37 protein-coding genes are annotated in these 57,671 nt (G+C 59.9%); 13 read left to right on the top strand and 24 right to left on the bottom strand.

The window, feature by feature from the left end:
* The coding region (locus tag K8U03_05490; protein MCE9604342.1) for a hypothetical protein at nt 1–580 on the top strand (580 nt) is incomplete at its 5' end.
* Nucleotides 581–1,607: 1,027 nt separating this feature from the next.
* Here the strand turns inward: K8U03_05490 and K8U03_05495 are convergent.
* From K8U03_05495 to K8U03_05505, 3 genes are all read right to left on the bottom strand, one after another.
* Entirely contained in the window at nt 1,608–1,919 is a 312-nt protein-coding gene (locus K8U03_05495; protein MCE9604343.1) for a hypothetical protein, read from the bottom strand.
* Nucleotides 1,920–1,981: 62 nt separating this feature from the next.
* Complete coding sequence (locus tag K8U03_05500) at nt 1,982–10,225, bottom strand: cyclic beta 1-2 glucan synthetase (protein ID MCE9604344.1); 8,244 nt, start codon at nt 10,223–10,225, stop codon at nt 1,982–1,984.
* A gap of 981 nt (nt 10,226–11,206) precedes the next feature.
* Nucleotides 11,207–12,376 (bottom strand): hypothetical protein, encoded by a 1,170-nt coding sequence (locus K8U03_05505; GenBank protein ID MCE9604345.1) that lies wholly within the window; start codon nt 12,374–12,376, stop codon nt 11,207–11,209.
* 829 nt (nt 12,377–13,205) lie between these two features.
* Here K8U03_05505 and K8U03_05510 point away from each other — a divergent pair.
* The gene (locus K8U03_05510) at nt 13,206–13,685 is read left to right on the top strand and encodes a hypothetical protein (GenBank protein ID MCE9604346.1); all 480 of its coding nucleotides are present in this window, start codon (nt 13,206–13,208) and stop codon (nt 13,683–13,685) included.
* 726 nt (nt 13,686–14,411) lie between these two features.
* On the opposite strand, the gene K8U03_05515 is transcribed toward K8U03_05510, so the two are convergent.
* From K8U03_05515 to K8U03_05535, 5 genes are all read right to left on the bottom strand, one after another.
* On the bottom strand, nt 14,412–15,704 hold the full coding sequence (locus K8U03_05515) for a dipeptidase (GenBank protein MCE9604347.1): 1,293 nt from the start codon (nt 15,702–15,704) through the stop codon (nt 14,412–14,414).
* A gap of 189 nt (nt 15,705–15,893) precedes the next feature.
* Nucleotides 15,894–16,916, bottom strand: a complete 1,023-nt coding sequence (locus K8U03_05520) for a hypothetical protein (protein MCE9604348.1) — start codon at nt 16,914–16,916, stop codon at nt 15,894–15,896.
* A 340-nt stretch (nt 16,917–17,256) separates the two neighbouring features.
* Complete coding sequence (locus K8U03_05525) at nt 17,257–17,694, bottom strand: hypothetical protein (protein MCE9604349.1); 438 nt, start codon at nt 17,692–17,694, stop codon at nt 17,257–17,259.
* A 214-nt stretch (nt 17,695–17,908) separates the two neighbouring features.
* Complete coding sequence (locus K8U03_05530; protein ID MCE9604350.1) at nt 17,909–19,735, bottom strand: hypothetical protein; 1,827 nt, start codon at nt 19,733–19,735, stop codon at nt 17,909–17,911.
* Between the two features lie 182 nt (nt 19,736–19,917).
* On the bottom strand, nt 19,918–21,963 hold the full coding sequence (locus tag K8U03_05535) for a hypothetical protein (GenBank protein MCE9604351.1): 2,046 nt from the start codon (nt 21,961–21,963) through the stop codon (nt 19,918–19,920).
* Nucleotides 21,964–22,243: 280 nt separating this feature from the next.
* Here K8U03_05535 and K8U03_05540 point away from each other — a divergent pair, with 280 nt between their 5' ends.
* Entirely contained in the window at nt 22,244–22,543 is a 300-nt protein-coding gene (locus K8U03_05540) for a hypothetical protein (protein ID MCE9604352.1), read from the top strand.
* Between the two features lie 247 nt (nt 22,544–22,790).
* Here the strand turns inward: K8U03_05540 and K8U03_05545 are convergent, their stop codons facing one another.
* Nucleotides 22,791–24,767: a response regulator gene (locus tag K8U03_05545; GenBank protein MCE9604353.1), complete on the bottom strand. Its 1,977-nt coding sequence runs from the start codon at nt 24,765–24,767 to the stop codon at nt 22,791–22,793.
* Nucleotides 24,757–26,274: an AAA family ATPase gene (locus K8U03_05550; GenBank protein MCE9604354.1), complete on the bottom strand. Its 1,518-nt coding sequence runs from the start codon at nt 26,272–26,274 to the stop codon at nt 24,757–24,759. The genes K8U03_05545 and K8U03_05550 overlap by 11 nt, the downstream gene beginning before the upstream one ends.
* Before the next feature lie 388 nt (nt 26,275–26,662).
* Between K8U03_05550 and K8U03_05555 the strand changes: the two genes are divergently transcribed.
* Both K8U03_05555 and K8U03_05560 read left to right on the top strand, forming a co-directional pair.
* Entirely contained in the window at nt 26,663–27,079 is a 417-nt protein-coding gene (locus K8U03_05555; GenBank protein MCE9604355.1) for a hypothetical protein, read from the top strand.
* An 86-nt stretch (nt 27,080–27,165) separates the two neighbouring features.
* Entirely contained in the window at nt 27,166–27,315 is a 150-nt protein-coding gene (locus K8U03_05560; GenBank protein MCE9604356.1) for a hypothetical protein, read from the top strand.
* Between the two features lie 151 nt (nt 27,316–27,466).
* Here K8U03_05560 and K8U03_05565 read toward each other — a convergent pair whose 3' ends face one another.
* Nucleotides 27,467–28,177, bottom strand: coding sequence for an SGNH/GDSL hydrolase family protein (locus K8U03_05565; protein ID MCE9604357.1), 711 nt, complete (start codon nt 28,175–28,177; stop codon nt 27,467–27,469).
* A 1,526-nt stretch (nt 28,178–29,703) separates the two neighbouring features.
* On the opposite strand from K8U03_05565, the gene K8U03_05570 reads away from it, so the two are divergent.
* Entirely contained in the window at nt 29,704–31,659 is a 1,956-nt protein-coding gene (locus K8U03_05570) for a hypothetical protein (protein ID MCE9604358.1), read from the top strand.
* A gap of 14 nt (nt 31,660–31,673) precedes the next feature.
* Here the strand turns inward: K8U03_05570 and K8U03_05575 are convergent, their stop codons facing one another.
* Complete coding sequence (locus tag K8U03_05575) at nt 31,674–32,090, bottom strand: hypothetical protein (protein ID MCE9604359.1); 417 nt, start codon at nt 32,088–32,090, stop codon at nt 31,674–31,676.
* Between the two features lie 255 nt (nt 32,091–32,345).
* Here K8U03_05575 and K8U03_05580 point away from each other — a divergent pair, with 255 nt between their 5' ends.
* Nucleotides 32,346–33,488: an acyltransferase gene (locus K8U03_05580; protein ID MCE9604360.1), complete on the top strand. Its 1,143-nt coding sequence runs from the start codon at nt 32,346–32,348 to the stop codon at nt 33,486–33,488.
* 81 nt (nt 33,489–33,569) lie between these two features.
* On the opposite strand, the gene K8U03_05585 is transcribed toward K8U03_05580, so the two are convergent.
* The gene (locus K8U03_05585; protein ID MCE9604361.1) at nt 33,570–34,058 is read right to left on the bottom strand and encodes a hypothetical protein; all 489 of its coding nucleotides are present in this window, start codon (nt 34,056–34,058) and stop codon (nt 33,570–33,572) included.
* Nucleotides 34,059–34,293: 235 nt separating this feature from the next.
* On the opposite strand from K8U03_05585, the gene K8U03_05590 reads away from it, so the two are divergent.
* Nucleotides 34,294–34,788 carry a hypothetical protein gene (locus K8U03_05590; GenBank protein ID MCE9604362.1) on the top strand — a complete coding sequence of 165 codons (495 nt, stop codon included), beginning with the start codon at nt 34,294–34,296 and terminating at the stop codon, nt 34,786–34,788.
* A 239-nt stretch (nt 34,789–35,027) separates the two neighbouring features.
* Complete coding sequence (locus K8U03_05595; protein MCE9604363.1) at nt 35,028–35,396, top strand: hypothetical protein; 369 nt, start codon at nt 35,028–35,030, stop codon at nt 35,394–35,396.
* A 669-nt stretch (nt 35,397–36,065) separates the two neighbouring features.
* Here the strand turns inward: K8U03_05595 and K8U03_05600 are convergent.
* The 3 genes from K8U03_05600 to K8U03_05610 form a co-directional block, all read right to left on the bottom strand.
* Nucleotides 36,066–36,521 (bottom strand): hypothetical protein, encoded by a 456-nt coding sequence (locus K8U03_05600; GenBank protein MCE9604364.1) that lies wholly within the window; start codon nt 36,519–36,521, stop codon nt 36,066–36,068.
* A gap of 331 nt (nt 36,522–36,852) precedes the next feature.
* Nucleotides 36,853–37,740: a hypothetical protein gene (locus tag K8U03_05605; protein ID MCE9604365.1), complete on the bottom strand. Its 888-nt coding sequence runs from the start codon at nt 37,738–37,740 to the stop codon at nt 36,853–36,855.
* Nucleotides 37,727–39,064 (bottom strand): DUF1501 domain-containing protein, encoded by a 1,338-nt coding sequence (locus K8U03_05610; GenBank protein MCE9604366.1) that lies wholly within the window; start codon nt 39,062–39,064, stop codon nt 37,727–37,729. Before K8U03_05610 ends, K8U03_05605 begins: the two co-directional genes overlap by 14 nt.
* A gap of 268 nt (nt 39,065–39,332) precedes the next feature.
* Between K8U03_05610 and K8U03_05615 the strand changes: the two genes are divergently transcribed.
* Nucleotides 39,333–42,512 (top strand): PQQ-dependent sugar dehydrogenase, encoded by a 3,180-nt coding sequence (locus K8U03_05615; protein MCE9604367.1) that lies wholly within the window; start codon nt 39,333–39,335, stop codon nt 42,510–42,512.
* Between the two features lie 100 nt (nt 42,513–42,612).
* Here the strand turns inward: K8U03_05615 and K8U03_05620 are convergent, their stop codons facing one another.
* The 4 genes from K8U03_05620 to K8U03_05635 form a co-directional block, all read right to left on the bottom strand.
* Nucleotides 42,613–43,710, bottom strand: a complete 1,098-nt coding sequence (locus K8U03_05620; GenBank protein ID MCE9604368.1) for a Gfo/Idh/MocA family oxidoreductase — start codon at nt 43,708–43,710, stop codon at nt 42,613–42,615.
* 102 nt (nt 43,711–43,812) lie between these two features.
* Nucleotides 43,813–46,836, bottom strand: a complete 3,024-nt coding sequence (locus tag K8U03_05625; protein MCE9604369.1) for an autotransporter domain-containing protein — start codon at nt 46,834–46,836, stop codon at nt 43,813–43,815.
* 295 nt (nt 46,837–47,131) lie between these two features.
* Nucleotides 47,132–47,608 carry a hypothetical protein gene (locus K8U03_05630; GenBank protein ID MCE9604370.1) on the bottom strand — a complete coding sequence of 159 codons (477 nt, stop codon included), beginning with the start codon at nt 47,606–47,608 and terminating at the stop codon, nt 47,132–47,134.
* A 47-nt stretch (nt 47,609–47,655) separates the two neighbouring features.
* On the bottom strand, nt 47,656–49,533 hold the full coding sequence (locus tag K8U03_05635) for a hypothetical protein (protein ID MCE9604371.1): 1,878 nt from the start codon (nt 49,531–49,533) through the stop codon (nt 47,656–47,658).
* Between the two features lie 4 nt (nt 49,534–49,537).
* Between K8U03_05635 and K8U03_05640 the strand changes: the two genes are divergently transcribed.
* Nucleotides 49,538–50,026, top strand: a complete 489-nt coding sequence (locus tag K8U03_05640) for a hypothetical protein (protein MCE9604372.1) — start codon at nt 49,538–49,540, stop codon at nt 50,024–50,026.
* A 715-nt stretch (nt 50,027–50,741) separates the two neighbouring features.
* The gene (locus K8U03_05645) at nt 50,742–51,689 is read left to right on the top strand and encodes a hypothetical protein (protein ID MCE9604373.1); all 948 of its coding nucleotides are present in this window, start codon (nt 50,742–50,744) and stop codon (nt 51,687–51,689) included.
* 1,079 nt (nt 51,690–52,768) lie between these two features.
* Here K8U03_05645 and K8U03_05650 read toward each other — a convergent pair.
* Together K8U03_05650 and K8U03_05655 are read right to left on the bottom strand one after the other, a co-directional pair.
* Nucleotides 52,769–53,827 carry a TraB/GumN family protein gene (locus K8U03_05650; GenBank protein ID MCE9604374.1) on the bottom strand — a complete coding sequence of 353 codons (1,059 nt, stop codon included), beginning with the start codon at nt 53,825–53,827 and terminating at the stop codon, nt 52,769–52,771.
* A gap of 114 nt (nt 53,828–53,941) precedes the next feature.
* Nucleotides 53,942–54,511, bottom strand: coding sequence for a DJ-1/PfpI family protein (locus tag K8U03_05655; GenBank protein MCE9604375.1), 570 nt, complete (start codon nt 54,509–54,511; stop codon nt 53,942–53,944).
* Between the two features lie 476 nt (nt 54,512–54,987).
* Here K8U03_05655 and K8U03_05660 point away from each other — a divergent pair, with 476 nt between their 5' ends.
* A complete protein-coding gene (locus K8U03_05660) occupies nt 54,988–56,664 on the top strand; it encodes a BBP7 family outer membrane beta-barrel protein (protein ID MCE9604376.1) in 1,677 nt (558 codons plus the stop codon).
* A 137-nt stretch (nt 56,665–56,801) separates the two neighbouring features.
* Here K8U03_05660 and K8U03_05665 read toward each other — a convergent pair whose 3' ends face one another.
* Together K8U03_05665 and K8U03_05670 are read right to left on the bottom strand one after the other, a co-directional pair.
* Nucleotides 56,802–57,032 carry a hypothetical protein gene (locus K8U03_05665; GenBank protein MCE9604377.1) on the bottom strand — a complete coding sequence of 77 codons (231 nt, stop codon included), beginning with the start codon at nt 57,030–57,032 and terminating at the stop codon, nt 56,802–56,804.
* 181 nt (nt 57,033–57,213) lie between these two features.
* Nucleotides 57,214–57,441, bottom strand: coding sequence for a hypothetical protein (locus tag K8U03_05670; protein MCE9604378.1), 228 nt, complete (start codon nt 57,439–57,441; stop codon nt 57,214–57,216).
* Between the last annotated feature and the right edge of the window lie 230 nt (nt 57,442–57,671).

Raw genomic sequence — 57,671 nt, forward strand, 5'->3', positions numbered from 1 at the left:
AGCTCGTTGGGCTATCGACCCCCGGCACCCGAGGCCGTTCAAGCTTGGTCTTTTCGCTACGCTGCGCTCCGCGAAAAGACCAAGCTTGATTCTTGAAGAAACTAACGCAACACTTGGTATCACGCGTGGGGGCAGGTCACCACTGCCTGATGGAATCAACCTATATCAAGGCGAAGGAAATCTTGGCATTTCGTTCGGCGAAGGCAAGTCGCTTTATGAATCGCGTTCATGGGACACCGATTCAATTCAGGCGTCATGTAACTTGCTTTCGACGAGCGACAAGCCGCTGATTCAAACGGGGCGGACATTCGGCGTGGTTGCCGACATGGGTCGCATCATCGAAATGAAAGCGAAAACGAATGGGCACAATACTGATTTGTTCGGCGCAAAGAACATGCACATTCAACTTGATCCTCGCAAGCGGTTCTTTGAAAATAGCGGTCCCGCACTCATAAATGACAGGTTGCTTGAAGGCGGGGCAGAAGACGACATTCCGATTGCGGCTGTGGATTCTGACTTTGCAATCTTCACGAATGAAGGTTTTATGCGACTAAAACCCGCTGGTGCCGATGACGAGTAGCAGCACTGATGTAGTCAGAAGAGCAGCCGCACTTACATCCCAGGAAGTTCAATCACGAAGGTCGGACCAGTGCGATTCGTTTACGAATGGTGAGTATGATACGAAGCAAGGAAATCCATCTATTAGGCGTGAGACATGCTGCTGAAAGTATTCGAGCCATGCACGGGCCATTCGGAATTCCGACGCTGTTAAAGCGTGCCGATCGATTAGCGGGACGAAAGTCTTGAGAAGAGCTAGAAAACGAACTCACTGGGCCGAGGCCAATAAGGGAGATTGGATGGAACGAAATCTCCAGGGTTCTTCAGAAACTTTGATCCGTTGAAAATTAAGCAAATCATCTCACGATAAGTCGCTCGTAATTCGACGAGCCGTAACGGCGACTTCATCCACCTCATCGTCAACGAGCCGTTCGGCAAACGGGAGCAATTCGGCCCCTCGCTTGCCGTGACGTTCGGTCAAGCCGAGGCCGATCAGCCTGCATTTGTAGAACGGATCGACCAGACAGAGACGTGCGACTGTAAAGAGCGCATCGGCGTCGTCGCTCAACCCTTCAACCGCCTCGGCCGCACACCGTTGCAACTCATCGACTTCCGGCGAACCGGCGGATTGCGCCGAGCGAGCATTATATGAACGCCGGCTACCCGCCTACCCGAAATCGAATCTCGCAAATTTTACCAGCGCGGCCAACTTTTTGGTTCCATGCCGGGGAAATCAGCGTCATTCCGTGGTGCATCGGCTCTGGGATGATTCGTCCCACCTTCACCTGCTGCCTGCAAAATCCCTTTACGCAAATTAACACCCGGACTGGTAGCGTCGCTGAGCGCCTCGTAATTCCCAGGCTCCGAAAAACGCTACGGCACCGTCCCCCCGTCGAGCGCGGCGCGAGATCATCGCGCGGACTTTAAAGTCGCTCGATCTACTTATCATGAGATCGGCCGAGTTTGCGATGGGCATGGATGTACTGAAAGCGCTTCGCAAGTGGTCGAGATCAAAACGACAGCATGAATTATTCAATCTTCAAGGAACGTCAAGCGCCGTTTTGACGTGGTGGATGGAGCGGTCTTCTTTTTTGGGGCAGTCGGCGTTCGAGCCAGATGCGGAGGCGTTCGTAGTATTGACCTGCCGATTCCGTCTCGATCTTCGTGCACTCGCCGAATGCGCTGATGCGTCGCGCGATCTCGATCTTTCCCGGCGGTTTCTTCTGAATTTGCTCGATCAACGATTGCAGTCCGGCGAGCCGTTCCTGCATGAGTTCTTCGGTCATGACGACATCGGCGCGGCTCTTATGTTGCAAGGTCGTTTCGTTTGCTTCGCGCGTCGCTTTTCGGCTTCGGTCCATTTTGCTCTCCGTTACGTTCGCTCGAAAGTTCGTCGCCGACCGTTCGAACCGATTGTGTCCCGTCACCCTAAGGTGACCTGTACTGCGTGATCGCGGCGATCATCGACCAGCCGCACTGCGAGCTCGGCTTGATCGACGCCATCAACCGTGAGTTGCTTGACCGTCGCGCCATCGCCGCCGCCGGCGATCGTGATGTGATACACGGTCTCTCGATAGCGGTAGTGGATCTTGAACGCCGGCCAACTCGCCGGAAGCCGCGGCTCGAAGCGGAGCCGATCCACTTCCAGTCGCAGACCGACGAGCGACTCGGTGATGAGCCGGTACATCCATCCGGCCGAGCCGGTGTACCATGTCCAGCCGCCGCGGCCCGTGTGCGGTGCCACCGAGTAGACATCGGCGGCGACGACATACGGCTCTACGCGATAGGTCGAGATCTCTTTCGCCGATGAGCCGTGCGCGATTGGGTTGATCATCGAGAAAAGTTCCCAAGCGCGCTCGGCTTCTCCCATCTTCGCAAACGCCATCACGGTCCAGATCGCCGCGTGAGTGTATTGGCCGCCGTTCTCGCGAACGCCCGGCACGTAGCCTTTGATGTAACCGGGATTAAGGGCCGACTTGTCGAACGGCGGGTCAAGCAACTGAATCAACCGCGAATCGCGACGGACGAGTCGGCGCTCGACGTTCTCCATTCCCTTGTGCGCCCTTTCGAGTATCCCCGCACCGGAAAGCACCGCCCAGCTTTGCGACAACGAATCGATCTGACAGTCGATGTTCGTCGCCGAACCGAGCGGCTCGCCGTCGTCGAAGTAGGCCCGACGATACCAATCGCCGTCCCAGCCGTGAGCTTCGATGTTGCCGCGCAACCGGCCGGCTTCCAGGTCGTAGCGGTCGGCACGCGCGATGTCGCTGCGGCTTCTCGCCAACTCGGCGAATTGCGTCAGTACGTCGAACAAGAAGAAGCCGAGCCACACGCTTTCCCCTTTTCCCTCGGCGCCGACGAGGTTCATTCCGTCGTTCCAATCGCCGCAGCCCATCAACGGCAACCCATGCTCGCCGAAGCGCAAGCCGTTCTCGATCGCACGGACGCAATGCTCATACAGCGTGTCGACATCGTCGGAGACTTGCGGCAGATCGTAGAACGCTTCTTCCTCAAGTCGAAGTGTCCGAGCCGTCAAGAACGGCACGCGTTCTTCGAGCACGCCCGTGTCGCCTGTGCCGGCCACGTAGCGACAAGCCGCGACCGGCAACCAAAGATAGTCGTCGGAGAAATGCGTCCGCACTCCTCGACCGGCCGGCGGATGCCACCAATGTTGCACGTCTCCTTCGCGGAACTGATGCGCGGCGGCGCGCAGTAAATGCGCTCGCAAAATGCCGGGCTCCGCATACTGCAGCGCCATCGCATCTTGTAATTGATCTCGAAAACCGAACGCTCCGCCCGACTGGTAGAAGCCGGTTCGGGCCCACATGCGACACGCGAGCGTTTGATAGACGAGCCAGCCATTCGCGAGAAAGTTGACCGCTGGGTCTGGTGTCTCCAAGTACACCGTGCCGAGCGTGCGACCCCAGTATCGCCATACCGCCTCGAGCGCGCGTTGCGCATTGCCGACACCGCGGAACCGGTCGATGAGCTGCCGCGCATCGGCCTCGGCGTTCGCTGCCCCGAGAATAAACACGATCTCTTTTTCGTGTCCGTCTTCAAGCTCCCATTGCACCTGCATCGCCGCGCAAGGATCTAGGCCCGGCCCAACGCGACCGGAAAGCCGCACGCGTCGCAGCGCCGCGGGATTGGCCGGCGTGCCGTTGCGGCCGAGGAATTCCATTCGGTCGGCGGTTACCGAGCGCATCGTTTCGCTACAGTCGACGAACGCGACTCGCTCGGAGAATTCGGTGCTGTATGCGTTGCGAGCGAAGAGTGCGCCGGTTGCCGAATCGAGTTCCGTGACGACGTGCATCAGCGTTTTATCTCGCAACTCGCCGAGCACCCATTCCCAATAGCCGGTGACGGAGAGCGAGCGAGGCCGGCCCGAGCGATTCGCGATCTTGAGCTTGATGAACTTCACCGGCGCATCGGTCGCGACGAACATACAGAGCTCGGTGGCGATGTCGTCTTCCGTGTGTTCGAAGATCGAATAGCCGAATCCGTGCCGTGTGGTGTATGGCTCTTTGCCGCGCGCCGGGAGCGGGGTCGGCGACCAGAAGCGACCGCTCTGTTCGTCGCGCAAGTAGAATGCCTCGCCGCAGACATCGGTCACCGGGTCGTCGTACCAGGGGGTCAGGCGGAACTCGTGGCTGTTCTCGATCCAGGTATAGGCGCTGCCGCTTTCCGAGACGACGGTCCCGAAGTACGGGTTGGCGAGCACGTTCACCCACGGCGCCGGCGTCGTCCGTTCGGCGTTGAGAATCGTGACGTATTCGCGACCATCGGAAGTGAAGCCGCCGAGGCCGTTGAAGAAGACGAGATCGCTCCGAACGTGCTCGGCCGTCGAGAGCCGCGGCGCTGCCGGACGCCGCACGGGCTTAAACGGCGACGGAAACAGATCCGACCGGCCGCGACGTTCGATCTGCTCGGCGAATGTTCCTGCGTCGTCGAACAAAACCATTCGTGCGACGGTTAGGAGCAACGTTCGATCTTCTTCCGAGATCTGTTCGCCGCGCCGAATGAAAATCCCTCCCGGCTTGTCGAACATCACTCCTTCCGGGCTCGATACGATCAGATCGTGAATCGCATCTTGCAAGGTTTGCCGATACACCGAATCGTCTTCGTTCCAGACGACGAGGTCGATCTTCAAACCTTTCAAGCGCCAATAAGCATGTGCTTGCACGGCTTGGCGAACCAACTCCATGTTGGCTTGATCGCGAATACGAACGAGCACGATCGGAAGGTCGCCGGAGATACCGTAGCCCCATAGGCCGGACTGTCCGCGACGGTTGCTGCCGATCAACGCCGGCTTCGCACGACGCAACGACGACGCGTAAATCAAAGAACCGGCCGAGCGCGTGTAGACCTGAGCTTCGGCTTCCGTGGCATTAAGCTGCCGCAAGAGAATCGAACTGTGCGTCCAAGCGAGTTCGAAGACGCGATCCGAGAGTCGCGAATCGTGGTATTTGTCCATGATCACGGCGGCAGCATCGCGCGAGACGGCGACGCCCGTCACGAAATCGACGCGAACCGTTTCATTCGGCGCGATGAGAAGGACGCGGCGAATCGAAACGGAGGGATCGAGTACGGCCCCTTCGCTATCCGAAAGAATCGCTCCGCTATCCATCGCAGCAGGCGACGAAAGACTGCGCGACCGTCCGACGAAACGCATCCGGTCGGTCTCGAACGACGCTTCACCGACCGTGGTTCCTTGCACGGTCATGAGATGCACCATCCAGGGCGGAACCTCTTCGGCGGATCGGGCCCGACGCGTGCAGAGAATCGCCTGCCGATTGCGGACGAGTTCCGTTTGTACGAAGAGATTGCTGAACGCAGGATGCGCAAGGTCGTGGGCCGGAGCAGCGAGCACCACTTCGGCATAGCTCGTCACTTCGATCGTGCGCGGTGTGTCCGAACGGTTCGTGATCGAAATGCGCCGCAGTTCGACATCGTCTTCCGGTGAAACGGAAATCTCGGTGTACGTTTCGATTCCTTCGTCGCGCCGGCGAAACTCGGCTCGGGCCTGCGTGAAGATCGCTTCGTATTGCTTCGAGGGTTTTTGCGTCGGGTGGAACGCGGTCGACCAAAAGACGCCGCTCTCCTTATCGCGCAGATAGCAGAACGAGCCCCAGCAATCGCGGGTCGCGTCTTCGCGCCAGCGCGTGACGGCGAGATCGCCCCAGCGACTATAGCCGCCGCCGGCCGCCGTGATCATCAAGTGATACCGGCCGTTCGAGAGCAGGTTGATCTCCGGCGTCGGGCCGCTCGGATCGGTGTAGATCCGCATCGCACCCGGCTCGGCGACGGTCTCGATGCGCGTCGCATCGGCCTCGGCGGCGTGTGGAAAAATCGCGGCGGCTGCTTTCGGAACTCGCTCTTGCAAGAGTAAATCGGTGGCGAGCAGCATCGGATCGGCTTTGAAGCGACGTTGCATCGGCCGGTCGGCCAGCACGTAATCGATCGCCAGCAAGCTCATCCCTTGATGATGGGCCATAAACTGTCGCACGGCGACGCGTGAAGCACCGCGCGGCAATCGCGATGGGGTGTAGTCGATGGCTTCGTAGAGACCGTAGGCTCCTTGATGTCCGTCGTCGGCGAGCCGCTGCATGTTGCGACACGCGGCATCCGGCGCGACCATTAGCGCCAGAGCGCTCGCATAGGGTGCGACCACGAGATCTTCGGCAAGTCCGCGCTTGAGCCCGAGGCCCGGCACGCCGAACGCGCGATACTGGTACGTCAGGTGAACGTCGACGGTATTGAAGCCCGACTCGGAGATGCCCCACGGCACACCACGCTGCCGGCCGTAGTCGATCTGCCGCCGGACGACGGCGCGGTAGGTTTGATCGAGCAGCGTGCTTTCGTACGTCGGCATCACCAAGAGCGGCATCAGATACTCGAACATCGACCCGCTCCAACTAAGCAAGGCCGAGCCGCCGCCGGTCGTCGTGAGGATCCGGCTGAGCGCAAACCAATGCTCTTGGCTCAGTTTTCCCTGCGCGATGCAGACGAAGCTGGCGAGCCGCGCTTCGGAGGCCAAGAGATCGTAGAAGCTTTTGTCAGGCCGGCGTTCGCCGACGTCGTAGCCGATGATGAACAAGCTGTGCTTCTCGTCGAACAAGAACGAGAAATCCATTTCCGCTAACGAGCGACATTGCCGAGCTGCAGTGGAGAGTTTTTCCGTGCGGTCGCTTGCGAAGCGAGCAGCACCGTCGACTGCGGTGCGTAGTTGCGTCCCCCAAGCTGCGATGGCGGCGCAAGCTTCGGGATCGGAGCATGATTTCGCGGGATCGTCTTTCAACAAGTCATCGAGCAGCGGCAGGACGGAACTGCGCAAAGCGGCGACACCGCTCAGCGTGGCTACGGCATCAAGCTCGGCTTGGATCTTTTCGAACTGCGCGATCGGAACGGCAAGTGCCGTCTGTCGCAACGGCAACGCCGGCCGATTGAGCGACGTCCAGGGAGTAAGACGTCGGAGGTCGGCGCGATGATCGGCGCAGTCGTGAGCGAATGCCCCGACCCATGCGCTCAGTTCGGCGTCGTCCGTGCTCGCGGCAGAGACTTCCGCTACGAGCGTCGCCAAGCGATCGAAAAATACCCCGGCCGATTTCGGCGAGAATTCGCGCGGCGTCAGTTCACCGACGAGCCGCTCCAGCATTCTCAGCACGACGACGGCCGACGACGGCAGCCCTGCGGCAGCATCAGCGCGATGGCGCTCATGAGCTGTTTCGAGGGCGACACGCAACGTATCGCGCAGTCCGGAGAGAAACCGAGGGGCGACCAGCGGTGCGTCGATCTGTTCGAGCAAGCCCATTCGCAGCACCAGCAGATTGCCGGCGAGATTGCCGCTGTCGACGGTCGAGACGTAGAGCGGCCTTAGCGGCGCGAGCGAGCGTGTGTCGTACCAGTTATAGAAGTGGCCGCGGTAGCGCTCCATGCGGTCCATCGTGCCGAGTGTGCGCTGGGTGCGCTCGAGCAGTCGACCGGCCGAACAATAGCCGAGATCGTAGGCCGCGAGATCGGCCAAGAGGCCCATACCGAGGTTGGTCGGGCTCGTACGCGAGGCGACCTGCGGGGCCGGGTGTTCTTGGTAGTTATCCGGCGGAAGCCAGTTCTCTTCCTTAGCCGCAAACGTTTCGAAATAGCGCCACGTGCGCCGTGCGACCGCACCGAGAAACTCTTGCTGTGAGTTCGATAGTCGCACTTGCGGCGGCGCCAACGGTCGGCTGAGCCACCACGCAACGGCGGGCGAGCACATCCAGAGAATCAAGAACGGTAATGCGACCGGAAGCGCGGCGCTGGAGAACAAGAATAGATACGCGCCGGCGAAGAGCGCGATCGTGGGTCCGAACCACATCGTCCTGTAGAAGCCGACCAGATCGGTGCAAGGGCCGCGCTGCGCGTCGCTCGAAGTTTTCCATTCGAGGAGATTGCGTCGGGTCCAAGCAACGCGAGCGATCGTCCGTGCGATCGCGTCGAGGCCGATGTAGGCGTCGTAGGCCAAGAACAGAATCGTGAACAAGGCGTGTGCAGCGTGCGTTGCCGCGGCCGACAGCGAAGCCAAAAGATGCGCACGGAGCGGGATTTCGGCTTGCTTGCGAGTCAACTCACGCAGCGTCGACAACAACGGAACCAGCCCGACGGAGAGCAGGGTCAACGTCGCGGCAATCCATGCCGACGTGGAGCCGTGGGCCCAACTTCCGAGCAAGAGAGCCGTGCCCCCGATCGCCGTGGCGCTGCGACGGAGATTGTCGAAGATCTTCCACTTCGACAGGATGCTGATCGTATTGCGAATGAGTTTTCCAGCGCGGTCGGGCACGCGAGGCAGAGTCCATGCCGCGATCTGCCAATCGCCCCGCATCCACCGATGCCGGCGACTGACATCGGCCATATAGCGCGAGGGAAAATCTTCGTATAGCTCGACGTCGCTCAACAGGCCTGAGCGCGCGTAAGCGCTTTCGAGCAGATCGTGGCTGAGGATCTTGTTCTCCGGAAAGCCGCTACAGGTCTGCTCGAAGGCATCGACGTCGTAGATACCTTTGCCGACGAACGAGCCTTCGCCGAAGAGATCTTGATAGACATCGGAGACGACGCGCGTGTAAGGATCGACTCCGACATCGCCGGCAAACAGTCGCACGAACCACGAACGTCGCGCACTCGGCAAGCTCACGCCGACGCGCGGCTGCATGATCCCGTAGCCTTCGACGACGCGGCGGAGTTGCGAATCGATGACCGGACGATTAAGCGTATGCGCCATCGCTGCGACCATCTCGCGTGCCGAGTCGCGCGGCAACTGCGTGTCGGTATCGAGCGTGACGACGTAGCGTACTTCGGTCAAACGCCGTGTATCGCCGACGATCTGCGAGAAGCGTCCGGTGCTGCCGCGGAGCAGGTCGTTCAGTTCCGCGAGCTTGCCGCGCTTCCGCTCGTAGCCCATCCAGACCTGTTCTTGCTCGTTCCAACGCCGAGGACGATGAAATAGGAAAAAGATGTCGCTGCGCCGTTCATCGTACTTCTTGTTCAATCGTTCAACGCCTTCGGTCGCGAGCCGGACGAGTTCATCGTCTGCCGGCATGTGCTCTTTCGGCGCGTCTTCGAAGTCAGTCAGCAAACCGAAGTGCAGGTTGTCGTCGGCGTTCGCGAGATAACGTACTTCCAAGTCTTCCAGCAGCCCTTCGATCCCCTCCGGCCGCGCGAGCATCGTCGGCACGACGACGATTGCTCGTTCTTCATCAGGTATTCCTTCTTGAAAGTCCATGCGCGGCAGCATTCTCGGACCGACGAAGAGCATCGCCAGCCAATTGACGACGCCGATCGCCAACTGCGCGGCGGTGATCACGGCGGCGATCACAAGTAGACTAAGGACGACGTTCGATGTTCCGCTCCGCGCTTCCGCGAGCCACCAAGCGGCCGTGCCGGCGCCGGTGATCGCCGCAACGGAGACGAGATAGAGAAAGAGCGGATAGCGCCGTCCGAGCTCGTTGAATTCGTCGCGCAACGTCGGCCGAACGCCGGTCGCTTGATCCAGCGCTGCGCGGCCGCGGTCGATGAGATAGAAGCCGACGTGCGCAGCCCGTTCTTCCTGACCGTGAAGTGCCGCCGCCTCTGCGAGTTGGATCGCACGCCGCGCGACGTCGTATTCCGATTGGCGGCTGCGCTTCGAGATTTTCTCGATCTCATGTCGATAACGATCGCGGGTCGCGAAGTCCATGCGCGCGTACACGCAGCCGGGATCGTCGAACAAGGCCTGCTCGACGACGCTATGGCTCTCCGTGAACTCGCGCCAGTCCGTGAGCCCGAGAAACCGAAGGCTGTTGATGCTGTTGCCGATCGAGATTTGATCGGCCGCTTGCGATTGCCCTTCGGCGCGCACGAGTTGCTCGATCGTCAGGCCTTGCTCGGAACAGCGTTGCTCCAGCCAAGTGCCGGCAACTGCGAAGTTCGAACTCTGTGCTTGGAAGTGTCGCGTGAGCTCGGCGAGGAACGCACCCGATAGAGGAGGACTGGAGCGGGCCATGTCGGCGAGTACGAGGATCAGGTCGCTCGGATTGGTCTCTGCGACCTTAATCATCCGCGCGGCCCAATCTTCGGCGAGGTCGCGATCGAAACGGCCGGCCGCAATGCGGGCCGCGACTCGGCGCAAGTTTTCGATCAACGCCAGCCGCAGCATGATCGGCACGGCCCAGAGCTCGCCGAGCTTGAGCGGTTGGATCGTTTGATACGCCGAGATGAAGCCGTCGAGGCCGGCGGAATCGACCTTGCCATCGACGTGCGAGATCAGCTCCAGCGCAATTCCGTACACGCGCGGATAATGGACCGACGGGCCGGCGGCTAGCCGCGGAAGCTCGCGGCTGTAAGACCGCGGCAAGTGCCGACGAACCGTGCGGATTTGTTCTTCGATCAGATAGAAGTTATCGATGAGCCATTCGGCTGCCGGCGCATTGCGGCGATTATTTACGAGCGCCGCGTTGACGAGATCGTGCGCGTGGGCGATGACTCGTTCGTTGTCGTTCAGCCGAGGAAGCAATCGGTCGGCTTCCGCGCCGGTCGCCAACTGATGCCCGGTCGCCGTGACGAGTGCCTGGTGCCGAAGCTGGTCGAGGCTATAAAGCTCCGCCCTCAGCGGCTGCTCTTTCGCCCCTTGATGTAATCGCCGGTCGACGCGCGACGACTTTCGACGCCGAAGGAATTGGGAAAGCCACCCGACCAGCGGAGAAAAATCCACGAACGACTCGCTTGATAAGACCACAGCGCAGCAACGATCTCCGCGTCTCGATTTGGGTTCGAGAGCAAGATTCGTTAAGAATGCCGGTCGGGATCCATAAGATCCGGAGAAAAACAGCTCGAAACAAAACTGCGACGCCTAGCAGCCGCAGCGGGAGCGAGAGAATGAGGTCGCGACAACGTCGGAAGACCCGGCAACGCAGACATCGTACCACAATCGACGTGCCGGCGGTTCGCTAATCCGACCGAGCTCGCCTATCGTACCGCGGTGTTTAACCTGATGAATTACGCTCGGCACGCGACGCGGCCCTTGACGAAGTCCCACGGCCGTCGCCTACGCGAGGCCCAGCAGAGTCCGAGGAAGATCTCCTGAGTTGCGCGCTCCGCGAGTTCGAGGAGGAGAACCTTCAACCCCACGCTGCGCAGCCTATCTTGCCGGGCGGATCGCTGCCGGCTGTCTCTCCTCTACCGCCTTGATCTTCTCCGGGGCCGGCGCCTTGAACTCGCCGTCCCCCACGCGGATCTCGACCGGCGGCGTGGCGATCTGGCCGCCCCAGAACGCGCGCGCTCGGTCGACCCCGTCCCCTTGGTATCCATCCGCCTCGTAGTAGCCGGTTACGGTGTAGATGCCTTTCTGAGATGTGTCGAGTCCGAGATCCTTCAGTGACTTGACGATCACGTCGTTCGCAATGCCGGCGAGCGTCCACGACTTCCCGGGTTGGATCGTGATCGGCGTGGGCACGTTCTTTCGCCACTCGGCTTGCTCCGGCCGCCGCAGGATGCGGCTCTGTCCGTCCGGCGTGACGACAAGGTAGAAGTCAGCGCGATAGCCATTCGAGTATTTGTTGTCCCAGACGAGAATGGAGTTGCTGCCGTCCGCGGGCTTCACGTTGCGCAGGCTCATGGTCAGCGAGATGTCGTCGCCGGGCTTGATCGTGGTCTGCTTCACCTCCAGGCAGGCCTGCAGGCCGTCGGCCACATCGCCCCAGGTGGAGTCGGCGGTCCAGATCTCATCCTTGCCGGGGCCGGGAACTTCGAGACGTTCGGTGCGGGGGATCCAGGCACAAATGGCCTGCCAGCCGGGTCCGTTTCCACCAGCCGCCATCCGTTTTGTTTCAAGCCAGAGCCGCAAGTCACCCGCCACCTGTTGAGCGCCGGAGATCCGCAAGTTTTCAGCCTGCATGATGTCGCGCCAACAGACCACTTTTAGGCCTTTGGCAAAGGTAGGCACAGCTCTGACCTGATAGTCCCACCGCACTGCCTTAGTCTGTTCCAGCCGATCCAGGAACACCTTCTCCTCGGCCGCGTTGCGAATCACTGCAAAGCCATTGTAACCGAGCATCTGCAGCGCCTTCGCGCGCCCCATAGCGTCGGTCTTGGTGCCCCAAAGAAAGTCGTTGACTTGCACCCTTGCATTACTCTCCGGCGCGGGCTTGGGCGTCTCCGACTTCGGCTGCGCGTTCGGCGCCGGCGCTGCTCCGCCCGGGTCTGGGGCTGGTTGATCTGGGGCCGGTTGGGTCGCGGCACCCGCACCGGTCAAAAGCAGGATCGCCGCCGTGACCATCGCCGCCAGTCTCATCTTCGCCATGAACAGCATATGTATCGCTCCTTTACGCGGGCCAGATCTCCGAAGGCCTGGAACGGGCCGCTCAATAGCCCGTTCCTTCGATCATAACATGTGCCTGCGGCCGTCTCGAAAGGGGCAGCCACGGTTATTTGATACCGCTCGTACGAGAAAAGGCCGCGTTGTCGCCAGCCGTTTCGGAAGCTAGAACATCGAGATCGAGTCATCCCTGATCGGCCGCACTTCGGCGGTCTAATTCTTGTTAGGCGACTATGGATCCACGCTCCGAGATGCGGGAACTAGAGCGTCTCTATGGACGACCGGGCTTGGGCTCATTTACCGACGAGTTCCGTGCCCTGTGGAACTCTAGCAAGTGGGGAGATCGAATCAGAGAGGACCTGATAGAAGCACTAAAGCAGCACCAAACCGAAGCAATTGAAGACAGCATTTTGTACCTCGAAGAAAGTCCGCGATATTTTAATTCCGGCTACCGCAAGTGCTCGATCGCGAGCAAGCTCAAGAGTGCGCCCCTAACGTCAGAACAACGGCAACGGTTGTTGGCTATCATCCTGCGCGACGCAGCGTCTAAACGTATTGGACCTGAGTTCAGTGAATATGCGAGGTTGGCAGCAACTATCGCAACGCCCGCATTCGTGGATGACGTCGTCCGCCTTAGGGATAAGTCCGAGGGTTGGGTTCGAGAGCGATGCGAACGGCTCCTGGGGCATTGTCGGCGCGCCTAAACACGCGATCCAGCCGACCCGCAAGTCACGAAGCCGATTAGCTCGTCGGCTTCGAGTGCGTTAGACTCATGGCGAGCCCGTTTGCTTAGAGCGGGCGGCTAATTATGAGCGTTAGACTTATGACCAGACGCTCCAAATTCGTCGTTGCCGCTGTGACGTTGAGCTTGGCAGCGACGTGGGTAATGTGGCCCCCACCGCCCTCGGCCGGGAACGCGGAGCACATCGCGTATCCACCTGATTACTTGGACGTTGCCGAAGCCGTCTTTCGCCATCAGTTCGATCACAACGCGTCCGGCACACAACGCCGGGTAAAATACTTCTTCCTCAGCCTTGAGGCGAACGACCCGCCAAACGCCTTTCTAGCAAGGTTTGCAAATGAATGGTGGCCCTACGTGCGTCCCGCATCTATGGAAGCGCAGTTACGCGGCCCCAGATTGATCTTCTCCATTTCGTCCGTCAAATGGCTCGATGCCGATACTGCTGAGGTTGAAGGCGGCTATTATCACGATACTTTGTCGTCCTCCGGCAACCTTTACAGAGTCGAACGGCGGGCTGGCAAATGGTCCGTCACAAAGGATGAGCTAAAATGGATTTCGTAACCACAGCGGCATAGTCATGCATGCCCCGAGGCCGTCTAACAAGTCGCTCCACCAGACGCGGCAGCGTATACTCGTTTCCCAGATCAACACGCACCTGCCGCCGCGCAGGTGAGCAAATCGTTAGGCGTTAAAGGGTGCAGCGGTGTCTGGTTTCCACTCAAAACCGTCGCCAAGTACCGCAGCCGATCTTGCCGGGCTCCGTACCTCGTCACTCGCCGAGTTGCGCGCCGCCCGCATTCGCCGCGTCGCGCCGAAGTGGCTGCTGGTGCTTGCAGAATGGTCGAGAACACTAGCTCGCGCATCGTCTGTGGCCGTCGTTTTAGTTACGGGCTTCGGTTTCGCTTACTATCCGCGGCCTTGGTGCTCGCATTGGTCACCACGGAAAACGCTCAGTGTCGAAATCGTGGACACCGGTGCGGGATTCGCCATGCTCTCGCTATGTTGCTGCTTCCTAGCAGCATGTCTGTCGACTAGTTCGTGTACGTTCAAAGAACGCCCTTTGCGGCTGGCCGTTTGCCTCAATATCGCTGCCGTGCTTATGCGATTGTTTACGCCGGCTTGGTAATCGCACGATTTAGCTCAACGTCTAACCACTCGCTCCAGTCGACGCGATCACGGCGGTTCGACGAGCACGTTCCGCAGACGACCACGGATCCGTCGGTGTTGCCGAAAATAGTGTCGAATTGCTCCGGCGGCTAACCCGCTGCGATCCTCGGGAAGGACCGTTCAGCTCGGCAGGCATGCGGCATACACACGGCCGAGGTTATCGGAATAGAGCTTGCGCAACTGCGGTTCATCATAGCCGCGACGCAGGAGCTCGGCCGTCAACATCGGTAGGTCGCCGATGTGGTTCATCTCGGCGGGCCATTGATCGTCGTCGATGCCGTTGACGTCGGGTCCGAGCCCGACGTGTTCGATTCCCACGAGCCGGACCAGATAGTCGACGGCATCGGCCAGATGACGCACGTTCGCTCCGCGGATCGTGAGGACAACCGGATCGGCCGGCAGGTTGTGATCGTGGTAGAACCGGTCGCGGGCCGCCTGGTCTTCGCGCAGGCGGATGCGCTCGTCGGGGTCGCGGGTTCGGTCGAGCACGTATTGATTGTATTTCCACTCCCGCCGCGACGCCCCGCGGTTCGCATACTTGGTTCGCCAAGCCTCGCTCGTCAGCATGTGATCGGCGAAATGGACGCCGATCACTCCGCCCGAACGGGCGATTCGCCGCAGTGTTTCATCGCGCAATCCGCGCGACTGCGGCGACACGTCGCGACTCATCGTGTGGCTGTCGTTGACCGGCTTCACCGAGGCCTCGACCAGGGCCGTCGCCGTCTCGTCGGAGGCGTGGCCCGTGTCGATTACGATCCCTAGCTTGTTCATGCGCGCTACGACTTCTCGTCCGAAATCGGTCATCACCGGAGCATTCATGCCGTTGTAACCCGCACACCAGCGATTGTGATACTGCATGGCCGGATGCGTGGCTCGCACGCCGCGGCGGAAAAACAAATCGACGGTGTCGACGCCGAGCGTGTGATTGTTGCCGATCAGATGCATGATCACGCCGATCGAGTCGTCGTCGGGCCTAGCAGCTAGTTCGCTTGCGCGAGTGATCAGTCGGGTGCGCGGGCACGCCTCGATCGCGCTGCGAAGCTCGTCGATCCGCTTGAGTTGCCGCTCCAGCAACCATTCATCGGATCCCGCCATCACATAGTTGCGCGGCCCGATTTGGAAGTACGGTTGATTGGGCCCGCGATAGCCGAAGCCGACGGACGCGATGAAGGTCCGCACGCCGGCCGCAGCGAGTTTTTCCAAATCGCATTGGCGGCCGCCGCGCGCTTGAAATTGCTCCGGATGAAACACGCAGTAACCCAGAAACACGGGTATGGCGCGGTGCAATTTCTCGGCTTGTTCCAGCCCCTCCGGACGAGCGCCGAACGTCCGATCGCGAGACGCGATGAGAGCCGTCGCGGCGGCGGATCGAATCAGCACGTCACGACGCGTAATCGTCGACCTCGAGGTCATCGTGAATCTCCGGGAATTCGGCTGGTCGCGTTCTCCAACTACAGGATCCATGTCATGCCGCTGCAACTAGGCAGCGTCTATGATGTCCGCACGGAAGAGAGCGAGTTCGCCTTTCGGCGATTCGCCGACCTCCTTCGCCGAGATGTGCCGAGTCGACTGTGATAATGCCGCCGGTGGCGCAACGTCGGCTTACATGGCAGCTTCACGAGCCGGTTGGAAGGAGATCAGCAACCATTCGTCCGCGGCCGGCGCGGAACGAATGATCAGCTTGACGTCTCCCAATTCTTGCTCGTGGCTTTCGCGCTTGCCGAGGTACGCTTGATAGGCGGCGGTCGGCGGATCGGGCAACTTCGGAACGGCGGCCCCGTCGACACGAACCGTATTCGGCGCGCCGTGCTCAAGCTCATTCACCAGATCGCGCGTCGCCGCAGCATGAGCGGCCGGTGTCAATTGAGCGATGAAACTGTCGGCGATGTCGCGGGCAAAAACGTCGGTCTTAGCATTGTTGACGAACGAGCCGGCGAGCAATAAGTCGGCGGCGACGATTCGCTTGTCGGTGCTTTCGGTGAGCTTCACGAGGACGAGCTCGCGGAACGGTCCTTGCTTCGGTTGGAACGTCCATTGCGTTCCGGCTTCAAACGCAGCACCTTCGCCGACTCGAACCAGATTGAAAAACCGAAACAGATCGGATTTCTGCGCCGTAGCGAGCGACTCACCCCAGAGGCTCTTCAACTTCGCGCCTTCGCCGGCAGGAACGGGAGCGACGTTATTCGGAGGCGGTGCATTAGGTCCGGGCGCCACCGCCGGGCCGGTGCGGGCCGTGATGAATTCGTGCTTTTGCACTTTGCCGTCGCCGTCGGCGTCGAGCCGTTCCCATTTGCCGTCGAGTTCGGTGCCCGACAGGTAATTGTCTTGATTCCAGTCGAGAACGAGCCACGCTTGCTGCGGGTTCGCAGCCGTTTCGGCGAAGCGTTTGTCGTAGGCACGACCGGCGACGAATTCAGTCTGAGTCACTGCGCCGTCCTTATCACCATCGTAGCGTGCCCAAAGGGTACCGCGAATCTCATCGCCGCTCGCGACACCGTCGCGGTTGCGATCTACATGCGTGAAGTGTTCCGCGACATCTTCCACCGGTGAGGCGGCAAGCGTTGCTGAAACCAGTAGGAGAGAAAACAGGAACGTAGCAGCGGAGCGGAACGGTTTGGTCGTCATGGGAGCCCTGCCTATTCACTGGGGAATTAACCGCGAAACCTAGAGCGAATACCGGCCAATCGGCGAGCATTATCCGGCGTCCCGAGCGACACGACAAGTAGGCTGGAGCAAATACGGAGACGAGATGCCGACCTAACTGGCGGTGAAAGCGGTAAGAGCCGAGCACGGGCGCCGCAACTGGTCCAAGGTCGGACCGAAGCTCTTGGCGAAGGCGCAGCATCCGGAGCGTCGGGCGAAGATAGCAAAGGGCGGCCAGACCGACGTCACGCATATGCGGAAACACGACGAGCGTTCGCAACGGGTGTCGGCGACGATTGGCGTCGGTGATGACCGGCCTCGTTTAAGGCAACACATTCAGGCACGCAATCTTGTGGTAGACGGAATTCACCGCATCGTAGCTCTCACTTAGAGTTTGGAAGGCTTTCATTCGGCTGTGGAGCGCCTCGTCGCTAAGCAGCCGGCGAAGGTCGGCCGCCACTTGATGGCTTGTCGGCCGGAGTTTTAAGCCGATACCGCGATCGATGATTCGTGCTGCGTGGTCGTGCTGATAGTAGTCGTGCGGCCAGACGAGCATCGGCACGGCGTGTTGAATGCACGCGTAGGTAATCCCGGTTCCACCATGAATGATTGCCGCTTGATATTTTTCCAAATGGGGGTCGTACGGCAGGAAGCCGTATTTGTACAAGTTACCTTGAGCCGTGCGGGTAAGATTGCCAGGCTCGCCAAGCGTAAAGTGGAAGTCGCATTCCGGCATCAGTCGTGCCGTTTCCTCGATCAAGCGCTTCGCCGGGAACGTGACTGGCAGGCATTCGCCTTATTTTAGGTAGTGCGTTTCTCAGGCGATCCGAATACGAACAGACCATGGTGCGGAACATTGATACACGAGCATGCTTTCGGGTCGCGAGCCGGGAAAGAAAGATGCGAAAAACCCGAGATACGCCGGATCTACCTCCAGGGCATGCGCCCTCTTGCTCCCATGATGAGGCGGCTTACTATTGCCCTCGCTCTTTCTTTAAGAACATGCGATCGGCTTCCGACAGCTTGTCGAGCGGGACTTCGAGGAACTTGCCGTCCGCCAACTTTAAGACCACCTTCCCTTTGCGCACCTCCACGAATGTCGCTGACACGCTGAAGAGTCCGTCGCTGCTCGTCCATTTCCGAACCTGACCCAGGGGCCCGGCGATTGCGGGGGGACGCGCCACTCTGAGACGGAAGTTGTAAAGCAGTTCTTTGCCAGACGTATCACGAATCGCGACAACGACGCTCTGAAACTTCTCACCGGCGATAGGCTTCGGCCACGTAAGCAAGCCGGTCGGAGAGACGGTCAAGCCTTCCGGTCCACTTACAAGACTGCATTTAATTTCGCCGCGATTGGAGCGAAGGTCGAGTTGATGCGACCAGGATGGATTTTCGAGAGCGATCTCGCTCGGCGGCGGCGATGCGACGAAGAGATAGGCTTCTTTCCGCTGCGACAACTCACGCTCGAAGTCGAAGTCATGAACGATCATGCTGTCGAACTTGTCGGGGATCGTCACGATCACCGATAAGTGAGGAGCGAAGAAGAACCGCTGGCGCAACGGGGGTGTTTCGTGAGGACCGTCCGCCACCAGTGCATCGATATCGTGGAGCGACAAGATCGGTCGGCTGATGCCCGGCGTGAAGATTTCGACCGGCAACTTTCCAAACTCCCGGTCGTTGCTGGAGCGAATGTAGTGCATCGAAGTGAGTGGTCCTCGCATGGCGGGCACGCTCACAGCTCGATCTAAGTTCGGTTGAAGCTCGAATTTGCCGAGTTGATCTCCTTGTCGACTAAAAGACCCATAAGGTCCGATCAAGATCTCACCATCCGCGCTCGGTTCCCAGTCTATCTGGGACATTTCATCGATCCTCGTCGTCGTCGCAACATCACCGTCGAGGCGCATCACGATCGAAGACTCAATTCCCACGAAACTGCGCCCATTCGCCGAGGCATGCCATGTGGCCGCCAAGGGAAATCCTCGCTGCGATTCGGCAAACGTCATTTTTCGTAGACGCAAAGTCGTCAAATCGATAAAGGCAAAGCTCGACGCGGCGTGGCCGGGACCGTCCTTCGGTAGTAAAACGGCGACCAACGGACCTTGCGAATCCGCGCCCGCCGCCAGCGTTGCGATTTGCGCTTCGTTTTCGAACGGCACGGTTTGCTCTCGTTCGCCGGTCTTTAAGTCGTAACGTGAGAGCAGTTTTTGGGTCGGCAAATAGACGACGAACTTATCGGCGGTGCCGACGATCAACGGAACTTCTTCGACGGACAATTCGTGCGCAACTCGGCGCTCGACGACGTCGACCACCACGATTTTCTTCTTTCTGTCTAAGAAACCGATGAGATAACGGCCGGCGCCGGCGGCGATCACGCGCTGCAACGAACTCTCGAGTTTCACGATCGAGCGATTCCGTTGTACTTGCTGCTCGGCGACCGACGGTTCGATCTCGAACGATTGACTGGTTTCCGCTCCCATTCCGTCGGAAAGTCGAACTACGACCGATTGCTTGTTCGCGAACGACGCCGGCGCGGTCCAGCGAATGACACCTTCGGGAGAGATTTCCATTCCGTCCGGCTTGGTCTCGAGTCGGAACGACGCTTTTCCGCGGCGAGTCTTGACGTCCATTCGATATTCAAAGAGTGTGCCCGGCGCTACGTTCGTCGGCGGCAACGATGCCGCGAAGAGAAAGTCGCGGGTCGAAGCGGCGAGCAGTTCTTCGATGTTCACTCGATGCACGACGAGACGATCGTTCGACGGCGGAACGATCACGATCGCTTCGGCCGAAGGAATAAACGTCAATCGCGCATTTCGAAGCGGATCGCCGATCTTATTTTTCGGGAACTCGGGGGGCGGGATTCGCGAAAGAAGAACGAGTGGTTCGGAATCGATACCGGCCGACAGCTGCAGAGGATGGAAGCCGCCGGGTGGAGGAGGGAGCCTCGTCCAACTCACGAAGTAGTCCCCTTCGTTACTAGAAGCAGTTACAAAACGTCGTCGCCATCGATGCGATAAAGCGGCGCTGTGTTTAAGTCGAGCACCAATCGCTTGCCGTCGTCGGAGAGCGTCATCCCTCCTTCGCCAAGGCGAAAATCGTTTGAAAATGCGCCGACACCCAGTCGCAGGCGATCACCGTGGATGCGGTGCCGTAAAACGCCGTGCTCGACATCGAAGAGGACCATCAGATCACGACCGATCGCATAACCTCTTGTCGATTGAGCACCGACGGCTAGGTACATCGCGTTCGGCACGGCAAGCTCGAACTTCAAGTCCAGCGTTTCCGGATCGAGAATCCAAACGATCCCGATTCGTTCGAACAATACGCATAGCCCTTTTTCGCAATACCCCAGATCTCGACACTCGGAAGGTAACGCGATGGTCCGTCGGTCAACCCACACGGCGGAGTCGATCTTATGCAACACATGCTTGCCGTCCACGACGTAGGCCCATTTGCCGTCACGAGACGCCGTGACCCGATGGGCTTGAAACCCTTTCACCGGGGCGAGTTTCTCGTCTAGCCGCATCCACGACAATGCGGGCGCTCGCTCGAGCTTCGTGCCCAAAGGTTTCTCGACGTCGATCGGATTCTCTCGTTTAAGCGTAACCGCGTTCCCAGGAGGGTGATCGACGATCGATTCCTTGCCGGTCACGATGAGTCCGCCTCGCGGGTGCTTCGCCAGTTGCAGGCGATTTTCAAAGCGAACGCGTGCCAATTCGTCGCTGGAAGTCCAAAAGCTAAATGGTTGTTGTGCCCCCAGAGGTTGATATTTACCCTCGGCATCGACGTAAACGCATCGGCAAAAGAATTGCCGAGTGCGTATGTCGATCGGCGTCGGAAACTTTCCTGTCCATGTTTGCAAGTGCGGCCAATCGCCGAGCGACAGTGAAGAAGCAACTTGCGAATCGGCTGGTGTAGCCGGTCGCAGATCGATTTCGAGCGCACCTTTCGCCGGTCGATTTATCCATGTTCCATCTTGCAGCGTAATTTGAGCGAGCGTCGGGTTCATACGCTCGACTTCTACGGCCAGTAATCGCAACTTGTCCGAGATGGGCAGGGCCGGAAATTGAACAAGCTGCAAACTCATGATGACTTCCGCACTGTCGAGTCCGTAAGTCACTCGATTGCGAACGGCAAGAACTTGGGGAACCATCAATTTTCGGAGCGACTGCATCGACGTCTGGCGAAGCGAATCGAATGTGTATTTCCGATCCATTCGCGGTGTCGATTCCGGGCCGTTGGATTCAACGATTCTCGAAGCATAAGCCGGCCCGATTGCAGTTCCATCGTGTGTCACGAGGACGCCGTGCGTCACGTGAGTTCGTTGCGCAAGGTCCGCTAAAAATCCCTGAGGCGTTCCTTGCAGGTCGCGGTATTGTTCACGGACGAACGCCTCCATGACGATGCGCTCGACGACGGCTTTCTTATTTTCTATGCGGATCTCATAGCCCGAGAACAATAGACCGTCGCCTCGGCGAAACGTCGGTACTCCGACCGGATCGAACGGCGGAGGAAGCTCTGCCTTGGGTGCCGCTAAAAGAACCAACTTCGATCCTTCGTCGAATGAGATTTTTTCAAGTGGCACTCGACGTGTGACGCCGGCCGACTCGATCAAGGCGTGTGCTTGGCCGGTGGAGGAACCGAAGTACGTCACTAAGGAATCGCCGAATGAGGTATCGGCCGCGACGTAACGATTGCGGGTATCTTCGGCGAACACCGTTCCACGAACGATTGTGTTGGATCGGAGCTGCGACGATAACTCAACGACGATGTGAGAATCGGCTGCGTTGGGAGAAGGAAGAGAAGCCTTCGTCGACTTCGACAGGGCTCTCACAAAGTCTTGATCGGCTGCAGAAAGCCTCTCGATCCCGACCTCCAAATCGACACCATCGGTTCGGCGCAAGATCACGCGACTTCCGATACGACGCACGAATTCGGCTGAGACTTCAAATGTCGCTTGGCTGTCCTTCCACACGCGTAAATGGGCTTCGGCTCCGAACGTCGGCGCGAAGTAGAGAGCGTCGTCGATCATGGGGAACCCTATGACCGCAACTACGAACGTCGCGAACATCCACTGGGTCTTCTTCGCGGCAGCCATGAATCGACCCCCACAGAATTACTAGATCTTAAAGGGGATTGTAGCCCACCCGTTAGTCAGGTAAATGGTTGATCGAAAGTATTAACACGAGAAACCGGTTGCGGTTTCAAAACGGTAAAGAAAATCAAGGCAGAACCAACGCCAGACGGCAGTTTCAGCGTCGGCGAACCGCGACCGGTACGACGCCAACGGCAATCGGGATAGCTCGGGCTACGTGACCGATGCGCATAACGGGACGCTGGAAGACGCGGAGTTCGTCTACGGTCACTTGATCGAGCGCAAAGTCGATACGACGGCCGAGACAGACGGCTCGTTCACGATGGCCGACGCCGACAGGGAACGCTCCATCTACGACCGCAACCGGATCGTGCTCGCCATGCACGCCTCGGGCGGCTCAGGCATCGACGAGGTCGGCCGCTACCTAAGGGGCTCGCAGGTCAATCAGTTTCTCGCGCAAGAGAAGTCCGCCACGCTCATCAACGCCGTAACGGCGCAGCTCTGGCCGAACCGATGAACCTATTGAAGATGATTCACCGTAAGGAGGGGAAGTCAAAGAAGTAGTTGCATCCAATGTCACCCGATATGACGCCCTTAGGCATTGCAAAAGGTCGAATCAGGTGTCAAAGTCGACCACGAAATAAGGGGTTATATCGATCAAGGCCTTGTCGCACAACAAGTTGCGACAAGGCCTTTTGTCGTTGATGCGTACCCTCTTTCGTTTTGACCCAAGGCGATCGGTGACGAAGCCGCGAGTGCGCCGGCTATCCGCGATCCTTCCTCGATGTGGTCAAGACCGTGAGTAGATCTTGGAGAGTTTCCAAGCTCACCGGCTTCACGAGGTGATAATCGAAGCCGGCATTCTTGGCTCGCTCCTTGTCGCTTTCTTGGCCGTAGCCGGTCAACGCTACGAGCGGGATCTTTTCCAGACCCGGTTCGTGGCGCAGACGCTGTGCGAGTTGATAGCCGTCGATGTTCGGCATTCCGATGTCGGAGATCACGATTTCAGGCTTCTCCTGACGCGCGATTTCCAGTGCGGTCAAGGCATCGTTCGCGGTGGTGACCCGTTGCCCCATTTTCTCGAGTAGCTTTCCCAAAACGTATCCCGCCGACGGCGCGTCGTCGACAATCAAGACTCGGCGACTCGGCAAGACCGGCGAACTACTAGACACAGGAACTTCTGCCAGTGGTCTTTGCCGCCCATCCGCCGGCAAGGGCAACCGGACTACGAATTCGCTCCCTTGCCCTGGGCCGTCGCTGCGCGCTTCGATGTGGCCGCCGTGCATTTCCACAAATGTCTTCGTCAACGTCAAACCGATACCGAGGCCCCCTTGGGAACGGCTGATCGAGCTGTCGAGTTGGGCGAACATGTCGAATACTCGGGGCAACATTTCCGGAGAGATCCCCAGCCCGTTGTCGCGAACTAACAACACCGCTTCGGATCCGTCGATTTGCGCGGTAAACCAAATTTGTCCGCCGGGCGGAGTGTACTTCGCCGCGTTGTTGAGTAAGTTGCCGATGATTTGCGCTAAGCGAACGGGATCGGCGTCGAGGAAGATCGGCTCCGGCGGAAGAGCGAGAGCCAACTGGTGCCGAGCAGCCTCGATGAGGGGCCGGTTCGCTTCCACGGCGGTCGCCACGATTGTCGCGAGTTCGACGGATTCCTTCCGCAACTCGATCTTGCCGCGGGAGATTCGTGAGACATCGAGCAGGTCGTCGATCAGGCGGACCATGTGGTTGACCTGGCGCTCCATAATATCGCGCACTTGCGTCAACGCCGGACTGAGATCACCTGAAAGTCGCAAGAGATGCAGCGAGTTTCGGATCGGGGCCAACGGGTTTCTCAACTCGTGAGCCAACGTCGCGAGAAACTCGTCTTTGCGTCGGTCGGCGTCTTTCAAAGCTTCTTCGGCTAGCTTACGACTCGTAATGTCATGCGCGGTGCCGTCGAATTGGAGCGGCTTGCCGTGTTCGTCGTAGGTCGTGCGCCCCGTGGCCCGAATCCAGCGAAAATCTCCTGTGTGAGATACGGTACGGTATTCGATGTCGTAGGGCCGGCCGGCGTAGACGCACGCTTCGACGGCTTGGCGCGTGGGCTCCCGATCGTCCGGATGGAGGATCGAATAGAAGAGTTCGATATCGACCTCGGCGTCGGGATCGAGCCAGAACATACGTTTGCAGCGTTCGTTCCAAATAATCTTTCCTAAGGGCATCTCGCAATGAAAGGTTCCGACCTCCGAGGCATTGATTGCGCCCTCCAATTGTCGTCGCAACTCATTCGCGGCTTCTTCGGCGCGACGGATCGACTCGATCTGATCGCGGATCTGATATTGCCGCTCGCGACCGCGAATCGCCGTCTGGACGGCACTCACGACCGAGCGCACAGGTGCGGGACGCTCTAACAGCGTCACGTTGCTCAGGGCATCGAGCGCCCGTTGGGCTCGGCGCGACAACGGGCTCGGCTGCAACAAGACGACGACCGCTAGATCCGACCAAGCGGGCTGATTCGCAAGTATCGTTAGAACTTGCCCGAACTCGAGAGAGGCCAGCGCATCGCCGGTCAGAAGCAGCGCATCGGCTCCACGTCCGATCTCGCGCGCCGCATGATCCAAGTCGCGACAAACCAGGCAACCGACTCCCGCTTTCGCTAAGAGTGCGCACGAAACATCGCCGTCGCGCTTCGTCGGTGCGACGACTAAGATACGTCCCGTGGTATCGAGCGGACGCACGCTATCCGGCATGCTCACCTCGTGCGGCATTCTCGATTCGATCCGAAGCCGGCACCTCGACGGGAACGCCGGTTAGAACGCCCCGCAGTTGCGAGAGCGGTTCGCTGAGGTGGATTCCATGCTCGTCAAAGTGCATTTCTCGGATGCTTTCTTCGTGCGCGCCGCTTCGCTTCTTGACGACGGAAATCGCTTTCTTCACTTTCCCGGCATGTTCGAAATAGCGAAAGAGAATCACCGAGTCGGCGAGGTAGCTGGTGTCGACGGGCGACTGCATATGAGTTCCGACCATGCCGTGCTGGGCGACCACCATCAGCGTCGTCGCGCCCTGACGCCCGAGATACGTGAGGAGTTCATGCAGTTGAGCCGTCAGGAATCGTTCGTCGGGCATCGCATGCATGTAGCCGTTGAGACTATCGATGACGACGACGCGGGCCTTGTCGTTTTCCATGGCATCGCGAACCATATAAGCGAACTCGCCGGGCGAAAGCTCGGCCGGGTCGACTTGCCGAATGCGGACATTGCCGGCGGCAGACCCTTTTTTCAAAGGGATCCCAAGTCCTGCGGTTCGCGCTTCCAGCGTCGCCTCGCTTTCGTCGAACGCGAAGATCACCGCATGTTCGCCTCGTTCGGCCGCCGCGACGGCATATTGAACGGCGACCGTAGACTTTCCGGAGCCGGCCGGTCCCATAAGGAGCGTGCTGGTACCTCGATCCGGTCCGCCGCCCAACAAGGCATCAAGAGCCGTCACGCCGCTGGTAATTCGTTGCGGTGCGAACGGCTCGCTGTGCTCGATCGCCACGAGTCGCGGAAAGACATTCAACCCGCCGGCACGAATCGCGAAGTCGTGAAAACCGCCGCGGTAGTCCGTGCCCCGAAATTTGACGATTCTTAGCCGCCGCCGCTCGGCGCCGTAGGCCGGAGAGAGTTGTTCGAGTGAAATCACGCCATGTGCCAAGCTCTGAAGTTGCAGATCGGAGCCTTCCGAGGTGCGGTCGTCGAGGAGAATGACGGTGCACTTACGACCGATGAAAAATTGCTTCAGCGCGAGAATTTGCCGCCGATAACGGAGCGAACTCTGCGCGAGTAATCGCATCTCCGATAGGGAATCGAAGATCACGCGGCTCGGATTGAGCCGGTTGACGGCGTCCAGAATCTTCTTGGTCGTCTCGATCAACTCCACTTCCGACGGTGGATACATCGTGACTTGCGCATCGGCTTCGAGGTCGTCTTCTTCGGCGACCAGTTCGATGATCTCGACGCCATCGAGCGACCAACCGTGTGATGCGGCGCCGGCGAGTAACTCTTCTTTCGTCTCGGACAAAGTGATGTAGAGACATTTCTCCCCGAGCCTCACTCCTTCCAGCAGATATTGCAGCGAGAGCGTCGTTTTGCCGGCCCCCGGATCGCCGTCGAGCAAATACAACCGATTGGGAAGGAAACCGCCGTACAAAATTTCATCGAGGCCCGAGATTCCGGTCTTTGAGCGTACGACCTCGCGATTCCCGCCGATGTTGCTCATTATTTCGTTTCCTATCTCGAAGGATGCAATGGCGTTTCGAGTTTACGATCGAGCGTTCGCCATATCTAGATTTCGCTCTCAAGGCAAAACCGGTGCCGGACTCTTTATGAATTAACGGAGGACACGATACCGCTCAAACGCCGGTCGATATTCGCTCAGCTTGTAAAACGAATAACCAAGTTCGATTCTTCGAAGTGGCGCACAAGACCGAACCACCCCTCAGAACTGGTTCTGCCGTCAGCGTATGGGTCGCTGGTGGCCGTCAAGAAAGCCGCAGAAACCGTCGACTGAACGAATAGCCACTGCTTGCTACGGCCCTACCGCCATTTCGGCGGCAGAGGGAATCCCAGCCGCATGATGCAACGGTCGCTCTTATCAGGGGTCCCACATGGCGTCGGCAGCCGAGGGCCTGGGAACGATCGCCGTCTTCGTCGGAGTGGTTTATTACCTCGCGACGTCGCCCACCGGATGCGGAGCGATTCCCGCACTCGACGCGAATGATCTCCGGCCGGTCTCCGCCATCCAACTCGACGAACGTGCGGCGAGTAGCCGAACACGGAACGATGGGATCTCCGCTCTGATCGCCGATGGCGTAATTTCCAACGTCGTTATGGTCGGGACGACGCCCCAAGTATCGACGGGGCCCGCGTGGCACGGCATCTCGTTTGACGACCAACAAAACTGGATGAGCAAGATCGCAACGCAATACGCCGACCCGCACGATGGCATGGTTCGCCTAACGGATGGGCAAACGGCGAAACCGCTCGGTGCGTATAAGTTCCAGAGCGGTTTAAAGCTTTATTGAAGCGTTTTGCAATCAACTAGCCGGCACCGCACACGAAGTGGTTTCGATGGCGAGCGACCCGGATCACCCTAAGGAGCAGGATAATCATGTCTAAGAATTTGGGTATGAAGGTACTCGGCGTCTATCTGATCGTCGTCGGCCTTATTCCTCTGCTAGGTCTAAGTATCGCAAACATCGGAATTGTCGTAGCAGTGCTCGCCGTAGCGGCAGGTGTGTTGATCCTGATGGGCCGGTAAGCCGTCAGCTAAGTAACTCGCGCACCAACTCCCGATCATCCGACAACTACATCGGTCGGCCGTTGTGGTCGGCGATCGTTAGCGCCGGATCGATCCCGAGATGACGATAGAGCGTCGCCGGAACGTTGGACGGCGCGTACGTTCATCCGCTCTATTTGGGGCTCGCTTTCACCTCTCCGCGTTTCGTCAGGGCTTTGAGTATGCTTTCGCTGACGCGGTCGGCGAGTTGAATATTGCCGGGACCGTTGAAGTGCACCTGATCGCCGGCGAGCCACATGCCGGCGTTGGGAAGCACGAACTCATAGAGGTCGTTGATGACGACGTCGTGCGAAGCGGCCACTTCGGCGGCTGCGGCGTTCAGTTGCTTGATCGCCTCGAAGCGCTCCCCTTTGCGGCTCGTGATGGGAGTGGTGCTCGCCCAGATCAGCGTGGCCCCGGTCTTTTGCATCTTCTCGACCAGCTGCGTGAGATTCTTGCGATACTCGTCGGGCGCGTGTCGCTGCTTGAGTTGGCCTTGTTCGACGGGTTCGGGAAATACGAGGTTCCCACTGGGGCCCAGCAGGTGCGTGTCCCAAATGCCCCAGTTGAAATGAATGACGTCCCATTTGCCGTCCCCTAACCAAGCGTCGATTTGCTTCAAGCCGTGGGCCGTGTGCTGGCAGTTTTCGTTCGGCCGTAACACATCGGCCACGGCTTCCAGCTTCTGCTTGACGAGCGACGTATAACCAAGCGAAATCGAATCGCCGATGATCAGCACCCGAGGCCGCGACTTTTCGGGCGCCGCGCCGCGAGTCGCTACGTTGCCGAAGAAGCTCGCCACGAGCGCCATCGCGATCAGGCGCAGGAAATGGAAGCGCGTCATGAGAAACTCCTTGGGGCTTACGGGAGTCTCGATCAGATCATCGCTGAGATGCGGCTGCAACAGCGACGGCAACTTTTCCTGATCCGCGAACTTAAGCTCCGGCCGCAACGCTTGGGCGGCGGACGGTGTGAATTATCTATCGCAGTTATGATTTATTAATGCATCCGAAGTGAAGTCGGCTAAGATGGCGTCGCTCTACGATGAGCATTCTTACCCCTGCCGCCGGCCTTTCGACAACGGGCGCAAATACCATGCAGCTAAGACCGACCGCTCTTTTAGTCCTCATCGGACGGTGCTGCACGATCGCCGCTTCGCTCATCGTCGTCGCTGCACCAAGCCTCGCGCAGGCACAAGCGGCAGACACGGCGCGCGGCGCTGCGGAGTGGGTTATCGAGCAAGGGGGCTCGGTCGGGTGCCGTGTGGAGCGCGGACAAGTCTTCGTTCGTCAAGGTGTGCCGTTTCCCAACGGTGAGTTCACCATCAACCGAGTAATGCTCAATCGTGCGAACCTCACCGATGACGACTTGCGACGCCTGAAACCGCTCGACGATCTTGAGTATCTCTCCCTCGTCGGATCAGCGATCAGCGATGCGGGGCTCGTTCATCTCGCCGGTTTCGACCAACTCGGCAGCCTCACGCTCAATGCAACGAAGATCACCGGTGCCGGCATGATCCACCTCACGAAAGTGAAGAAGCTTCGCAGCTTGCAGTCGATCAACACGAGAATCACCGACGACGGATTGAAGTCGCTCGCCGGCTGTCCGCATCTCACGCAAATCAATGTTTCCGAGACCGACGTCACGGATAAAGGAATCGAGCATCTCCGAACGCTCCGCTACCTCAGCGAATTGAAGCTCAACGGAACGGCCGTGACCGACGCCTGCCTGCCGTCGCTGGAACGGTTTGAAGTGCTGACCTCGCTCTCGGTCGACAAGTGCGCGATCACCGATGCGGGGGTGCCGGCGCTGGCGAAGCTTAAGCGGCTGAGAACGTTGAATGTGCGCGAAACGAAACTCTCGGCTGCCGGGCTTGAGGCGCTGAAGAAGGCATCGCCGCAGCTGGTCATCAATGCAAAAGGAAAAGGGGATACGCTCTTAGCCGGTGCGGACCCGCCTCGCCCCGGCGCGGTTGCGGTGCCAGGGCGGACTTCGGCGCCAACGCTCAAAGTCACGACAAATTCGTTCGTCAGGGTGGAGCCGATCGACCAAGTGTTCGAAGCGCCTCTGCCGAAGTTCCTCGAAGGGGCGACCGTGCACGGCCATACCGGCTACACGCCCGGAGCCGATCCGAACGATGGGTTCGTCGACATCGAGGTCGGCAACGAGACGGCCCTTTATCTGGCCGTGACGTACATCGGAGGCACCAACGAACCAGGGCCGGCCCCTACGACCTACAACCGATTGCTGCGCGACGGTTGGGTCGATGTCGGCAATCTGCGGACCCATCCTTCGGATCCCGTGCGGGACCTGCTTTGGAAGAAGGTTGCGGCCGGTGAGAAGTTCCGTTTGCGTACCAGCCGGCATTTCATGCCGTTGGTGATCGAGCCGAAGCAGGCCTCATCGAACCCGCTCGACCAAGTGCCGAACGACACGATGACCGCTTCGGCGGCGCAAGAGACGACGCGCTCGAAAGTCAGGCATTTGCTGCAAGGGCGTAAGTTCGATGAACTGGAGGCGCTCGCGGCGACGCTGAGGCGCGAAAAAAAGTACGACGCCGACGGCGAAGCACAGCTGGAGATTTTTTACGACGGGTTGATTGCTCGCGGAGAAACCAATGCCGAATGGGAAGACGATCGAAAGCTCTACGAAGCGTGGCTCGCGGCCAAGCCGACTTCACCGGCCGCGCACTACGCCCTGATTCGCTATTGGACGAAATACGGCTGGTTCGAGCGCAATAAGTTCGAGCGCGATCAAATTCCTTCCCGCGAGGTCTTCAAGCTCTTCAACGAGCGAGTCAAAGAGTCGCAGAAACTACTTATCAAGACTTCGGAATCCGCCGAACGCGATCCGCACTTTTATGTTCTGTTGATCGATTTGATACTATACGCCGGAGATAAGCCGGAGCTCCTCGACAAGGCGATCGCGAGTTCGCTGAAATTCGATGCCGACTACCTACCGCCGCTCGCCAAAGGAATGCGTTACTTTTTGCCCCGTTGGTACGGTGGTGAAGGAGACATGGAGAAATACGGCGCGCGCGTTGCAACGCAAACCAAAGAGCGCCACGGCGACGCGGTCTATGCGCTCGTCGCGATGCGCGGCGCCGAGTTCGACACGCCCGAGGTTCTCAAGCGGCATCATTTCGACTGGGAGCGCGTAAAACGGGGCTTCGCCGACCTCCGCAAGCGCTTCCCTAAGTCGTTCGCGTACGACAATTGGAACGTCAAGTTCGCCGCCTTGATGGAAGATCGGACCGAGACGCAGGCCGCCTTCGCGCGACTCGATGCGTACCCGAAGGCGATGTACAAACTCGACAAAGAGTTAGAGAAGTGGCGGCGCTGGGCGAACACCGACTTCCTCGCAGGCGATCAACTCGCCGTCTACGAGACCTTGAAGCATCCGGTTCGCCGACTGGAATGGACGATCGACGACAAGCATTGGGTCGTGTTCGACGACCAAGCCGAGTTGGCGGTATTCGATGCGGCCGACGGGAAGTTGTCGTCGCGCGTCGCCACCTATGCAGCGGAGCCGCGCTTTGCGTCCGTAGTTCCCTTCGGCAAAACGGCCGTCGCCGTCGGAGCGGACGGCAAGGTGCGCGCCTACAAGATTCCCTCGGGCGAGGCGCGCGAGCTCGGCGTGCATGAAGGGGGCGTGCGCGATGCGGCCCTCTCGAGCGACGGCGGCGAATATGCCACGCTCGGCAACGACGGCAAGATCAAGTTCTGGGAGCTCGACTCGAAGGAGGAGGCCGCCTACGAATGGGACCTTTCGCCGATTCGCATCTCACGCCTCGCCTTCATTCCGAACAGTCGGAGCATCGCGATCGGCGACTCGGATCATCGCGTCGGCTTTTGGAATCGCGACACGAAGCAGAAGTCGATCGATCTCGCGCCGCGCAATGCGGCCGTGCGAGCGCTCCGCGTCTCTCCCGACGGCACGATGCTCGCCGTACTCGCCGGAAACGAACTGACGCTCTGGCGCTTGAAAGAGTGGGAGCTGACGGCGACCGTTTCGGTCGACGGCTATATCGTCCATGAAGGGTTGGCCTTCTCGCGCGACGGCAAGTCGTTGGCCGGCGCGGCGACGCGCCGACGGCGCGCCGCGGTTGCGACGGGGCCGGGTACGGAGTCAGGACCGGGGCAGCGGCCCGCGCTCGAACCTTCGCCCGCGCCCGACATTCTCGTCTGGAACACGGCCGACGGCACGCTCCGCCGGACGTTACGCGGCCACAAGGCGCCGATCCGCTCGCTGAGCTTCAACTCCGACGGCACCCGACTCGTCAGCGGGAGCGACGACATGACGATTCGCGTTTGGAAGACCGACTGACCGAAAGACGAACGCTACTTCTTTCGTTTGTACCGCGTAATCCCTTCGCCGGCCGAACGGTCGAATGGTTGCTCGGGCCAGGCCGTCTTCTCGCTGAGGTACATCAAGCCGAGATGGTCACCGTTCAGTTCGACCAACCTCCGCTCATACTTCTCGCCGACGAAAGAGACCTCGTCCGATTCGGTGCAGTTCAAGGTCAAGGTCGGGGGCAGCGCCTCCCAATTCAGTTTCCAAGTTCCCGCGAGGCGGTTTCCGCCGGGCGAGTAGCCGCGTCTCTCGAACGTGCCATCGGCCTTGACGATCAGCGTCCCCATGCAGGGCCCGCCGACCCAGGTGCCGTGCAATTTCGATTCGAGCTGCCCCGGTCCATCGGCAGCGTGAGCGAGTGCCGTCGTCGAGCAGAACGCGATCAGGGCTAAGAGGCGGATCATCGCTACTCTCCGAAGATAGGAACTCCCGTATGTTCTGAGACGATGCAGGTTCACGGAAGGTTCCCGTTCGATAGGAAACGATCCGAAAAGACGGGGCGGCCATGGCGCGAATGCCCAACGGCGACGAGCGAACAACCGGACGTTGCGCCTGTAGCGATTGTAACGCCGCCGGCTTCGACGGTCCCGCTTGTGACCTAAGTTTGCAGCGGATGCCCGGCTCTTCGTCGTCGGGCCCGATCCTTCTGCGAGCCGGCCATGCATCTCAGCACCTCCGTCGATCTGCGCAGCAAGACGCGCTTAGTCGGCCTCGATCTATTGCGCTTGTTCGCCGTCCTCCTCGTCCTCGGACGGCACATTCCGCTTCCCCCGGAGAGCGTTCGAATTCCTCTCCGCGGATTCTTCGAATACTGGTTCCGCGGCGGTTGGGTCGGCGTCGATCTGTTCTTCGTCCTCAGTGGTTTTCTCGTCGCCGGATTGCTGTTCAACGAGTATCAAGCCTGCGGCACGATTTCGCCGTGGCGGTTCTACGTGCGCCGCGGCTGGAAGATTTATCCCGCTTTCTACGTGATGATCGGCGTCACGCTCGCGTACTACGCCTACCGCGGAGTGTACTTACCCAAGCCGGCTGTTCTTTCGGAACTGCTCTTTCTGCAAAGCTATCTGCCGGGATTGTGGAACCACACCTGGTCGCTGGCCGTCGAGGAACACTTCTACTTGCTCTTGCCGCTGGTGCTCGTCGGGCTGTTGCGTTGGAACAAGAAGTCAGTCGCTCCGCTGCGATCGATACTGCCGCTGGCAGGCGTCGTCGGCGCGCTCTGCTTATATTGGCGCATCGCGCGCTGGGAAGCGCATCCCGTTTTCGATAACCAAACCAATCTGTTCCCCACACACTTGCGGCTCGATGGTCTGTTCTTCGGTGTCGCGCTCTCGTATCTGTATCACTTTCACAAGCCAAGCTTCATTTCGCTGCTCAAGCCTTGGCGCGGTGTACTCCTCATCGCCGGCTTGCTGCTGTTGGCGCCCGCGTTTTATTGGACTTTTGCGGATCCGATTTTGTTCACCGTCGGCTTCACGATGTTCTACATCGGCGGTGGATTGCTGCTCGTCGGCGTATTGCTGTGCGATCTGCCGCGCGACGGCTTTGTCGGCGGAGTCTTGAAGCGCCTCGCGAAACTGGGGTCGTACTCTTACTCGATCTATCTCTGGCACATGCCGTTCCTGGTATGGGGAGTGCCGCTCGTGCAACGCATGCTCGGCCGCCCGCTCGGTTTCTCCGGCGCCGTCGTTGTGTATTTATCGGGTTCGCTGGTCTGCGGCGTCGTCATGGCAAAGTGTGTCGAGATGCCGGCGCTTAAGCTTCGCGAGCGCTGGTTTCCGGCGCGCAGCCCCGAGCGATAGAAAGCGATCGCCTGTCCGAACTTCGGGACGCGCGAATGGTCAAGCGCGACGCGCTATTAGCGGCTCTCACGCTTGCGGGCGCTACCACCATCCCCAACTCGACCAGACGAACAGACACATGTTCACCGTGATCGTGAGGCACCAACTAACCGGCCAGACCGGCGCGATTCCGTGACCTCTCGTCAAACGAAACAGAGCCGCGGCCATGATCGCCACGCTCGCCAAGACGTTTACCGCCGACACCCATATCGGGGCTTGCGATAGACACAGATTGACGATCGCCGCCGGCAGCAGAGCAACGGACCCGATCAGGCAGATCCGGCCGAGGTCTCCCCAATACACTTGCCGCAGAGCGCCGGCGAGCCCGATGGCCGAGGCGCTGATTTGCACGACCCAAGTAAAACTGGGAACGAGCATTCCCACAATCAGAACTTCCATAAGGCCGGCGCGCTCCGTCGTCCAAGCCAACGAGCCGGAGAAGATCGCGGTAACCACCGCTCCGGCAGCAAACCAGCCGGCAGTTTCGAGATAAGAATATCCTCTGGGAATTCGGCTAGAAACTACGTCCATGAATGCTCCTCCTGTAGTCGAACTAGTTGCTACCAGGGACAGCCTAACACGTCGCTCCCTCACGGCGTAGCATGCGGACCCTTGCCCGCGGGTGCCGATTTGCCGGGTGGCGACCAAGATTGATCTTGCCCGAATGCATGCCGACGGCTTGAATGGTCCGCCCGGCTGCGCACCGGCCGAGTTCTCGACAATCGTTTTCTCTGCGCGCTTCCCTCTCCTTCTCAGGTGTACGTGAATGCATAGTCGATTATCACGCGTGACGAGCGGTGTGTTGGCGTTCGCGGCGGTTGCGTTGACGGCCGCTCCGAGCTGGGCTGTTTACTATGCGCTGGGTCCGTCGAAGGACGAGTGGGGATTGAAGTACGAGGTCGAGGTGAGTGCCGCGGATCGCGACATGCTGAACGTCGCCTTCACGCTGGCCGACGAAGGGAGACTGAAGCCCGTTCATTCGTTCACAGTGGTTGCTTTCAGTAAGCCGACCCGTGAAGGGAGCCGGACGTACGACGTGAAGGCGCCGCTCGAATTGAAAACGACCGCCGACGGCAAACGGGCGGCCCAAGTCCGGATCCCCAAGAAGTTCATCGATCAAGCGATGATTCGGGTCCTCACGCTCTCGGTCGACGGCCGGCGACAAACGGCCGGCGCAGCCTACTACGACATCCCGCTCGCGAAGTTCCTGAACGCAGCCCCGGCTGTTGCGACACCGCCGACACAGAAGATCATCAAGTAAGCAACGGCGCATGCGCGACACCGAACACGTCGCCCCCATGATCGATCCGGCGCACCGCTACCGCGACCGATTCAGAAACGACCGATTTGTCGCCGGCCGTTCCGCACGTTAAAACATCGAGATCGAGCCATCCCCATTCGGCGGCCGAATACCTGTTAAGTCAGGCATGCGCCATATTCATGAGCGATAACTCAGTGCATCTGGCTTCTCGCGCGCTAAGGGGAATTTTACTAGCTCTCATGATCGTGAATTTAATTGGATTGTTCTGCCCCGTCGCAGAAAATCTTCATCAAGGAATGTTAGATAAGCCCGGTGATGAATGGTTCGGCTATGAACTAGTAATCTTTGGTTGCCTAGTGGCGATGGGCCTGCCATTCGCAATTGGATTAGTGTGTGTGATTGTTGCCGTACAGATGAAAACGATCGAGAGGAATGCCGTTATCGGCTTTTCACTTGCCTGGATCATTTACGCCCCGCCGATCATCTGGGTCTTGCTTACGGATAACGATACCAAGCGATACGGGTTTTATCTTGTATCCTTCCCTCCGATACTCTTAATCATCCCTGTCTTGATTGCATATAACATTAGAATCGTCCGTGCGCCGTAGGCGCAAGAGGAATCGGGGATGTGGCTCGGCAAATTTGCGCCTCTTGTCGCTCCGCGACCCCGACAACGAGTTGTCGGGGCCACCCTGCGATCCAGCCGACCCGCAGTCGAAGGTTGATTAGATCATCGATTCTGGGCGCGATAGACTGATGGCGAGCCCGCTCACTTCGAGCGGGCGGCTGATCACGATCGTTAGACGGAATTAGCTAGACCGATGCACACCGACGTACATCAAGGATGGACCTTCTGTTTTCGTAAGAATGTCCATATGTATTGCCACAGTCTCAAGGCAGAAAAGAGTGGTAGGCAGTACAAAGTCCCATGCGAGGACACACCGACGGGCTTCGTCGGAATATGGCCGTATGACCTGAAGCTCGACGATTCAACCTATCGAGACCTTGTAGAAGCGTTACTCGAATGGGCTGCTTCCCTCGGATTGAAGTACAGACTTTACAAGACGCGGGACGAATACGCGGGGTGGCACGGACAACTTTGTTGTCCGTGCGCCGTAGGCGTAAGAGGAATCGTTTTGCGTCCCGATAACTTTACGCCTCTTGTCGCTGCGCGACCCCGACAACAAGTTGTCGCGGCCACCCTGCTCTTGCACCTTCACCGTCGTACGTGTTAAGGCCATAGTGCGTCGTGTCGTCCGGCACCGAACAACCGGAATTCAAAGAGCAATTTTATCGGTCTCTTTGGAAATCGCATTACCTAGCGGTGTCGAAAATCGCTCCATAAGATAGAGGCTCACAAAGAATGCGAAGACATGTTCACCCACGATCTGACGATAAGGATAACTGCACACTCGAATGGTCACGAATATCCAAGCCATGATACTCGACCAAAAGGTCAATGCAATTAAATAAACGAGGCGATGAACATGCCTCCGTCGTACTTTCTCATAAACACCTAAGATAACGGAAAACGGAATACCGATACAAACCGCTCCCACGAATGAAACAAACTGCAGATTAAAAACCACCTGATCCCAACTTAGATCGATAGGATTCAGTGGTTCAACATAACTCCAGAGACCCATTAGCACTAGCATTTGAATCGCACCGACGAGTCCTACGGTGAACATGCCGTAGACAAGTAAAGCGCCGATCTTTTTAATCGTCCGCATGATGAGCTGAGCTTATTGATGTTTGCGCGAATAATGAATCCGTGACGCACAACGAAACCCGATTCCGCGATGCTCCGCCTTGGCTCAATCGACTCGCCGCCATGAGCCGTGCGAGAATCCCTCGTATCGTATTTTGGCATTGCTTATGCAGCGATGCGGGGTGGCACGGACAAATGTCCGTGCGCCGTAGGCGTAAGAGGAATCGTTTTGTGTCCCGATAACTTTCGCCTCTTGTCGCTGCGCGACCCCGACAACAAGTTGTCGGGGCTACCCTGCTGAGCGGCCTGTCTAACGTCTTCTAATCTGCCTCACGTGTGGCGGACGCGTCACGCTACGGCACGTCGATCTCATACAGGTCGTGCTTCCCGGAGCGTTCGCTGACGATGACGAGCCTTCGCCCTGTCGGATGCCAGGCGGCGTAGTCGTCGCGCTCGGGATGGTTCGTGAGCCGGCGCACTTCGGTGCCGTCGAGGTTCATCACGTAGATCTCGTAGTTGCCGTCGCGCGCGCTGGTGAATGCGACGCGCTTGCCGTCGGGCGAGAGGCGCGGGCGAATATCTTGGCCCGGCGAGTGGGTGAGGCGGCGCGCGTTCGAGCCGTCGAGCGCGGCCGCGTACAACTCGAAGTCGGAGTCGCGCGACGAGCCGAAGACCAGTTGCTTGCCGTCGGGCGAAACGTTGGGCCAGTTGTTTACGCCCGCACTATCGACCGTTCGCTTCGGGTCCTTGCCGTCGAGCCCCACGGTGAAGAGATGCTGCCGCCCTTCGTCGGCCGAGCTATAGACGACCGAAGCACCGTCGGGAGTAAACGTCGGTGAGCGCGGGCCGGCGAAACCGGAGCCCACGTTGATGGCGACTTCCTTCTTCGTCGCCGGCTCGCGGATCACGAGCACCAAGTTCAGGTTGCCCCGATTTTGCACGAACGAAAGCATTCGCCCATCCGGCGAGCAGGCCGGCTCGAACTCGGAGCGGGTCTCATCGGGATGCACCGGCTCGCTCTTGCCGTCGGCCGGACGGAGCCGCATGAGCCGCATCCGGGTCGGTAAGTCTTCGACGACATACAGCAGCTCGTCGCCCGAGCGGTCGAGGAACGTCGGCGAGGTTTTCACGAGGCCGTCGTTCGTCAGGCGGCGCGGCTCGGCCGAGGCCGACGGAGCGACAATCGCAAAACAGAGCGCGAGGAAATAGAGGGAGCAGCGGAGGGGGCTAGAGCAACTCATGGATCACCGTACCGCCGTCGAGCACTTTCATTTCGGCTCGGGCCTGCGTGTCGATGCCGGCCAACTCGGCGATCGTCGTGCCGACCATGAGCGGCGTGACCGGCTCGGTCGCCGGGTCTTCGCCATGTTTGTCGCTCGCGCCGATGACCCTGCCGCCGCGCAAGCCGGCGCCGGCCCAAAGCGAAGAATAGCAGCGGGGCCAATGATCGCGCGCGGCGCGGCTCGTGATGCGCGGCGAACGGCCGAACTCTCCCATCGCGACGACCAACGTCGTGTCGAGCAGGCCGCGCACGTCGAGATCGTGCAGCAAGGCGGAGAAGGCGCGATCGAAGATCGGGCAATGGCGATCTTGCAGCAACTCGAAGTTGTAGATGTGCGTGTCCCAACCGAAGTCGCAATTGGGGGTCATCGCCTCGACGTACTGACTCCAATTCAACTGAATATAAGGAACGCCCGCCTCGACGAGCCGGCGGGCCATCAGGCAGCTTTGGCCGAACGAAGTTTGGCCGTAGGCTTCGCGCGTTTGCTGGGTCTCGCGCGAGAGATCGAGCGCTTCGCGCGCGGCCGGCTGCGTGAGCAGATCGTAGGCGCGGTCGTGCATGCGAGCCCATTGGCCGCCGGCCAAGTCGTCGACTTCGCGCCGCGCATGGTCGAGCGAGCGGAGCAAGCTGTGGCGATCTTGCAAGCGATGGGGCGTGAGCTCGGAGAGGAGCGTGAGCGACGGAATCTCGGCTTCCCCTTGCGGCGAGCAAGCGACCATGAACGGATCGAAGGTCTTCCCGAGCGACCCGCCGCCGAAGCCTTCGATCGGCCGGACGACATCGCACGGCACGCCGCGCCCGAGGGCCACGAACGGCGGCAGCTTCGCCGACGAGCCGCGATGCTTACCGACGATCACGCCGAAGTTCGGCTGCAAAGGGCCGGGCCCTTCCGCAAACCCGGTGAGCCCCCAAGTGCCGGCGTCGGGATGTCCGGAAGAGAATGTCTTGTGCGATTGGATGACGCTGAACAGCCGGCTCGAATCGGCGAGCCGAGGCAACAGCTCGCTGAACCGTAGGCCGGGAGTGCGCGTGGCGATCGGCGCGAACGGGCCCCGAATGTCGAGCGGAGCATCCGGCTTGGGATCGAACGTATCGAGATGGCTCGGCGCTCCCCAGAGCCAAACGAAGAGGACGCTCTTGGCCCGCATCGGTACGGCGGAAGGTCGGGCCACGGCGGGCTGCGGTAAGCCGAACGCCAGCGAAGCCGACGCGCTCATCTGCAAAAACGCACGGCGCGAAAGGCCCGCACAACTCCGGGAGGCAAAGCTACCGACATCCAGCATGATGCGGTCTCAAAAAGGAGGGAGGAATCGGGCGGGGAATACGACCATTCTGACACGGACCCAACCTCGGCGTCTACCTGGCACTTCCCCCCGGCGGCTGATTTTGGGGGAACGAGTGCGAATCGTTTCTTGTGCAGGATGCCGGCGGTAATTTCGGCTGGTAAGATAACGACACCGGCCCGGCCGCCCACACTCCTGCCCCCTCGCCTCCCCTGGGAATCGTCTTCGCATGTCTCTCTTTCCTTCGACAGTGCGCGCACTTCTCGCTATGGTCTGCTTGGCTTCTATTTCGCCGGCGGCAAGCTTCGCCGCCGAGCCGCCGAAGAAGGAGGCCGCGAAGCCGGAGCCGGCGAAGAAAGAGCCACGGGTGCGGCCGACGTTCGAATGCCGTTGGACGGCCGAGCCGATCACGATCGACGGCAAGGCCGACGAAGCGGCGTGGAAGAACGCGCAAACGCTCGATCGCTTCAAGCAATCGTGGCTCGGCGACGACAAGCTCGCCGCCGCGCCGACCCAAGCGCGGTTGCTGTGGGACGAGAACGGGATGTACTTCTTCGCCGACATGCAAGACGGCGACCTCTTCGCCGACCTCACCGAGCACGACGACCAGACTTGGTACAACGACGTATTCGAGCTCTTCTTCAAACCGTCGGAGAAGCAACTCGGCTACTACGAATTGCAAGTGAACGCCGCGAACACGCAGATGGATATCTTCATCGCGGATCGCGAGAAGGGGTTCTTCGAGCGGTACATCAAGCACGATCCGTTTGCTTGGAAGACGGCCGTCGTGCGCCGCGGCACTCTGAACATGCGCACCGATCGCGACGGCGGCTGGTCGGTCGAAGGGCGCATTCCTTGGTCCGACATGGTCCATACCGGCGGTCGTCCGGCGATCGACGAGAATTGGTTGTTCGCGCTCTGCCGCTACGACTACGACAACCGGCGCGACAAGCCCGAGCTGTCTACGATCGCGCCGCTCACGGCACCCGACTATCATCAGTACGACGAATACGCGTTCTTGAAGTTCGTCGGCCCGGCCGACGGCGTCGGCCGACCGTTCGGCATCAAAGAGCGCGTGCAGGTGACGACGTCGACCGTCGTCGGTTCGCCCGACCCGCCGCTCCCGTATCGGGTCGCGCATGCGTATACGGGCCTGCATGTCGATGGCCCGCTCATCATCCGTCGCCAACCGGATACGAACTTGCTGTACGTGCTGAAGAACGACAAGCAGCGGACGCCGACGAACTTGGTGCGCTTCGTCGAGCCTGCCCCGGGAGCGAAGCTGGAACCGTTCGTTGCGCCTCCGGTCGACCCGAAAGATAAGGACGCGAAGCCGGCGACCGATCCGCGCATCGAAACCCTGCACACGTTCGACGGCACGGCCTACGATCTCGTCTTCCATCCGAAGTTCGCCGAAAACGGCTATGTCTACTTCGGTTGGAACGGCCCGGAAAAGGTCGAAAAAGGCATCAAGAAGCACGGCCGCATCTCGCGCTACCGGATGGACCCGAAGCCGCCGTATCGCTTCGATCCTAAGAGCGAGAAGCTGATCATCGAATGGGCCTCGAACGGTCACAACGGCCTCGCCGTGGCGTTCGGCAACGACGGCATGCTCTACGTGACGAGCGGCGACGGCACGAGCGATAGCGACGACGACGTCGTCGGCCAAGACATGACGACGATCTTAGCGAAGGTGCTGCGCCTCGATGTCGATCACGTCACCCCGGCCGATGCGGCGGCAGGCCGCGCGTATTCCGTGCCGAAAGATAATCCGTTCGTCGGGCTGGCCGGCGCGCGGCCCGAGACCTGGGCCTACGGGCTGCGCAACCCTTGGCGGATGGCGGTTGATCCTAAGACGGGCCATCTGTGGGTCACGCAAAACGGTCAGGACTTATTCGAGCAAACCTACTTCGTGCGCCGCGGCGATAACTTCGGTTGGAGCGTGACGGAAGGAAGTGCGCCGTTCTATCTCGAACGCAAACGCGGGCCGACGCCGATCGTGCTCCCGGCTGCCGAGCACTCGCATGCCGAAGCCCGCTCGCTCACGGGGGGCGTCGTTTACCACGGTAAGAAGTATCCCGATCTGGCCGGCGCCTATATCTACGGCGATTACGCGACCGGAAAAATTTGGGCGGTGCGTCACGACGGAACCAAAGTCGTCAAGAATTGGGAGATCGCCGACACGCAGCTTTCGATCACCGGCTTCGGTCTCGACACCGAAGGCGAGCTGCTCATCTGCGACTATCGCACCGGCGCCGACGGCGGACTCTATCGCCTTGAGCCGATTCCGCCCCCCTCGGCATCCGCCCCGCAGACGAAGTTTCCGCGCACGTTGAGCGCCAGCGGCTTGTTCGAGCCTGGTCGCGGACATAAGGTGCTGCCCGGCGTGATTCCTTATTCCGTCAACTCGCAGCTCTGGAGCGACGGCACTTACAAAGAACGTTTCATCGCGCTCCCGGCCGGCACGGAGAAGATCGGCCATTCGCCGCGCCGCAGTTGGGACTTTCCGGAAGGGACCGTGCTGATCAAATCGTTCGCGCTCGAAAAGACCGCCGGCGATCCGAAGTCGCGGCGCTGGATCGAGACTCGCTTCTTCACGAAGCAGCAGAACGAATGGATCGGCTACTCTTACGAATGGAACGACGCACAGACCGACGCGACGCTCGTCGAAGCGAAAGGGGCCGATCGCGAGTTCACGATCGCCGATCCCGCTGCGAAGCCCGATGCGCGAGTGCAAAAGTGGCACTATCCGAGCCGCGCGGAATGCATGGTTTGCCATAGCCGCGCCGCGAACTACGTGCTCGGCGTCTCTTCCGCGCAGCTCAATTGCGAGCAAGACTACGGCGGCGTGCGCGATAACCAACTCCGGACCCTCGCGCATCTCGGCCTGATCCCCGCCGACACGCACAACGAGCTGCACGAAGGGGTCGTCGTCGCGGCGGAAGCGCGAGGGCTCAGCGCCAAAGAAGCCGAAGAGTATTGGGCCCAGGTTCGTCGGGTCGCCGGCAAACAACGGCAACCGACGACGAAGCCTTCCTTATCGGTCGCGCACGAGATGCTCCCGCGACTCGTCGATCCGGCCGATAAGACCGCCTCGTTCGAGGCGCGGGCCCGATCGTATCTGCACGCCAATTGCGCTCATTGCCATGTGAGCGCCGGCGGCGGCAACGCGCAGTTCGAGAGCGCTTATTGGACCCCGGCCGCCGAGACGCGCATGCTCGATGCCAAGCCGGTGCATACGACGTTCGGAATTCCCGACGCGCGGCTCATCGCGCCGGGCAGGCCCGAGAGTTCGCTGTTGTTGCATCGGACGGCTCTGCGCGGGCGGGGACAAATGCCGCCGATCGCGTCGTCGCAAGTCGATCCCGTCGGCGTCGAAGCGATTCGAGGCTGGATCGCCTCGCTGCCGAAAGTTCAACCGCCGAGAGTGGTCGACCCTTCCGAGTAAGCGACGAACCATAGCGAGAAATCAGAGCGCATAAAAAGAGGCTCGCCGACACGTTTGCCGGCGAGCCTCGCTCGTTGTCGCGATCCGTGACGTGCGCCGACTACTTGAGCGCCTTCACCACGCTGCTGGTCTTGATGACCGCCCCGCCCTGTTGTTTGCTCAACTCGGCTGCGTCGAACACGGCGAACATTTCCAGCGTTTCGCTCGCAGGAATCGGGTTCGGTCCTCCTTTGAAGAACTTCGCCATCGCGCGGGCCAGACCTTCGTAGCCGGTGTATTTATCGTTCGTGGGAACGACCCCCTTCACCGGCACGCCGTGGCCGTAGATGCCCGAGGTAGAGACCCCTTTATCGCCGAAGACGGTCGCACTCCATTTGATCGCCCCTTGCTTGATGCCGCGATATGTCCCGACGCGCCCATCGCTCCAGACGAGCGTATACGACTCGGAATACGGAGTGGAAACGCACGACACGCTTTCGACTCCCGGGCCCATGATCGTGTAGATGGTCTCCAAGCTATGCAACGAGCGGGTCGATAAGTCGGCCTCGACGGCCTTCAAGTCGTAGCCGCCGTAGACGTCGCAGCCGAGGACCTTCCCCACTTCCGGATGATCGCGCATGCCGATGAAGCCTTCGCTGAAGCGATGCTGCGAGCAGCTGAAACACGGGGTCTTCGTCTCCGCGGCCAATTGCAAGATCGCGGCGGCATCGGCCGACGTCGTCGCCAACGGCCGGCCGATGACGAGCGGCTTGCGCGCCTTCAAGACCGGCGTCGCGTGTTGCAGATGCACGCGCCCGTCGAGCCCCATCATGATCACGGCGTCGCACTTCGCCAGCAGCGCCTCGATCGAGTCGACGACTTCGACCGGATGATAGTCTTTCAAGCCGTTCTTCTCGGTCGAGCCCAAGCGGGCGAAGGATTGCATCCATTGCGCGGTGAGCTTTTCGCTGTTGGGATACGCCGCGCTGGTCACCGGATACACGGCCGTGACGCGGAGGCCGGCGAGGTCTCCTTCGGCTTTCGGGCTGTTATAAAACTGCGCGTACTCGAGCGCTTGGTAGTTGTCGACGCCTAAGAGACCGACACGAACCGGTGTCGGAGCCGGAACCGAAGCCGGCGTCTGAGCCTGCGCCGACGAACCGAGGGAGAGCAGCAGCGCGCAGGCTGCTGCGAATGTGGATAAACACTTCCGAATCATGGGTCGACTCCCGAGGGGCGTGGGCTGTTACGGCTGCAGGAGAAGCCTAACCATCCACGGCGCGCAATGCTAGATTTTGCGCGGCTCGGAAAGTGGATTCGATTACCAGCGATATTGGAAGCTGCCCGAAACGAGATGGAACGTCGTCTCCGGGTTGAGCAAGGCGTCGTAGTTGGCGGCCAACGCCGTGTTCTCGCTCGGAGCCCACGTCAGACCGGCACCGAGCACGGTCCAGTTGCGGCCGAAGTTCACGCCGTCGGTCGCAAACGTGGCTCCGCCGACTCCGGCGAACGTCGACCGGATCTGCGTGTTGGCGCCAAGGTTCTCATGCATCCAAGCGAACAGAAACTCTCCTTTCAACGGAGCGCCGGCGAGCGTGATAATATCGATCGCGGCCCGCGAACCGAGCAAGCTGCGGAGCGAGTTGGAATCGATTCCCGGGATGGCGAGGTTGATCGAATCCGCCCCGCTTTCGACGAAGCTGTTTTGGCGTAGATACGTGTATTGCAGTGCGACGAACGGTTCGAGATCGAACGGCCACATCTGCTGCTTGCGGCCGATTTCGAAATAGCCGGTCGTTTGCATTCCGTCGTAGTCGCCGACGGCTTGCCGATTGATCTGGGCGAACGAGATATTACGGTGCGATTGATAGTTGTCGTAACCGATCGAACTGGCGGCGAGAAAATAGGAAGTGCCGTCGTCGCCGCGAAGGTACGAGCCGAGCTGATAGTCGTCGGAGTTGGCGGATTGCAGAGGTGCCGTCAGGCGTAAGTTCAAGTGGTTGTAAGCACCGAACACGCCGACCTTCAAGCCGTCGTCGAGATAGCGATAGGCCGACGTCAACGTGCCGAACGAGCCGAACCTTCCGGCCGCGGCATTGACCCCGTTGCCGATGTCGTTGGTGAGCGTGCCGTACGAGGTCGACCAAGCGTTCCAAATATGGCGGCGTTGTTTCCGCACGCGCAACACCGGCACGAGTTTCGGCCGTTGATCGTCGGTGAAGTTGACGAGTTGAATCGATTCGTCGCCGGCGGAACCTTCGCCGGCGATCCGACCGTCGGCATGCACTTCTTCGGTGCCGATTTCTTCGTTGCCGCGCGCTCCGCGGCGGAGCATCAGGTACATCAACGACGTCTGCTGAATCCCCATGCGTCCGGCGGTGCCGTAGATCGCGCCGCTCATCTGATCGAACGCGGTTTGCGCGCCGCTCGTAGAGAGCGTATTGAGGTTGTTGAGCACCGTGCCGAAATCTCCCATCGCGTTGGCGCTGTTGGCATCGAGATAAGCGGCGACTTGTTGCTGATTGGCCGTGACGGCGGCGCTTTCATAAGTGGTCGCGTTGCGCGTGAGGGTGAATCCCACGGAGTTCGTGAGATAAAAGAGATCGGCGCCTAAGAACGCCGAGTCCGTCGTGGCGCCCGTGAAACCCATCGTGGTGATCGGCATGACGCTATTCAAGAAAATATACTGCGTTCCCGGATTGTAGACTCCGCCGGAAGTCTGCACCTTGACCGTGCCGCCGAGGATGTTGGTGTTGTTGGTGTTGATCACATCGTTGTTGACGCCCTGCGTATTGCCGGTGCTGTTGATGGTGATAAACGTTTGGGAGCCGGGCCGGAACGTGACGTTATTCGCCACGGTCGTCGTACCGATGCCGTTCGCGAAGGGATCGAAAATGCCGGTGATATCGAGATTCACCGGAACCGCATTGCCGATGATCAACGTGCCGCTGGGTCCGACATTGATGTCCGTGCTCGCGATCGTCGTGTCGAGGACCAACGTGCCGTTGTTGACGTTCGTATCCCCCGTATAGGTAAACGTGCTCCCCGAAGTGTAAACGACCGTACCGCTTCCTAAGAGGGTAACGTCGCCCGAGCCGCTCAGCGCACCGTTGAAAGCACCGAGGCCCGTCTGCGTGAAGCTGACATGCGAGTTGTTAATGACCGTGCCGACGATGCTGGCGGTCGTGCCGTTAAGCGTGCCGTTGGTCACGGTCGTGGTGCCGGCCGTGCTCATAAACGTCGTGCCGAGAAAATTCACCACGGCATTTCCACCTTCGACGCGAACATTGCCGTTGGAGTAGATATCTCCTAAGACCGAGATGTCCGCTCCGGAAGTATCGAAGACCGCCGTCGAGAGATTGATCGGGTTCGGGTTGAACGTGCCGATGTAAATAGCGCCGCCGAGCCCGGGCCCTGCCGTGCCGTTATTGGCCGTGGTCGTTCCTGCTCCCGCGGCACCTCCGGTCGCCGTATTGTTGGCTGCGAATACGGTGCCCCCTTGAATCGTCACCGTGCTCCCGTTGCCGATGAACAGCGCGCCGCCGAGGCCGTTGCCGCCGTTGCCGCCATGATTGGAAAGCCCACCGCTGCCGCCGCCGTTACCGGTAGCCACGGTATTTGCGCCGGTGCTTCCGCCGCCGCCGCCGCCGCCGTATCCGCCGGCCGTACCGTTGCCCGTACTGATCGCACCGGCGCCCCCTCCGGTTCCGGCAGGCGAAGTGTTGTGCGTTGCGGAAGCGTTGGTGTTGTTTTGATTGAAATTGCCGCCGGCGCCGCCGTTGGCGGTCCCGTTGGCGCTCCCTCCTGCACCACCGGCTGCAACGTTATTCGTGAAGTTGACGTTCTGAATGCCGATCCCCGCCGTAGCTTGTTGATCGACGTAGATTGCACCGCCGCCGCCGAGACCGCCGCCGCCGCCGCCGTTGCCGTTGCCGCCGGCTCCGCCTTGCGCCAAGCCTCGGTTGATCGTCAAGTTCTTGAAGTTCACGATATTGATGGAGGAATTGACCACGAACGCTTGGTACTGCCCTTGGCCGTCGATCGTGACCCCGCCGCCGTCGATCGTGATCGCTCCCACGTTGGCCGTGATGCCGTACATCGAACCGGTCAAGGTCACCGTATTGTTCGCAGCGGGAAGCAAATTAAAGGTGATCGTGCCCCCGGTGGCGTTGGCTTGCAAAATCGCATTGCTGAGCGTGCCTGCAGTGTTCCCCAAGCCGTTGTCGGTGGCTGACGTGACGACGTACTGCGCATCGGCCGCCGCCGACCATCCGAAACAAACCGCGAAGAATACCGCCGCCGTAAGCGTCGGAAATCGGCGGCCGATTTTTCGAATCGTGAGCATAAGCGGCACTTCCAGGTCTGCGGCGCAAGGACTATGCGACAGCGATCGAACGGAGCGGCGTCGGGCATACTTTGCCTGGCGACGAGCGCGCACTTCCGACCGGAGCCGTAGGCGCGCATCGGCGCAGTTCTTTCGCTAAGCGTTGTCATCGACACGATCGCTACAATAGTTGAGAGCGGTTAAGCTCACCGCAATCGTTAGAGGCCGAACGGCCCGTTGCCGGCAGAAGCGCTGCCGGCAGAGACGGGGCATGCGTAGCCCGCTAGAAGCGTATCGAGCGGCCGAATTCGGAGCACTACAGGCCCATGCCGAGGAAGCCGCCGCTTTTTTCGATCTCGGCCTGCACCTTGGCGAAGCGCTCTTCGGTGCGCGAGAGGTCGCCGGCGGCGATGTAGCGGTCGAACTCGATCTTCACGGCCCGACGAACCGTGTCTTGAAACCAAGCGACGACCGGCTCGGTGAGCCATTCGCAGGTTTCACGCTTGAGCCGCACGTCGAGATGCGCGGCCACGGTCTTGCGGTCGACCTCGTCGGTCATCACGGTCCCTTCGAATTCGAACTCGAGCATGCCGTCGCTCGGTTCGTTCGTCAGCCGATAGATGCAGATCGCGTTGTGCAGATAGAACGTGTTCAAAGAGCCGTGGCGTTCGATAGCCGCTTTGATCCGCTCGCACTTCGCCCGAAATTTGGGCGAAGCGTCGAGCGGAATATCCAGCCGACCGATCGAGCGCAACGGCAGACAGTCGAACGTGATCTCGACGTAGCGATCCATTATCGGTCGGTCCATGACTCTCTTACTTCAGGCGACTCGCCGGGTCGTTATTCGCCGACGACCGCGAGCGGCGTGCCGCGCGGCAGGCTTACGATCTTGCCGCTCTTCGCGTCACGTTGCAAGCCCAAGACGAGCCAATCGCCGTCGGCCTTCACTTGCGAAACGTAGAACGTGCCGAGCTTGGCGAGTTCTCCCTCGAACTTCGAGCCCTCACGCAAGACTTCCGCCGGGAACAACTGGGTGAACTTCTTCTGCAAGATGTTCTTGAGCACCGTTTGACGCAGGGCGAGCTTTTCGCCGCTGCCGCGCTTGAAGCCCGGCTGATAGATCTCGAACTCCCCTTGACGAGTCGCCTTCAATCCGTGGCCGGTTCCTTCGAGCTTGTAGTGGCCCGTGATGTTCATGCCGTCGTAAGCTTTGTCGCCCGACGTGAACGCCTTGCCGCGAACCGTAAAGCTCACGAGGCCGTCCTTAAAGGAGAGACTCACCGGATCGGCATCGGCGAACGTGATCGAGAACGGTTCTTCATCCGCCGGGGGCTTCATCCGATCGGGCACGCTTCCCAAGATTCCCTCGGCGAGCAATTGCATCCGCTGCTGATCGAACTTGCGTCCGGCCAGCGCACCTTGCGCCGAATTCGAAACCACGGATTGATGAAGCCGCAAGCTGACGAGCGATCCGACGGCCGGTTGAGGAGGGGCGGTCGGAGCACCGAGCCGGCCCGGCGCGGTTTCCAAGGCCCGAATCAAGAGCGCTTCGTTCGTCGACGAATACTCCAAGCGTTCCGGATATTGACCGAAGCGCTCGAGCGGCTTGCGGAGGCGCTTGTCGAGTTCGGCGTTCGCGTCGGCCGTGAGCTGCGCGACTTGCGTCCGCATCCGGTTGAGCAAGCGCTGACGGGCGTGTTGCGAAGCGATAGCTTGCGCTTGTCCTTGCTGCTCCGGAGCCTTCTTGCCGGCGATCTTGATGACGAGCTTGCCGATGATGCCGCGCTTCGTCGAACCGATGCCGGTGATCCGGCTGTTGACGCGCGCGTCGACGTGGATCGGTCCGCTCAAGAGACCTCGTTCGTCGAGGAACAGCGTCGTGTCGCCGTGCAATTGCGTGGTGCCGTTGCTGTAGATCAAGGCCGAACGATTGCTCCCGACGGTGCGCGAGCTGTTCACCGCGTCTAAGATCGTGGTGAATTGCGCTTGCTTCGGGTTCTCGACCAGATCGACGCCGAGCGAGCCGACCGTGCGGCCGGTGCCCGAGATCGAAGTGCCGAGGATGCAGTCGCGGACAGGCTCCGTTTCGTCGATCGGCTGGCCGATGGAGTCGACCAAGAACGCTTCGGAAACCTCGATCAGCAAGTTCGGTTGCGAATACGTGTTCTTCAGGTCGCTGAACGCCGGGGACGATTGGCCGTTGCGTTCGAGCCAGGCGATGTCGCCGGAGATTAAAGCCGCTTGCTCGGCCGTCGGGCGACCGGTGCCGACTTGGTCGAGCGCCGCAGCCAAAGATTCGAGGTGCGTGGCGTAGTCGGCTTGCAGATTAGCGTTCTGAACCGCTTCGGCGCGGCTTACGAACGTCGCCAACGCCGAGCCGACCGCGGCGAACTCCGGCTCTTCCAAGCCGACGAAGCCGCCGCTGAAACGACGTTGCACTTTCGCCAAGGCGGCGACATCGTAGCCCGAGCTTTTCGCCAACTCGGCCTCGAGCACCTTCCAACGGAGATAGTCTTTCCATTGCGGACCATACGTCCCCATCTGCGCGAAGTAAGCGTTCAAGCGACCGACCGCTTGCGTTAGGTCGGCCTTAGCGGCGACGACGCTCGGCTGCGCGACGGGAACGAACTTTTCTTTCGCGCTGAGCACCTTCTTGCCCCATGCGCTCGGCGGAGCTTTGGTGACGACGGCCGGCTCCGGGTTCGTTGCAGGCTTCATGTTCGTGGCAGGCTTCGCGGTTGGTTCGGGTTGCACCTTCACGGCGGTCGTCGTAGCCGCCGGCTTCGCGGTCGCGGAAGGGGTCGCCGTCGGAGTTGCTGCGGGCACGGCGACGACGGTCGACGTCGTCATCGGCTTCGTTGCCGAAGGGGTGGCCGAGGGAACCGCCACGACCGCGGGCTTGGTTGCCGACGGAGTTGCCGTGGGAGTCGCAACCACTACCGGCTTCGTTGCCGATGGTGTCGCGGAGGGAGTCGCGACGACGGCCGGCTTCGTGGCCGATGGCGTAGCCGAAGGAGTGGCTACGACGGCAGGCTTGGTCGCGGAAGGAGTCGCTACCGGCTTCGAGACCAACGGCTGTGTGGCGGAAGGAGTGGCCGACGGCTTCGGCTGCACGACCACCGGCTGCACTTCCACCGGCTTCGACACTACGGGCTTCGATGCTGCCGGAGTAGCAGAAGGAGTCGCCGCGGGTTTCGATACCAGCGGTTGAAACCGTTGCGTGGCCGAAGGAATTGCGGAAGGTGTTGCCGACGGTATAGCTGTCGGCTTCGTCGCCGAAGGAGTCGGCTTCGGGACTTGCGCCTGGGCGACGGCGACCGTAACAAGGATCGCCGCAATCCCGAACAGTCGGGCCTTGCGAGATGAACACTGAATGAGGGGCATCGAAACGACTCCTATTAAAGTCGCCTTGCGGCGGAGTTAACCTGTCTTGCTTAAACCTACTCTTGATCCACCGACCCAGCTTAGCCAAAGGGCCGCTTTGCCGGCCTATTCGCGCTATTTTGAACCGTTTGGATTTGAATCCAGGGCCGAGGCATTCTAGCACCTAGACTTCACCGGCAAAGTCGTTAAAGTCGTGCTGCTAGGAAAAGTCGCGGTATTCTGCGCAGGCACCAAGGATGGCGCTCGCTGAGCCTCATCGTTTGGGTTTGCCTTGGTCGAAACAATCCCGCACGCATTTGCGGGCCTTCGGCCGTTTTCAGGCCGTATTCGACCTGAAACCTTCGTTTTCGACAACACGATCGTCAGCCGCGCCTCACGGCCCGGCTGCATGGTTGCATTGTCAAGCCGAGGGGAATTTTCGGACGCGTCCGACGGTTTCGACTCTCCCAGAGAGCGCAATCCGGACCGGTTCGTTACAGCCATGGGGTCGCATTCGGGCTTTGGGCTCGGTGCCGCCGGAGTAGCACCTGGAGAAAAGAACTATGAACCGCCTGAACTCAGCTTCGTCGCTCACGCTCGCCTTCGCCCTGCTCGCCGGTTGCCTCGGCAATGTTGCTCAAAGCGATCAGGCTCGAGCCGACGACGTTCAAGCCGACAAAGCTGCGAAGCAATCCAGCGGCAACTCCGAGTTGCATTGGCTGACCGACTACGGAGCCGCGATGAAGCAGGCCGAGGTCAGCCGGAAATTCATGCTGGTCTACTTCTACGAGAACGAGCCTTCGGCCAATCAACTCCGCTTCGAGAACGAAGCGCTGCACAATGCCGAGGTCGTGTCGAAGCTGCGCAGCGACTACGTGCTGGTGAAAGTGCCGCTCGGTTACGAAGTGAGCGTCGGCGGGAAGCTCGGGCCGTTGATGAATTTCGAGGCCTTCGACGATCTCAACCGTCGGCCGGGCCTAGCGATGATCGATTACATGCACGAGCACGAAGACATTCACGGCTACGTCGTCAGCATCTTGCCGTTCGATAACGGAAAGTATTATCGCTTCACGCCCGACTACGTGCGGGTGCTGTTCGATTTGCCGGCCGGCACGCTCACGCAACGGACGATGATCTTCGCCGTCCGTGTCCATCCCGAGAAGCCGGCCAGCACGCGCGGGCGTCCGAATCTGTCGCTCTTCTCCGAGGCGCGCGAGCATTCTTTCTTTCAGGCTCGTCTGCACAACCAAGGGCACCACAACTGGGGTTCCCGCTTCCAACGAATCAGCAAACTGCTCGGCGGCGGATTGCGGGCGCAAGAAGTGGTCGCGGAAAGTTGGCCGGGCGAGAACCTCGTCGATGCGGCGATCGATTGCGTCGATTGCTGGCGCCAGTCGCCGGGCCACTGGGGTGCGGTTCGCTCGGATCAACCGCAGTTCGGTTACGACATCAAGAAGGGGGAGAACGGCATCTGGTACGCCACCGGCCTCTTCGGCAACCGCCACGACTGAGCGGACGAAAAGTAGCAGGCACGTGCCACGTGCCGTAGCCACGTGCGTCGTTCGAGCTGAGCGCAGCATCGCGACGTACGCAGCTCCGTTCACACGCAACTCCGTTCAATAGCCCCGGATGCATATCCGGGGTCGCACCGCAACGATCGTTCTTTATCGCTCAAGGCAACGGCACGCGGAGCGTGCCTGCAACGTTGTAGGCACGCTCCGCGTGCCGTAACCTCATGCGTCGTTCTCTAACGAAGCCGCTGTGGTTGTGTGAAGTCCTGTGTGGCGGACGGCACGTGGAACGTGCCTGCTACTTTGGCCCAATTCTTCGCGTTGAAGTTCGCCGCGCGTCGTGCGATGTTGAGCCTTGTGAGGAGACACGACTCCGACCTCCGGTAGGTTTCGACGCGTTGCCATAATCGGCGACGACGAATCGCGATGGGGAATTTTTAGCTTCGGCCGCGCCGCTTGTCGCCGCCGGGGCTGGAAGGAATCGAGCGCTAAGCTCGGTCCCTTGCGACGATGGTCGATCGAACGAGAAAGCAAATCGTTCGATGTCTCTTTCCGGCCTGCGGTGCGTGAGCGATCACATATCGCGATCCTCGGTCGTCGTGCGTTCAGGCGAGACGCACGACGACAACCAACGCGGATCAAAACTTGCACGACGTTCTCTGCGAGGTTGCAACATCGCAAAGAGCGCTTCGCTGCTGTGGGCGTCGTCCGGTGCGTCGTCGTGCGAGCCAGTCTTTGCTTCCCGCGAAGCAAGCCGGTTCGGGCGGAATGCTCTGCGCAGAGAATCGTTTGACAAGAAGCCCAAGCCCGCTCGGGCGACGACGCACGAATGTTTTTCAAGTCGCAAGCAAGCGCGATTACGGCCGTGCTTTGTTTAAGTAGCAGGCACGTTCCACGTGCCGTCCGCCACAGTTGATAAGGAACGATCGTTGCGGTGCGGCCCCGCATATGCATCCGGGGCTATTGAACGGAGCTGCGTGTGAACGGAGGCTGCGTGCGTCGCGATGCTGCACTCTGCTTTAGCGACGCGTGTGGCGGACGGCACGTGGAACGTGCCTGCTACTTTAATGCGCGGCGCTTTACTCGGCGGCTTGCTTCTTGGCCGGCTTCGGCTTGGCGGGCTTGGCGGGCTTCTTCACCGGATCGCTCATCTGCCAAGCGGTGAGCCATTCGGTCGACTCGCGCTTCAGGCCGAACTCCTTGATGAGCCGCTCGTCCATGTCGGCGAGGTGTCCGGCACCGTAGAAGACGCCGATCTTCTTCTTGCCGTCGTTCAACTCCTCGGCCAAGACCTTGAAGGCCGCGATGTTTCGCTCGGTGATGATCGTCGAGCCTTCTTCTCCTTCGAAGGCCGACATCATCGTTTCCATGTTCTCGAACTGCTTCGCCAAGGCGCGCTTCAGCTTCAACTCGCGGTTGTCGTCGAAGATGGCGAACAGCATTTCCATCTCCGGGCTGCCGCCTCCTTTGCCGGCGTTGTCTGCTTGCATTGCGATCCCTTGGCCCATCATCTTAAACATCATCGACATCCAACTTTCGCCGCGCTCCTCCATCTTGTCGGAGAATTCGTCGGGCGACATATCGGCATGGACGAAGTTCTTCTTCGTGTAGTCGACCTCTTCCAATTGGTAAGCAAGGCCGAGAACATCGGTCATCCCTTGCTGCATCATGCCGACCGGATGAGCGCTGCCCCCTTTGCCCCCTTTAGGAATGCGCGTCCCTTTCGGCGCGAGCAATTCATAGAGCAACGAGTCGTAGCCGGCGAAGAGCTTGTTGAGCTTGCGGTAGTAAGACTTATCGCCGACATGCACCGCTCCGATCAGATCGACCGTCGCGCCGGCGTATTTCCCTTCGGTCGCCGTATAGCGGACGACGGCCGTATCGAGCGAAGTCGGCACATCCTTGGCGTCGCGCAAGACCCGGAGAAATTGCGGCTCGTCTTTCTTCTTGGCCGCGGGCTTCTCTGCGGGCTTCGCTGCTTCTTTAGCGCCAGATTCTTTCGTGGTTGTCGGCGTCTTCGAGGTCGGCTCGGTCTTCGTCGGAGCATCGGCCGCGACGGCGAGCGTGGCGATGAGCAGCGCACAGGAGATCGTTACACCGGTTCGTGCGATTCTCGATGCGATCAGGCGTCGAACCATATCACGACCTCTTTAGCTGAGAGCGAAACGAGCGGTTGTTCGTCGGTAGCAATGACTTCGCCCGACCGCGAACCACATCCGCTCAGCCATTCTAGTCCGCGGCCCGAGTTCGGACTATCCTTGCATGACCTTGAGCATGCGGATAAACGTCCGGAGCAGCGGGGTGTTGTCGTGCCATGTCCGGCCGCTGACGAGGTTTCCATCGACGACGCACGGCTCGTTGACGTAAATTCCGCCCCCCTGATCGGCGTCGAGCTTGCACTTCGCCACGGTCGTCACGCGACGCCCTTTCAGCACTCCGGCGGCCGTGAGGATCTCGATGCCGTGGCAAACGCTCGCGACCGGCTTGCCGGCTTCGAAGAAATGCCGCGTAATGCGCAGCAGGTCCGGATCGTAGCGCAGGTATTCCGGGGCGCGCCCGCCGGAGAGGAACAGGCCTGCGTATTCTTCGGGGTTCACGTCGCGAAAAGCGACCGTTGCTTGAATATGGTACGCGGGACTTTCGCGCGTGATGTCCCAGGGAATCGCAGCATCGGGCGGGATCTCGTGCATGACGGTGTGATACCAGCGCGCCTCGGGCCCTGCGACCACGCACTCGTAGCCATCTTCCGGAAGTCGAAAGACGGGATAGAAGGTATCGAGCGTCTCGGTAGCATCCCCGATCGGCAATAAGACTTTAGGCATGAGAAAAGGTCCGGAGAAATTCGAGAGCGATTATGCCGGCGGAGCGGGCTCGATCGCCCTTTGGGAACGCGATGCATGGCTACTCAGCGTGCATGCTGCCGCAGCAAGGAGAAAGCGACGGCGAGCGACGTTGCGGCTCATAGGCGAGGGGTTTCGAGCCTAAAGTAAGGGCTGCGTCGGCTTAATTGGCGATGGGCAATCGCCGGTTCGGCGGAGGTTCGGCCGGTCGCGATCGGTACCTAAACCGAATTTAACGCCCCAAAAGCATTGCCGGCCACTACCTAGCCTTCCCGGCCTGCCTTCGTTACAGCCGTTACGACCGAACGATTCGTTATACGCGGAAAGTTTTACCGTTCTTACTAAACCATCACAAGCAATACGGCCGATACATTCCGCACGGGCATCAGCACGGGCTTTCCATTGTGGAGAGCCTCCCCCATGAAAACTGACACGTCCAAGCCCAGGTGACCTTTAAGATGTCTATCCAACATCTCTTCCGCCGGATCACGCTTGCCTTCGGCATTCTGCTCGCCGTCTCCCAGACGGCGACTGCCCAAGGCATCGCCAACTCCGTATCCGAACCGGAATTCGTCCCGTATGTCGAAGACCTGCAACTCTTCGAACAGCCGGACTTCAGTTCCTACGGTCAGGGCGTGCGAGCGCCGGAAGGCTGGTGGGGGAGCGTGGAGTATTTGAACTGGACCGTCAGCGCGCCGCACAAGGTGCCGCTCGGCAACCCGAACATCCCGGTTCAAAACGTTTACGGTCAACAGGGCCGGACGGCGCAAACCGGCACGGCGCCGCTCGTAACGATCACCCAGACCACGTTCATCACGACCACGGTTCCCGTTACGACCGTGCTTCCTACGATCCCTCCGACGACGACCATTTCGTTTACGATTTTGGTGACCTCGTTTACCACCCAAGTACTGCAGAATGGACAAACCCCATCCAACCCTGCGGTGGTTGGCCCAGATAGTGCCGTCTTAGGCCCGACGGCCGGCGGCTATACTGCCGCTGCGCTAATCAGCCCGATCCGCCAAACCAACTCGATGGATACCGGAATCTTTCAATCCGATTTCACGAGCGGGGGGCGCTTTGAATTCGGGCGCATCAACGACAATCGCGGTTGGATGGTCAGCTCGTTCAACTTGGGAACCCAAACTCAGACCTCGGATACGACGAATGTTTCCATCAACTTCGCCAATCAGCCGATCGGCTTCGTCGATATCGCAGGGCCGAACACCACCCCGACGGCCGGAGCGCTCACGAACACGGCATTTCTCGGCGACGGTTACGACGACGATCTTGACGGTGACACCGTGTACGGACGTAACGGTCGTGACCGCGGCACGCAAGCCGGCCAGAACTTCAACCCTCCGCTGGATGGCATCCCCGATCGTGAAAACCCGGGCACGCTGCAAATCCCCGTCGACTATGACGACGCTACGACGCTGCCGACCGTCTTCACTTCCATCCATGTCGAAAACCGGACGCAGGTCTTTGGAGCGGAAGCGATGCGATTGTGGCGGCTCGACCCGAGCCCACGCGGCGGGATTTGGGAGTTGTACGCCGGTGCTCGCTATCTGGATGTCGACGACACCTTCAACGTCGAAGGGACCGTCGATAACAGCAACCCACGCTACTATTTGAATCCGCTCGGCGATACGCGATTCAGCACGAACGCGGCCAACCATATCTTCGGCGGACAAATCGGAAGTCGCTGGTTCCGTCAAACCGATCGGTGGCAGGTCAGCATCGAGACTCGCTTCTTCGCCGCCGCCAACTTCCAGAACGTGCATCAATCCGGTTCGTTCGGATCGTACAACAACACCGTGGTGCCGGGTACAAACCCCGCGAACACGGTCCCGTTCCGCGACGAAGTCATCAACATGCAAATTCCGAACACGTTCAACTCGGCGATCAACCAAACGGTCTTCACGCCTGCCGGGGAAATCCGGTTCAACTTGAAGTACCAAGTCTTCCGTAAGGTCTACCTGCAACTCGGCTACACCGCCTTGTATGCCGACGGCATCGCTCGGGCCAGCAAGATGGTGAGCTATACGCTGCCCGGCCTCGGCATCCGAGCAGATCAGAACAAGGACGGCTTGTTCATGAACGGTATCAACATCGGCGTGGTGATCAACCGCTAAGCCGCAGTGCTCGTGAACCGCGATTAAAAGAAACGGACGGCTCGGAACTTCGGTTCCGAGCCGTCCGTGTTTTCGTTGTGCTAAGATCTACGACGTTCGATTAAGCTCGAGGTCGAGAAGTCCACATGCGAGGCTGCTTACGACTTCAGCTTCGCCGGCGTCTTCTTCTTGGGCTTCGCCTTAACCGCGGTGCCGCTCTTGAGCCGCTTGATCTCTTCGAGCTCGCCGGCGAGGCGATGATAGAGCGGGCTCTCGGTACGCAACTCTTCCAAGAGTGCTTCCGCTTTTTCGAATGTTTCCGAAGTAACCTCCACGCCTCCTGCGAACAGTCGATTCCAGCTTCGGCCAACTTCTTGTTCGGTCAACAAGCGACACCCCTCAAAACGGTTGAAACTTCGGAACGGATGAATCGACGTGACTTTCATTCTAAAGCGCCTGGAAAGAGACGCAATACGGCCCAAGAATTCCTTCTACGGCGAACTTTTCGCGGCTTCTAAGTCGTGAAGTCTACGTCGTGCCGTTTACTCAATAGGGATTTCTCCGGCTTTCTCAAGCCCAATCCATGCCGGTCGCTTCGCGAAGCCGGTGCTCATAGTCTCCGAGCAAGCCGCCGATGACGTCCCACCGATCGCTACGTCGTAACTCGATATCCCCCTGCTGGTTGATGCGCACGACGCTGGTCTCGGTCATGCCGAGTTGCCGCAGTTCGCCGACGTTCAGCGCGTCGATGCCGGACATCTCCAACAACACTTTGCCGGACAATTCAATGAATCGCATGGGAAGCTCAAGGAATGAGGGTCAGGGATCGATCGTCGGCATAAGATTCCGGAGCGGCAACTCCAGCCGTTCTTTGCTTACGGGCTGCGCGAGCCTACTTCATCCTAATCATCGTAATCCCGCGCCGGCAGTGCCTTCGCTTCGCGGTTTTGTCGATTACAATGACGTCGCGATTCCAAGAACGCCGATTTTCTTTCCGAACCGTCGTTCGAGCCACGTCCTAAGGTCGC

It is taken from the genome of Planctomycetia bacterium (assembly GCA_021413845.1).
Taxonomy (GTDB): domain Bacteria; phylum Planctomycetota; class Planctomycetia; order Pirellulales; family PNKZ01; genus PNKZ01.

What these genes read in the sequence shown, in the direction of transcription:
- K8U03_05495 (MCE9604343.1), bottom strand. Translation starts at nt 1,919, where the DNA reads ATGGACCGAAGCCGAAAAGCGACGCGCGAAGCAAACGAAACGACCTTG.
- K8U03_05500 (MCE9604344.1), bottom strand. Translation starts at nt 10,225, where the DNA reads ATGCTGCGGCTGGCGTTGATCGAAAACTTGCGCCGAGTCGCGGCCCGC.
- K8U03_05505 (MCE9604345.1), bottom strand. Translation starts at nt 12,376, where the DNA reads ATGCTGTTCATGGCGAAGATGAGACTGGCGGCGATGGTCACGGCGGCG.
- K8U03_05510 (MCE9604346.1), top strand. Translation starts at nt 13,206, where the DNA reads ATGACCAGACGCTCCAAATTCGTCGTTGCCGCTGTGACGTTGAGCTTG.
- K8U03_05515 (MCE9604347.1), bottom strand. Translation starts at nt 15,704, where the DNA reads ATGACCTCGAGGTCGACGATTACGCGTCGTGACGTGCTGATTCGATCC.
- K8U03_05520 (MCE9604348.1), bottom strand. Translation starts at nt 16,916, where the DNA reads ATGACGACCAAACCGTTCCGCTCCGCTGCTACGTTCCTGTTTTCTCTC.
- K8U03_05535 (MCE9604351.1), bottom strand. Translation starts at nt 21,963, where the DNA reads ATGATCGACGACGCTCTCTACTTCGCGCCGACGTTCGGAGCCGAAGCC.
- K8U03_05545 (MCE9604353.1), bottom strand. Translation starts at nt 24,767, where the DNA reads ATGCCGGATAGCGTGCGTCCGCTCGATACCACGGGACGTATCTTAGTC.
- K8U03_05550 (MCE9604354.1), bottom strand. Translation starts at nt 26,274, where the DNA reads ATGAGCAACATCGGCGGGAATCGCGAGGTCGTACGCTCAAAGACCGGA.
- K8U03_05555 (MCE9604355.1), top strand. Translation starts at nt 26,663, where the DNA reads ATGGCGTCGGCAGCCGAGGGCCTGGGAACGATCGCCGTCTTCGTCGGA.
- K8U03_05560 (MCE9604356.1), top strand. Translation starts at nt 27,166, where the DNA reads ATGTCTAAGAATTTGGGTATGAAGGTACTCGGCGTCTATCTGATCGTC.
- K8U03_05565 (MCE9604357.1), bottom strand. Translation starts at nt 28,177, where the DNA reads ATGACGCGCTTCCATTTCCTGCGCCTGATCGCGATGGCGCTCGTGGCG.
- K8U03_05570 (MCE9604358.1), top strand. Translation starts at nt 29,704, where the DNA reads ATGCCGTTGGTGATCGAGCCGAAGCAGGCCTCATCGAACCCGCTCGAC.
- K8U03_05575 (MCE9604359.1), bottom strand. Translation starts at nt 32,090, where the DNA reads ATGATCCGCCTCTTAGCCCTGATCGCGTTCTGCTCGACGACGGCACTC.
- K8U03_05580 (MCE9604360.1), top strand. Translation starts at nt 32,346, where the DNA reads ATGCATCTCAGCACCTCCGTCGATCTGCGCAGCAAGACGCGCTTAGTC.
- K8U03_05585 (MCE9604361.1), bottom strand. Translation starts at nt 34,058, where the DNA reads ATGGACGTAGTTTCTAGCCGAATTCCCAGAGGATATTCTTATCTCGAA.
- K8U03_05590 (MCE9604362.1), top strand. Translation starts at nt 34,294, where the DNA reads ATGCATAGTCGATTATCACGCGTGACGAGCGGTGTGTTGGCGTTCGCG.
- K8U03_05595 (MCE9604363.1), top strand. Translation starts at nt 35,028, where the DNA reads ATGATCGTGAATTTAATTGGATTGTTCTGCCCCGTCGCAGAAAATCTT.
- K8U03_05600 (MCE9604364.1), bottom strand. Translation starts at nt 36,521, where the DNA reads ATGCGGACGATTAAAAAGATCGGCGCTTTACTTGTCTACGGCATGTTC.
- K8U03_05605 (MCE9604365.1), bottom strand. Translation starts at nt 37,740, where the DNA reads ATGAGTTGCTCTAGCCCCCTCCGCTGCTCCCTCTATTTCCTCGCGCTC.
- K8U03_05610 (MCE9604366.1), bottom strand. Translation starts at nt 39,064, where the DNA reads ATGCTGGATGTCGGTAGCTTTGCCTCCCGGAGTTGTGCGGGCCTTTCG.
- K8U03_05615 (MCE9604367.1), top strand. Translation starts at nt 39,333, where the DNA reads ATGGTCTGCTTGGCTTCTATTTCGCCGGCGGCAAGCTTCGCCGCCGAG.
- K8U03_05620 (MCE9604368.1), bottom strand. Translation starts at nt 43,710, where the DNA reads ATGATTCGGAAGTGTTTATCCACATTCGCAGCAGCCTGCGCGCTGCTG.
- K8U03_05625 (MCE9604369.1), bottom strand. Translation starts at nt 46,836, where the DNA reads ATGCTCACGATTCGAAAAATCGGCCGCCGATTTCCGACGCTTACGGCG.
- K8U03_05630 (MCE9604370.1), bottom strand. Translation starts at nt 47,608, where the DNA reads ATGGATCGCTACGTCGAGATCACGTTCGACTGTCTGCCGTTGCGCTCG.
- K8U03_05635 (MCE9604371.1), bottom strand. Translation starts at nt 49,533, where the DNA reads ATGAAGCCTGCAACGAACCCGGAGCCGGCCGTCGTCACCAAAGCTCCG.
- K8U03_05645 (MCE9604373.1), top strand. Translation starts at nt 50,742, where the DNA reads ATGAACCGCCTGAACTCAGCTTCGTCGCTCACGCTCGCCTTCGCCCTG.
- K8U03_05650 (MCE9604374.1), bottom strand. Translation starts at nt 53,827, where the DNA reads ATGGTTCGACGCCTGATCGCATCGAGAATCGCACGAACCGGTGTAACG.
- K8U03_05655 (MCE9604375.1), bottom strand. Translation starts at nt 54,511, where the DNA reads ATGCCTAAAGTCTTATTGCCGATCGGGGATGCTACCGAGACGCTCGAT.
- K8U03_05660 (MCE9604376.1), top strand. Translation starts at nt 54,988, where the DNA reads ATGTCTATCCAACATCTCTTCCGCCGGATCACGCTTGCCTTCGGCATT.
- K8U03_05670 (MCE9604378.1), bottom strand. Translation starts at nt 57,441, where the DNA reads ATGCGATTCATTGAATTGTCCGGCAAAGTGTTGTTGGAGATGTCCGGC.